The sequence below is a fragment of the Streptomyces sp. RKND-216 genome (assembly GCF_004795255.1).
Classification (GTDB): domain Bacteria; phylum Actinomycetota; class Actinomycetes; order Streptomycetales; family Streptomycetaceae; genus Streptomyces; species Streptomyces hazeniae.
In genome coordinates this window covers 4,091,105-4,148,775 of sequence record NZ_SSBQ01000002.1, presented here as the reverse complement: position 1 = coordinate 4,148,775, position 57,671 = coordinate 4,091,105, and the positions used below count along the sequence as shown (strand labels likewise).

The following is a 57,671-nucleotide window of genomic DNA, read 5'->3' as shown; positions in this document are numbered from 1 at the left end:
CGCTCTCCGCCTCGTCCGGTGTCACGGGGGCGCCCTCGATGATCACGTGGGCGTTGGTGCCGCTGACGCCGAAGGACGAGACGCCCGCGAGGCGGGGGCCGTCCGTGCCGGGCCAGTCGCGGGCGTCCGCGAGGAGCCGTACGGCGCCGCTCGACCAGTCCACGTGGGACGACGGTTCGCCGATGTGCAGGGACTTCGGCAGCCGTTCGTGCTGGAGGGCGAGGATCATCTTCATCACGCCCGCGACGCCCGCCGCGGCCTGCGTGTGACCGAGGTTGGACTTGACCGACCCCAGCCACAGCGGACGGTCCGCCTCCCGGTCCTTGCCGTACGTGGCGAGGAGGGCCTGTGCCTCGATCGGGTCGCCCAGGGACGTACCGGTGCCGTGCGCCTCGACGGCGTCCACCTCGGACGCCCGCACGCCCGCCTGGGCGAGCGCCTGCCGGATGACGCGCTGCTGGGACGGCCCGTTGGGGGCGGTCAGACCGTTGGACGCGCCGTCCTGGTTGACCGCCGAGCCGCGCACGGTCGCCAGGACGTGGTGACCGTTGCGGCGGGCGTCGGAGAGGCGTTCCAGCACCAGCACGCCCACGCCCTCGGCCCATCCGGTGCCGTCGGCGTCGTCGGAGAACGCCTTGCACCGGCCGTCGCCCGCGAGGCCGCTCTGGGCGGCGAACTCGGCGAACGCGCCCGGCGTCGACATCACAGTCACGCCGCCCGCCAGTGCCAGTGAGCACTCGCCGGACCGCAGCGCGTGGGCCGCCTGGTGCAGCGCGACCAGGGATGCGGAGCACGCGGTGTCCACGGTGACCGCGGGTCCTTCGAGGCCGAGCACGTAGCTGACGCGGCCGGACAGCACGCTGCCGGAGTTGCCGGTGGCGCCGTAGCCCTCGACGGATTCGGCGGAGGCAGCGAGAAGGGCGCCGTAGTCCTGGCCGTTGGTGCCGACGAACACGCCGACGGGCGTGCCGCGCAGCGACAGCGGGGCGATGCCGGCACGTTCGAGCGAGTCCCAGGCCACCTCCAGCAGCACGCGCTGCTGCGGGTCCATCGCCAGGGCCTCACGCGGGGAGATGCCGAACAGACCGGCGTCGAAGTCGGTGGCTCCGTCGAGGAAGCCGCCGACCGGGACGAAGCCGGAGCCGAGGTGCGGGTCGAGTTCCCAGCCGCGGTCGAGCGGGAAGGGGCCCATGGCGTCGACACCGTCGGCAAGCAGGGTCCACAGGCCGTCCGGGGAGTCCACACCGCCCGGGAAGCGGCAGCCCATGCCCACCACGACCACGGGGTCGTCCCCCGTGACGACGGTGGCGGTGACCGGAGCCTCGGCGGAGTCGGCGATCTCTCCGGACAGTTCACCGAGGAGGTGGCCGGCGAGAGCTTCCACGGTCGGGTAGTCGAAGACGAGGGTGGAGGGCAGCTTCAGGCCACTCGCGGCGGTCAGCGCGTTACGCAGTTCGACGGCGGTGAGCGAGTCGAATCCCAGCTCACGGAAGGCCACGCCGAGTTCGACGGCCGAGGGGTCGGCGAAGCCGAGGACGGCGGCGACCTGGCCGCGCACCAGCTCGGTCACCGTCGACCGGCGGGCGGCGGCGGACGCGCCCGCGAGGCGTTCACGCAGACCGCCCTCGGCCGGGGTGGCGGCGGCCGGCAGTGTGCCGGCGGGGGCGATGTGCTCCCACAGGGAGGAGCGGCGCAGTGCGGTCATGGCCGGGACGAACGTCGTCCAGTCGACGTCCGCGACGGTCACGCAGCCGGAGACGCAGTCCAGCAGCCCGACGGCGATCTCGGGGTCGAGCGGGGTCAGACCGCCACGCTCGGCACGGGCCTGCACCACATCGTCGGCGGCCATGCCGCCCTCCGCCCACGGACCCCACGCCACCGACGCCGCCGGAAGACCCCGGGCCCGGCGGTGGTCGGCCAGCGCGTCCAGCGCCGCGTTCGCGGCCGCGTACGAGCCCTGCCCGGCACCGCCCCACACACCGGCCGCGGACGAGAACAGCACGAACGCGTCCAGCTCCCGGCCCTCGGCCGCACGGTGCAGATTCCAGGCCGCGCCCGCCTTCCCCGCCCACACGCCCGCGAGCCGGTCGGCGGTCAGACCGTCCACCACACCGTCGTCCAGCACGCCCGCGCAGTGCACGACCGCCGACACCTCGAACCGGACGAAGAGGGCGTCGAGTTCGGCGGCGGAACCCGCGTCGCAGGCGACGACGTCCACGCCGCCCAGCGGCGTCAGCTCATCGCGCAGCTCAGCCGCACCGGGGGCGTCCATGCCCCGGCGGGAGACCAGCACCACACCCTCGGCACCACGCTCCAGCACCCACCGGGCGACCCGCGCGCCCAACGCACCCGTACCACCTGTGACCAGCACCGTCCCCGACGGCGCCCACACCGGCTCCGCCTGCCGGGCAGGCGTCAGACGGCGGCCCAGCACCGCGCCGCCGCGCACCGCGAGCTGGTCCTCCTCTCCCGCACCTCCGGCCAGCACTTCCGCCAGACGCCCGACCGCGCCCTTCTCCGGTACGTCGGGAACGTCCACCAGCCCGCCCCAGCGGTCGGGCTCCTCCAGCGCCACCACGCGGCCGAGGCCCCAGACACCGGCCCGTACCGGATGCGTCACCGTCTCCCCGGGACCGCCGGCGACCGCGCCGGAGGTCACCGCCCAGAGGCGGGCGTCGCTTCCGGCGTCCGCGAGCGCCTGCACCAGCACCATGGTGGACGCCGGGCCTCGCTGCTCCGACTCGTCCTGGCCGAGAAACGACACCACGCGTCCGCAGTCCGCGAACGCGCCGAGCCGGTCTGCGAGTTCACCGCGCGACGTGGTGCCGGTGGCCACGTCCAGCCGGCTCACCTGGGCTCCGCGGGCTGCGAGGGCGTCGGCCAGGGCGTCGGCCCACGGCTCTTCCGGCCCCTGCGCCTGCACGATCAGCCAGCCGCCGGAGACGTCCCCGGCCTCCTCGGTGACCACCGACTGCCAGGTGATCTCGTAGCGGAGGCGGTCGACCTCGGCGCGTGCGCGGCGCTGCTTCTGCCACGCGGACAGGGCGGGCAGGGTCTCGCGCAGGGAGGATTCGGCGCCGAGGCCCAGTTCGGCCGCGAACGACTCGGCGTCCGCGTTCTCGAGCGCGTTCCACAGCTCCGCGTCCGCCGTGTCACCGACGGCGCGGGACGTGTGCTGCGCGCCTTCGGGATTCTCCATCCAGTAGCGGTCGCGGGCGAAGGGGTAGGTGGGCAGGTCGACGGTCCGGGCGCCGGACGGTGCGAAGAACGCGTCCCAGTCCACGCGGAGGCCGTGCGTCCAGAGCAGGGAGACGGCGGCGAGGATGGCCTGTGCCTCCGGCTTGTCGCGGTGCAGGGCGGCCACGGCGAGGACGTCGTCCTCGCAGGTCTCGCCGATCGCACCGACCAGGCTCGCGTCCGGGCCCACTTCGATGCAGCGGGTGACCCCGTCGGCGCGGAGGCGTGCCATGGCGTCGGCGAAGCGGACGGTGCCGCGCAGCTGGTCCACCCAGTAGTCGGCGGTGAACTCCCGTATCCGCTCCCCGGTCAGGGTGGAGACGAGCGGTGTCTTCGCCGGGTGGAAGGTGACGCCTGCGGCGGCGCGGCGGAAGTCCTCCAGCATCGGGTCCATCAGGACGGAGTGGAAGGCATGGCTGACCTCCAGCCACCGCGACTGCCGCCCCTCCCCCAGCACGGCCGCGACCTGCTCCACGGCCTCCCGTGCACCGGAGACCACGACCTGACCCGGGGCGTTGACCGCGGCGACCGACACGCCCTCCACCAGGTGCGGTTCGACCTCCTCCGGGGTCGCGCGCACCGCCCACATAGCGCCGCCCTCCGGCAGCGCCTGCATCAACGACGCCCGCGCCTTCACCAGCACACACGCATCCGCCAGCGACAACACCCCCGCCACATGGGCGGCCGCCAGCTCACCCACCGAATGACCCACCAGATAGTCCGGCTTCACCCCCCACGACTCCACCAGACGGAACAGCGCCACCTCCACCGCGAACAACGCAGGCTGCGCCCACCCCGTCTGCCGCAGCACACCCTCGCCGTCCTCGAACATCACCTCACGCAGACCCTCGAAATGCGCACACACCTCCCCCAGCGCCTCCGCGAACACCGGAAACACAGCCGCGAGTTCACGCCCCATCCCCGCCCGCTGACCACCCTGCCCCGAGAACACGAACGCCGTACGACCGCGCGCACGGCCGCCGCCGCGTGCCGCGGTCCCCCGGACGACGTGCGGGGACGGCTTGTCCCCTGCGAGCGCGTCGAGTTGAGAGAGTGCGGAGTCCGTGTCGGTCGCGAGCACGACGGCGCGCTGTTCGAACACGGCGCGGTGGGTGGCCAGGGTGCGGCCGACGGCCGCGGGCGCGGTGTCCGGCCGGGCGGCGAGGGAGGTGCGCAGACGTGCGGCGAGCCGGGGCAGGGCCTCGGGCTGCCTGGCGGTGAGCAGCCACGGAACGACCGGAGGTGGGACGGCGGCGCCGTCCTGCTCGGCCGGTTCCTCCGCCGGGGGCTCCTCGATGATCACGTGGGCGTTGGTGCCGCTGATGCCGAACGAGGACACGCCGGCCCGCCGCGGGCGCTCGTCGGTACGGGCCCACGGGCGGGACTCCGCGAGCAGTTCCACCGCGCCCGCCGACCAGTCGACGTGGGTGGAGGGCGTGCCGACGTACAGGGACTTCGGCAGCCGTTCGTGCTGGAGGGCGAGGATCATCTTCATCACGCCCGCGACGCCCGCCGCGGCCTGCGTGTGCCCGATGTTGGACTTCACCGACCCCAGCCACAGCGGCCGGTCCGCCTCCCGGTCCTGCCCGTACGTGGCGAGCAGCGCCTGCGCCTCGATCGGGTCACCCAGGGACGTACCGGTGCCGTGCGCCTCGACCGCGTCCACCTCGGACGCCTTCAGCCCGGCGCCGGCCAGAGCCTGCGTGATGACGCCCTGCTGGGAGGGGCCGTTGGGGACGGTGAGGCCGTTGGAGGCGCCGTCCTGGTTGATGGCGGAGCCCTTGACGACGGCGAGCACGCGGTGGCCGTGCTTGCGCGCGTCGGAGAGCTTGCCGAGGACGATCAGGCCGACGCCCTCGCTCCAGCCGGTGCCGTCGGCGTCGTCGGAGAACGCCTTGCACCGGCCGTCGGTGGCGAGGCCCTGCTGGCGGCTGAACTCCAGGAACATGCCGGGCGTCGACATGACGGTGACGCCGCCGACGAGGGCGAGGGAGCAGTCGCCTGAGCGCAGCGCCTGCACGGCCATGTGCAGGGCCACCAGCGACGACGAACAGGCGGTGTCGATGGTGGCGGCCGGGCCCTTCAGCCCGAGCGTGTAGGCGATGCGGCCGGAGGCGACGGCCATGGAGTTGCCGGTGAGCATGTAGCCCTCGACGCCCTCGGGGAGGGCGGTGAGGTGGGTGCCGTAGCCGGTGGAGGCGGCGCCGACGAAGACGCCGGTGTCGGTGTTCTTCAGGCCGTGCGGGTCGATGCCCGCGTGCTCGAACGCCTCCCAGGACGCCTGGAGCAGCATGCGTTGCTGCGGGTCCATGGCCATGGCCTCGCGGGGGCTCATCCCGAAGAAGCCGGCGTCGAAGGTGGTGGCGTCGTGGACGAAGCCGCCGACCCGGGTGTAGCTGGTGCCGGCCTGCGTGTGGTCGGCGTTGTAGAGCGCTTCCAGGTCCCAGCCGCGGTCGACGGGGAAGGCACCCATGCCGTCGCCGCCGTCGGCGAGGAGCTGCCACAGGTCTTCCGGCGTGCGCACGTCGCCGGGGAAGCGGCAGCTCATCCCGATGACGGCGATGGGCTCGTTGTTCGCGGCCTCCAGGTCGCGCAGCCGCCGGTGCGCCTGCCGGAGGTCGCCGGTGACCTTCTTGAGGTAGTCGAGCAGCTTCTGCTCGCCGTCGGAGTTGCCCACAACCTTGTCCTCGCTCAAGACGTACCGCCGAACTCGCCGTCGATCAGCTTGAAGAGTTCGTCGGCCGTCGCCGATTCCAGTTCGTCGTCCTCGTCACCGTGGTCCGCCGCCTCCGGGGCGGTGGTGGCCGGCGTGGCGTGCGCGGACCACTTGGCCGCCAGCGCGCCGAGGCGCTCCCCGACCGCCCCGTTCACGCCGCCGCCCGCGGCCAGGCGGTCGAGCAGCTTCTCCAGCCGGGCGATCTCGTCGAGCGCGGAGGCGTCCGTCGCGGTCGCCGCTGCACCCGCCCCTTCGCCCGCCGGGCCGGCCGTTCCCTCGCCGCCCCCGTCGCCCGGGTCGAGCACGGCGCACACGTACTCGGCGAGCGCCACGGGCGTCGGGTAGTCGAAGATCAGCGTGGCCGGGAGCCGGCTTCCGGTGAGGGAGTTCATCCGGTTGCGCAGCTCGATGGCGGTCAGGGAGTCGAATCCCGCGTCGTTGAAGGCCTGTTCGGGGTCGACCTCGTCGGCCGAGCCGTGTCCGAGGACGGCGGCGGCCTCGACGCAGACCAGGTCCACCAGGTGGTCGACCCGTTCGTCGGCGGGCAGTGCGCCCAGGGTGCGGCGCAGGTCCGCGGTGTCCGACTGCGCCGCCGCGGGAGCGGAGGCGGCGGCCGTGCGGCGGGTGGACGTACCGGCGAGGGCGCGCAGCAGCGGCGGCACGGGGCCGTCGCCGCCCGCGGCGGAGCCGGCGTCGAACCGCATGGGGAGCACCGCGGCCCGGTCGGCGCGGAGCGCGAAGTCGAGCAGCGCCATGCCCTGCTGTTCGCCGAGCGGCCGGAGGCCGGCCTGCGCCATGCGGGCGAAGTCGGTCTCGGTGAGGTGCCCGGTCATGCCGCGGTCGGCGACCCACGGTCCCCAGGCCAGCGCCACGGCGGGGGTGCCGCGGTGGCGTGCCCAGCGGGCGAACTCGTCGACGAAGGCATTGGCCGCGGCGTAGTTGCCCTGTCCGGCGCCGCCGAAGGTGCCGGCGGCTCCGGAGAAGAGCACGAAGGCGGCCAGGTCGGCGTCGCGGGTGAGGGTGTACAGGTTGAGCGCGGCGTCCATCTTGGGCCGCAGGGTGGTGTCCATACGGCCGGGGTCGAGGGCGGAGAGGACGCCGTCGTCGACGACTCCGGCGACGTGCACCACGGCGGTGAGCGGGTGGTCGGCGGGAACGCGGCCCAGGGTGGCACGCAGCGCGTCCCGGTCGGCGGCGTCGCACGCGTCGAGGGTGACGGTGGCGCCGAGCGCGGCGAGTTCGTCGCGGAACGCGGCCGCCCCGTCGGCCGCCTCTCCGCGCCTGCTGGTGAGCAGCAGGTGACGGACGCCGTGCTGCTGCACCAGGTGGCGGGCGACGTAGCGGCCGAGGCCGCCGGTGCCACCGGTGACCAGGACGGTCCCGTCCGGGTCGATCGGCTTCGGCATGGTGAGCACGACCTTGCCGATGTGCTTGGCCTGCTGCACGTACCGGTACGCCTCGGGGGCGCGGCGGACGTCCCAGGTCTTCGTCGGCAGCGGGGTGAGGGCCCCTTCGCCGATGAGGCGGAGCACCTCGGCCAGCATCTCCCCGATGCGTTCGGCACCGGCCTCGACGAGGTCGAAGGCGTGGTAGCCGACGCCAGGGTGGCTCTCCGCGACGGCCTCGGGCGTGCGGACGTCGGTCTTGCCCATCTCCAGGAAGCGGCCTCCGGTGGTGAGGAGGCGCAGCGACGCGTCGACGTACTCCCCGGCGAGGGAGTTGAGGACGACGTCCACACGGCCGCCCTCGGCCACGGCCCGGAACCGGTCCTCGAAGGCGAGGTCGCGGGAGGAGGCGATGTGGTCGTCGGCGAGGCCCTGGGCGCGCAGGGTGTCCTGCTTGGGTGCGCTCGCGGTGCCGAACACGTCGGCGCCGAGGTGGCGTGCGATCTGGGTGGCGGCCATGCCGACGCCGCCCGCGGCGGCGTGCACCAGCACCGACTCGCCGGGCCGCAGCTTGGCGAGCTCGACCAGGCCGTAGTAGGCGGTGAGGAACACGATCGGTGCGGACGCGGCCTGTTCGAATGACCAGTCGTCCGGCATCCGCGCGATCATGCGATGGTCGGCGACGGACACCGGGCCGAACGCCTTGCCGAACATGCCCAGGACGCGGTCGCCCGGCCGGAAGCCGGTGACGCCGGAGCCGGTCTCGGTGATGACGCCCGCTCCCTCGACGCCCATCGGGCCGGGGTCGCCGGGGTACATGTCGAGGGCGTTGAGCACGTCGCGGAAGTTGAGGCCGGCGGCCCGTACGGACACCCGTACCTGCTCGGGTGCGAGCGGCTCGCGCAGCGCGTCGTCGGGGGCGAGGGTGAGGTGGGCCAGCGAGCCGCGGCCGGTGGTGTCCAGACGCCAGGTGCCGGTGTCGGCGGGCGGGAGCAGCGCTCCGTCGTCCGAGGCGCCGGTCAGCCGCGTCAGGCGGGCGGCGCGGACCGTGCCGCCGCGGACCGCGACCTGGGTCTCGTCGGAGGCCAGGACACCCGGCAGCAGGGCGGAGGCCCGGGTGGCGTCGTCGAGGTCGACGAGCCGGAACCGGCCGGGCTCCTCGGTCTGCGCGGACCGTACGAGGCCCCACACGGTGGCGGCGGCCGGGTCGGCGAGCCCTTCGGCTTCGTCGGGGGCGACGGCGCCGCGGGTGACGAACACCAGCTCGCTTCGCCCGTACCGGCTGTCGGCGAGCCACTGCTGGAGCACTGCCAGCACGTCGTGGGACAGCCGCCGTGCCGCGTCGGCCATGGCGTCCGGGTCCGGGTCGTCCCCGGTGACGCCGACGCAGGGCACCAGCACCACGGCGGGGGCGTCGGACGTGGCGAGGTCGGCGAGGTCCGCGACGGGACGGGCGCCGAGGGCGTCGGTCAGGCCGAGGCTGTCGGCGCCGAGCACGGCCCAGGCCGCGGTGTCGGTCGCGTCGTCCCCGCCGACCTGGGCCGGGGACCAGTCGAGCTGGAACATCGCGTCGGGGTAGGCGTTTCCGGCCGGGCGCAGCTGCGCGGCGGAGACCTGCCGCATGGCCAGCGACTCCACAGCGGCGACCGGGCGGCCGGTGCCGTCGGCGATGTCCATGCTCAGCGCGTCCGGGCCGGACTGGGCCAGCCGTACGCGCAGCGCGGACGCGCCGGAGGCGTACAGCGAGACGCCGGACCAGGAGAACGGCAGCCTGCTCTCGCCGCTGCCGTCGAGGGCGATGAACGTCAGCGCCTGCACGGCCGCGTCGAGCAGCGGCGGGTGGATGCCGTAGCGGGCAGTCTCCGCGTCGAACTCGGCGGGCAGCGAGATCTCGGCGTACACGTCGTCGCCGGCCCGCCAGGCCTGGCGGAGCCCCCGGAAGGACGGGCCGTAGGTGAAGCCGCCCTGGAGGTACATGTCGTAGAAGCCGGAGACGTCGAGGGGTTCGGCGCCGGGCGGCGGCCAGGCGGCGAGACCGTCCGGCTCCTCCGCCGCGGGGGCGTCGCCGAGGGTGCCGGTGGCGTGCAGCGTCCACGGGGTGCCGGGCGTGGCGCCTTCGGCCCGGGAGTGGATCTGCACGGTGCGCAGTCCGGAGGGGTCGGGGGCGCCGACGGCGAGCTGGAGCTGCACAGCGCCGTCCTGCGGCATCATCAGCGGTGCGGCGAGGGTGAGTTCCTCGACCTGATCGCAGCCGACCTCGGCCGCCGCCCGCAGCGCCAGCTCCAGGAAACCGGTGCCGGGGAAGAGGACCGTGCCCAGGACGTCGTGGTCGGCGATCCAGGCGTGGTCGCGCAGGCTGAGCCGGCTGGTGAAGAGGGTTCCGCCGTCGCCGGCGAGGGTGACCGCGGCGCCCAGCAGCGGGTGCCCGGCGTCGCTGAGCCCGGCGGCGGTGACGTCGCCGCGCGGGGCCACGGCCGGTTCCGGCCAGAACGACCGGTGCTGGAAAGCGTACGTGGGCAGGCCGGTGACGCGGGCCGGGGTGGGGGCGAAGAACGCCGCCCAGTCGACCGTGCCTCCGTGCGCCCACAGCCGGGCGAGGGCGGTGACGGTGGTCTCCGGTTCGAAGCGGTCGCGGCGCAGGAGGGCGACGGCGAGCGCGTCGTCGCTGGTCTCCTCCACGGCGCCGACGAGGGAGGCGTCCGGGCCGAGTTCGACGAACCGGGTGACGCCCTCGGCGGCGAGACGTGCCGTGGCGTCCGCGAAGCGGACGGTGCCGCGCAGCTGGTCCACCCAGTAGTCGGCGGTGAACTCCCGTACGGGTTCGCCGGTGAGGGTCGAGACGACAGGGATGCGGGGGCGTTCCATGGTGATGCCGGCGGCGGCCTTGCGGAAGTCGTCCAGCATCGGGTCCATCAGGACGGAGTGGAAGGCGTGGCTGACCTCCAGCCACCGCGACTGCCGCCCTTCCTCCAGGACGGAGGCGACCTGCTCGACGGCTTCCCGGGCGCCGGAGACGACGACCTGGCCGGGGGCGTTCAAGGCGGCGAGCGACGCGCCGTCCACCAGGTGCGGTTCGACCTCCTCAGGGGTGGCGCGCACCGCCCACATGGCGCCGCCCTCGGGCAGCGCCTGCATCAGCGTGGCGCGGGCGGTGACCAGCGCGCAGGCGTCCTGGAGGGTGAGGACGCCGGCGACGTGTGCCGCGGCCAGCTCGCCGACGGAGTGGCCGGCGAGGTAGTCCGGGCGCAGGCCCCAGGACTCGGCGAGGCGGAACAGCGCCACCTCGACCGCGAACAGCGCGGGCTGCGCCCAGCCCGTCTGCCGCAGCAGGCCGTCCGGGTCCTCGAACATCACCTCGCGCAGCGGACGGTCGAGGACGGCGTCGAAGTGGGCGCAGACCTCGTGCAGCGCGTCGTCGAAGACGGGGAACGCCTGGCTGAGTTCGCGGCCCATTCCGGCGCGCTGGCCGCCCTGGCCGGAGAACACGAACGCGGTCAGACCCTCGCCGGCGACGGCGTCACGGACCAGGCCGGTGGCGTTCTCGCCGGTGGTCAGCGCCTCCAGTCCGGCGCGGAGTGCGGCGGTGTCGCCGCCGACGACCACCGCGCGGTGGTCGAGCGCCGCGCGCGTGGTGGCCAGGGAGAAGGCCACGTCGAGGGGGTCGGCGCCGGAACCGTCGGCGGCCGGGCCGGCGAGCAGCCTGCCCGCCTGTTCGGCGAGTCCGACGGCGGTCTTGGCCGAAACCGGCCACGGCAGGACGGGGAGCGGCGTGCCGGTGCGGTCCGCGGCCTCCTCGGTGCTCTCTGCCGGGGCCTCCTCGATGATGACGTGGGCGTTGGTGCCGCTGATCCCGAACGAGGAGACACCGGCGCGTCGCGGCCTGTCGGTGCGCTCCCACGGGCGGGACTCCGCGAGGAGTTCCACGGCGCCCGCCGACCAGTCGATGTGGCTGGACGGTGCGGAGATGTGCAGGGACTTCGGCAGCACTTCGTGCCGCATGGCGAGCACCATCTTCATGACGCCCGCGACACCCGCCGCGGCCTGCGTGTGACCGAGGTTGGACTTCACCGAGCCGAGCCACAGCGGCGTGCCGGCGTCCCGGCCCTGCCCGTAGGTGGCGAGGAGGGCCTGCGCCTCGATCGGGTCGCCGAGCGAGGTGCCGGTGCCGTGCGCCTCGACGGCGTCGACGTCGGCGGGCGTGAGCCCGGCAGTCGCGAGGGCCTGCCGGATGACCCGCTGCTGGGAGGGGCCGTTGGGCGCGGTCAGTCCGTTGGACGCGCCGTCCTGGTTGGTGGCGGAGCCGGTGACGAGGGCGAGCACGGTGTGGCCGTTGCGGCGGGCGTCGGAGAGGCGTTCCAGCACCAGCACGCCCACGCCCTCGGCCCATCCGGTGCCGTCGGCGTCGTCGGAGAACGCCTTGCAGCGGCCGTCGACGGCGAGGCCGTGCTGGCGGCTGAACTGCACGAACGGCGACGGGGTGGAGATGAGCGTGACGCCGCTGGCCAGCGCGAGCGAGCACTCGTCGGCGCGGAGCGCCTGCGCCGCCAGGTGCAGGGCGACCAGGGAGGAGGAGCAGGCCGTGTCGACGGTGACCGCCGGGCCCTCCAGCCCGAGGCTGTAGGCGATGCGTCCGGACAGCACGCTGGCGGCGTTGCCGGTCATGAAGTAGCCGTCCGCGCCCTGCGGCTGGGCCAGGAGCAGGCCGCCGTAGTCGGAGCCGTTGCTGCCGGCGAACATGCCGGTGCGGCTGCCTGCCAGGGACAGCGGGTCGATGCCGGAGCGCTCGGCTGCCTCCCACACGGCCTCCAGCAGCAGGCGCTGCTGCGGGTCCATGGACAGCGCCTCGCGCGGGTTGACGCCGAACAGGGTGGAGTCGAAGTCGGCGATGCCGTCGACGAATCCTCCGTGCCGGGTGTAGGTGGTGCCGGCCTTGTCCTTGTCGTCGCTGTAGACGCCCTCGACGTCCCAGCCACGTTCGGCGGGGAAGTCGGAGATGGCGTCGACACCTTCGGACAGCAGCCGCCAGAACGCCTCCGGCGAGCCGACGCCGCCGGGGAGGCGGCAGCTCATGCCGACGATGGCGATCGGGTCGTCGCCGGTCCCGGCCGCTTCGGCGACGGGCGCGGCCGTGGTGGTCGCGGGGAGCTGTTCGGCGGAGGAGCCGACCAGTTCCGTGCGCAGGTGACGCATCAGCGCCTGCGGCGTCGGGAAGTCGAAGATCAGCGTCGCCGGGAGGCGGAGGCCGGTGACCATGCCGAGCCTGTTGCGCAGGTCGACCGCGGTCAGCGAGTCGAAGCCGATGGCGGAGAACACGGCACTGGACTCGACGTCGGACGGGGAGGCGAAGCCGAGCACTCCCACCACGTGCTTGCGCACCAGGTCCAGGAGTTCGCGGTCCCGCTCCGCCTCGGAGAGTCCGGCCAGGTGGGAGGCGAGCCCGTCGGGTGTGCCGGGCGTCCCGTCGTCGGCGACGGCGTCCAGAGCCTTGCGCGCTTCGGGGATCTGGTCGAGCAGCACGCTGCGGCGGGTCGCGGTGAACGCGGGCGCGTACTTCTCCCAGTCGATGCCGGCGACGGTCAGCGTCGGGTCGCCGTCGGCGACGGTCTGCTGCAGCACCGTCATCGCGGAGTCGGGCGCGAGGGAGTACACGCCGCCCTTGCGCTGCCGTGCCTCGACAGCTGCGCTGTCGGCCATGCCCGCGTCGGCCCACGGGCCCCAGGCGAGGGAGGTCGCGGCACGGCCGCGGGCGCGGCGGTGTTCAGCGACCGCGTCCAGTACGGCGTTGGCCGCGGCGTAGTTGGCCTGTCCGGGACCGCCCCAGATGCCAGCGGTGGAGGCGAACAGAACGAACGCGTCCAAGTCCAGGTCCGCGGTCAGCTCGTCCAGGATCAGCGCGGCCCCGGCCTTGGGTGCCATGACGCCGGCGATGCGGTCGGGAGTGAGCGCGTCGAGGATGCCGTCGTCCAGCACACCGGCCGCGTGGACCACGGCGGTGAGCGGCCGGTCGGCCGGGATCGCGGCCAGGACGGCAGCGACCTGCGCGCGGTCGGCGGTGTCGCAGGCCGCGACGGTGACGGCGGCGCCGCCCTCCTCCAGTTCACGGCGCAGGTCGTCTGCGCCGGGTGCGGCGGGCCCGCGACGGCTGGTCAGCACCACGTGGGCGGCGCCGTTGCCGACGGCCCAGCGTGCGACCCGGGCGCCCAGGGCACCCGTACCGCCCGTGATGAGGACGGTGCCGGACGGCGTCCACTGCGCGTCCGCGCCTGCCGGGCGCGGTGCGCGCACCAGGCGGCGGCCGAAGAGACCGGACGCGCGCAGCGCGACCTGGTCCTCGTCGCCTGCGGCGACGGCGTCGACGAGCCGTCGGGCGGCACGTGCGTCGGGCGTGCCGGACACGTCGACCAGGCCGCCCCAGCGGTCCGGGTGCTCCAGCGCGGCGACGCGTCCGAGGCCCCAGACGGCGGCCTGAGCGGGCGCGGTGACGGCGTCCCAGCGGGCGACGGAGACGGCGCCGCTGGTCAGCGTCCACACGGGCGCGGTCAGCCCGGCGTCGCCGAGCGCCTGGAGCAGCACGGAGGTCAGGCCGGTGCCGAGGGGCAGGCCCGGGTGTCCGGCCGCGTCGCGGCCGTCCAGGGCCAGTAGCGAGACGACGCCCGCGAGTTCGCCGTACTCCCCCAGGACCTGAGCCAGCGCGGCCCGGTCGAGGTGGCGGTCGTCCAGGTGGAGGCGGTGCGGGGTCCCGCCACGCGCGGCGAGTTCACCGGCCACGGCCTCGGCCCATGCGTCGGGGGTGTCGCCGTCGTCGTCGGTGGTGACGACGAGCCAGGCACCCGTGGCGAGAGCAGTGCCCTCGGGGGAGAGCGGCGTCCAGGAGACGCGGTAGCGCCAGCCGTCGGTGGTGTTCTGCTCCTGCTGCTGCCGGTGCCAGCCCGCGAGGGCCGGCATCAGCGGATCGAGGACGGAGGTGTCGGTGTCGAGCGCCGTCGCGAGCGCTGCGGCGTCGCCGCGCTGGACGGCGGCCCAGAACTCGGCGTCCACGACGCTACCGCCGCCCTCGGAGCCGGAGACGTCCTCCCTCGTGGCGAACGTCGGCCAGTACGACTGGCGCTGGAAGGCGTAGGTGGGCAGGTCAACGGTCGGCGGCGGAGTGTCGCCGAAGGCAACCGACCAGTCCACATGCGCCCCACGCACCCAGATCGCGGCGAGCCCGGCGAGGAACCGGTCCAGACCACCGTCCTCACGACGCAACGACCCCGTCACCACAACGGGTTCACCACCCATGGCGTCCACCGTCGCCTCGACCGCCGAGGTCATCACCGGATGCGACGACATCTCCGCGAACACACCAAAACCCTCCGAGGCCAACTTCGCCACACCCTCGGAGAACCGAACCCGCTGCCGCAGATTCGTGAACCAGTACCCCGCATCCATGCTGAGCGGATCCACCACCTCCGCCGACACCGTCGACATCAACGGCACACTGCCCGCCTGCGGCGTCACACCGGCCAAGGCAGTCGCCAGGGTCTCGCGCAGCTCCTCCATCGCCACCGAATGCGACGCATAGTCCACCGCCACCCGGCGGAACCGCACCTCTTCACGCTCACAGACCGCACCCAGCTCATCCAGAGCCGCAGCCTCGCCCGAAACCACCACCTGCGAAGGCCCGTTGACCGCAGCCACCGAGACACGGCCCTCGAACCGAGCAATCAACTCCTCCGCCCGCTCCACCGACACAGCAACGGACGCCATGCCACCCGAGCCCGCGACCTCCGCGATCGCCCTGCTCCGCAGACACACCACCCGCGCCGCATCCTCCAGCGACAAAATCCCCGCCACACACGCAGCAGCGATCTCACCCTGCGAATGCCCGATCACCGCCTGCGGCTCCACACCAAAAGACCGCCACAACGCCGCAACAGACACCATCACCGCAAACGACGCAGGCTGCACCACATCCACCCGCTCCAGCGACGGCGCCCCCTCCTCACCCCGCAACACAGCCGCCAGCGACCAGTCCACATACCCCGACATCGCCGCCTCACACGCAGCAACCGACCCAGCGAACACCGGCGAAGCATCCAGCAGAGCGGCACCCATACCGACCCACTGCGCACCCTGACCCGGAAACACAAACGCCGTCCGCCCCACAGGCCCCGACACACCCGCCACCACATTGTCCGCAGGCTCACCCCCCGCCAGAGCCGCAAGCCCCGCCCCGAAATCACCCGTCACCACCGCACGGTGCTCGAACCGGGACCGTGCGGTGGCCAGGGACCAGCCCACCGCGGCACGGTCGAGGTCACCACCCGCCAACGGCACCAACGCCGCCGCCTGACCCTTGAGTGCGGCGTCGCTGCGGGCGGAGACCAGCCACGGCACGGCGGCCGGTGCTTCGCCCGGCTCCGTGTCGGCGGCCGGTGCGACGGGGTCGTCCGCCGGTGCCTGCTCAAGGATCACGTGCGCGTTGGTGCCGCTCATGCCGAACGCGGAGACGCCTGCCCGGCGCGGACGGCCGGTCTCGGGCCATTCCCGCGCCTCGGCCAGCAGTTCCACGTCGCCGTCGGACCAGTCGACGTGCGAGGTGGGCTCGCCGACGTGCAGCGATTTGGGCATGACGCCGTGCCGCATCGCCGACACCATCTTGATGACGCCCGCGACACCCGCCGCGGCCTGGCCGTGCCCGATGTTGGACTTGATGGAGCCGAGCCACAGCGGCCGCCCCTCGGGCCGGTCCTGGCCGTAGGTGGCGAGGACGGCCTGCGCCTCGATCGGGTCGCCGAGCGAGGTGCCGGTGCCGTGTGCCTCCACGACGTCGATGTCGGACGGCTGGAGGCCGGCGTTGGCGAGGGCGTGGCGGATGACACGCTGCTGGGAGGGGCCGTTCGGCGCGGTCAGGCCGTTGGACGCGCCGTCCTGGTTGACCGCGCCGCCCTTGACGACGGCGAGCACGCGGTGGCCGTTCTTTCGGGCGTCGGAGAGGCGTTCCAGCAGCAGCATGCCCGCGCCCTCGGCCCAGCTGGCGCCGTCGGCGTCCTCGGAGAACGGCTTGCAGCGACCGTCCTTGGCGAGGGCCCGCTGGCGGCTGAACTCGACGAGCGAGATGGGCGTCGACATGACGGTGACGCCGCCCGCGAGCGCCATGGAGCAGTCGCCCTCGCGCAGCGCCTGGCACGCGGAGTGCAGGGCGACCAGCGACGAGGAGCAGGCGGTGTCGATGGTCAGGGCGGGGCCTTCGAGGCCGAAGGAGTACGCGACCCGGCCGGAGAGCACGCTCGGCGAGTTGCCGGTGCCGAGGAAGCCGCTGAAGTCGTCGATCGCCGCGTTGAGCAGGCCGCCGTAGTCCTGGTAGGTGACACCGGCGAAGACGCCGGTCCTGCTTCCGCGCAGCCCGTTCGCGTCGAGCCCGGCGTGTTCCATGGCTTCCCAGGACGTCTCCAGCAGCAGTCGCTGCTGCGGGTCCATGGCGACGGCCTCACGCGGGCTGATGCCGAAGAAGGTGGCGTCGAAGCGGCTGGCGTCGTGCAGGAATCCGCCCTCGTGCACGTAGCAGGTGCCGGGGTTGTCGGGGTCCGGGTCGTAGAGGGCGTCGAGGTCCCAGCCGCGGTCGGTGGGGAAGCCGGACACGGCGTCGGTGCCGGTGGCCACCAGGTCCCACAGCTCCTGGGCGTTCTGCACGCCGCCCGGGTAGCGGCAGCTCATGCCGATGATGGCGATGGGGTCGTCGGCGAGGACCGCCGAGCGGCCCTGCGGCGCGGCGTCGGCGGAGTCCGGGCCACCGCCCAGCACCTGCTCGAGCAGGTGGTCGACGAGGGTGCGGGGCGTGGGGTAGTCGAAGACGAGGGTGGCCGGCAGCTTGAGCCCGGTCTCCTCGGACAGCGCCTCCCGCAGTTCGACGGCGGTGAGCGAGGTGAACCCGAGGTCGCGGAACGGCAGATGTTCGCCGAGGGTCTGCCCGGTCGGCTGTTCGAGGACGATCGCGGCGCGGCGGCCGACGATCTCCATCAGCGCGGCCCGCTGCTCGTCGGCCGGCAGCGCCTCCAGGCGGGTGCGGAGCGCATTGCCGCCGCCGGACACCGCGGCGGCCGCCTTGCGGCGGGACGGGGTGCGGGACGGGCGGGGGGCGTCGTTCTCCTGCGGGGCCTTCAGGCCAGCGGTGAGCTGTGCGGCGGTGAAGGGCCGCAGCGTCAGGGCGTCGGCGGTGAGGACCACTTCGCCAGAGGTGTCGGCGACGGTCACGGCGTAGCCGTCGGCGCCGGACGGGGTGACCGCGACGCGCAGCAGCGACGCTCCGGTGGCGTGCAGCGTCACGTCGTTCCAGCAGAACGGCAGCATGGCGCGGCCGGCCGCGCGGGAGTCGTAGGACAGGGTCTGCAGCGCGGCGTCGAGGACGGCAGGGTGCAGGCCGAACCGGTCGACCTCGCCGCGGTGTTCGTCGGCCAGGGCGACCTCGGCGAAGAGGGCGTCGTCGCGCCGCCACACGGCGGTGAGGCCCTGGAAGATCCCGCCGTAGCCGAAGCCGTTCTCCGCGCGCAGCGCGTAGTGGCCGGTGATGTCCACGGGCTCGGCGCCACGCGGCGGCCAGGCCGCGAGCGTGTCGTGCGTACGGCCGCCAGCGCCGGCGAGCGTGCCGCGGGCGTGCCGGGACCAGGCCGGGGCACCTTCGGGACGGGAGGAGATGGTGAACGCGCGTGCGCCGTGGTCGTCGGCCGGGTCGACGACCACCTGGAGCCGGACGGCGCCGTCCGCGGGGAGGACGAGGGGGGCTTCGAGGAGGAGTTCCTCGATGCGCGCGCAGCCGAGCTGGTCGCCCGCGGCGACGGCCAGTTCGACGTAGCCGGTACCGGGGAACACGGCCTCGTCGGCGACGCGGTGACCGGCGAGCCAGGGCTGGGCGCTGGTGGAGAGGCGGCCGGTGAGGACATGGCCGCCGCCGTCGGAGAGTTCCACCGCCGCGCCGAGCAGCGGGTGCTGGACGGGGTCGGCGCCGATGGCGCCGACGTGCAGCGGGCCGCTGCCGCCCTCCAGCCAGTAGCGGCGCCGCTGGAAGGGGTAGGTGGGCAGGCCCACGGTGCGGGCGCGGGCGGGGGCGTGGAACGCCTTCCAGTCGACGGTGCCGCCGTGCGTCCAGAGGCGGGCGAGGGCGGTGACGGTCGTCTGCGGCTCGGACCGGTCGCGGCGCAGCAGCGATCCGGCCTGCACGTCGTCGCCGCAGGTCTCGGTGACGGCGGCGACCAGGCTCGCGTCGGGTCCGACCTCCAGGAACCGGGTCGTGCCGAGCGCGGCGAGCCGTGCGGCGGCGTCGGCGAAGCGAACGGTGCCGCGCACCTGGTCGACCCAGTAGTCGGCGGTGAACTCCTCGACCGCCTCGCCGGTGAGGGTGGAGACGAGGGGGATCGTGGGGTGGTCGTAGGTGAGGCGGGCGGCGACCTGCCGGAAGTCCTCCAGCATCGGGTCCATCAGGACCGAGTGGAAGGCGTGGCTGACCTCCAGCCACCGTCCGTCACGGTCGGCGAGCGCCGCGGCGACCTGTTCGACGTTCTCGCGGGCGCCGGAGACGACGACCTGGCCGGGGGCGTTCACGGCGGCGATGGACACGCCTTCGACGAGGTGCGGCTGCACGTCTGCCGGGGTGGCCCGGACGGCCCACATCGCGCCGCCGTCGGGCAGCGCCTGCATCAGCGACGCGCGGGCCTCGACCAGCGTGCAGGCGTCCGGCAGCGACAGGACGCCTGCGACGTGCGCGGCGGCGAGTTCGCCGACGGAGTGGCCGACGAGGTGGTCCGGCCGTACGCCCCAGGACTCCAGCAGGCGGAAGAGGGCGACCTCGACGGCGAACAGCGCGGGCTGTGCCCAGCCGGTCTGCTTCAGCACACCGTCCGGGTCGGTGAACATCACCTCGCGCAGCCCGTCGAACTCCGTGCAGACCTCATCCAGCGCGGTGGCGAACGCCGGGAAGGCCGCGGCCAGTTCACGGCCCATGCCAGCGCGCTGACCGCCCTGGCCGGAGAACACGAAGGCGGTCAGGCCGCCGTCCACGACGCCCTGGACCAGGCCGGCGGCGCCCTCTCCGGCGGCCAGCGCCGTCAGGCCCGCGCGGAGTTCGGCCTCGTCCGCGCCGAGCACGGCCGCGCGCTGTTCGAGGGCGGTGCGGGTGGTGGCCAGGGACAGGGCCACGTCGCCCGCGCACAGGGCGTCCGTGCCGTCGAGCAGCCGTCCGGCCTGGTCGGCGAGCGCCTCCGGAGCGCGGGCGGACAGCACCCACGGCAGGACGGGGAGGGGTGTCGCGGTGCCCGCCGTGTCGTCCTCGGCCGCCTCCTCGGGGGCCTCTTCGAGGATGACGTGCGCGTTGGTGCCGCTGACCCCGAAGGCGGAGACGCCCGCACGCCGGACGGTGCCCGTACGCGGCCAGGCGCGGGCTTCCGCGAGGAGTTCGACGGCTCCGGCCGACCAGTCCACGTGCGTCGAGGGCTCGCCGACGTGCAGGGACTTCGGCAGCGTCTCGTGCTGGAGGGCCAGGACCATCTTCATCAGGCCGGCGACGCCCGCCGCGGCCTGGGTGTGCCCGAGGTTGGACTTGACCGACCCGAGCCACAGCGGACGCGCGGCGTCCCGGTCGCGGCCGTAGGTGGCCAGCAGGGCCTGGGCCTCGATCGGGTCGCCGAGCGAGGTGCCGGTGCCGTGCGCCTCGACGGCGTCCACGTCGTGGGGCGCGAGCCCGGCCTCGGCGAGGGCCTGCCGGATGACGCGCTGCTGCGACGGCCCGTTCGGCGCGGTCAGGCCGTTGGACGCGCCGTCCTGGTTGACGGCGGAACCGCGGATGACGGCGAGCACCGGGTGGCCGTTGCGCCGGGCGTCGGAGAGGCGTTCGACGAGCAGCAGGCCCGCGCCCTCGCCCCAGCCGGTGCCGTCGGCGTCGTCGGAGAACGGTTTGCAGCGGCCGTCCTTGGCGAGGCCGCCCTGCTGGGCGAAGTCGATGAAGGCGTCCGGGCTGGCGATGACGGTGACGCCGCCGGCGAGGGCGAGCGAGCACTCGCCCGACCGCAGCGCGTTCGCGGCCAGGTGCAGCGCGACCAGGGAGGAGGAGCAGGCCGTGTCGACGGTGACGGCCGGGCCTTCCAGCCCCAGCGCGTATGCCACACGCCCGGACAGGACGCTGCCCGAGTTGCCGGTGATGAGGTGGCCGCCGACGCCCTCGGGCACCTCGTGCACGTTGCTGAGGTAGCCGGAGGTTCCGGCGCCGACGAACACGCCGACCCGGTCGCCCTTCAGCGACATGGGGGCGATCCCGCCGCGCTCCAGGGCCTCCCAGGCGGTCTCCAGCAGCAGCCGCTGCTGCGGGTCCATCGCCAGCGCCTCGCGCGGCGAGATGCCGAAGAAACCGGCGTCGAACTCGGCGGCGCCGTCGACGAATCCGCCCGCACGGGCGAAGCGGGTGCCGAGCCCGCCCGTCTCCGCGGGGTCGAGGCCGTCCAGCTCCCAGCCACGGTCGGCGGGGAAGGCGGTGATGGCGTCGGAGCCGTCGGCGAGGAGACGCCACAGCGCCTCCGGGTCCGTGGCGCCGCCGGGGAAACGGCAGCTCATGGCGACCACGGCGACGGGCTCGTCCAGCGGTTCACGGGTGTGTGCGGGCAGCGCGTCCCGCCGGTCCGTGCCCATCAGTTCGTCGACGAGGAAGTCGGTGAGCACAGCGGCGGTCGGCTGGTCGAAGACCAGCGTCGCCGCGAGGGACAGGCCGGTCGCCGCCTGCAGCCGGTCGCGGAACTCGACGGCCGTGAGCGAGTCGAACCCCAGGTCGCGGAAGGCACGTTCCGGTGCGATGGCCGCGAGGTCGGTGTGGCCCAGGGCCGCCGCCGCCTCGGTGCGGACGAGTTCCAGCAGGTGACGGCGCCGGTCCTGCGCGTTCAGCGGGCGCAGCCGCTCCCGCAGGGCGGCGTCGCCGCCCTCGCGGCTCCGCCCCGCGGGCTGTTCCGGGGCAGGGGCGAACGCGTCGAAGAGCACGCTGGGGCGGCGGACGGTGAAGGTCGGGAGGAAGCGGTCCCAGTCGATGTCCGCGACAGCGACGCAGGGTTCGTCGCCGAGGAGGGCGCGGTGCAGCGCCGCCATGGCCAGGTCGGGGTCGAGGGCGGGCAGGCCCCGCTTGCGCAGGTGATCCTCGGCGCCCTCCTGCGCGGCCATGCCGCCGCCGCGCCACGGCCCCCAGGCGACGGACGTCGCCGTACGGCCGAGGGAACGGCGGTGCGCGGCGAGGGCGTCCAGGTACGCGTTGGCGGCGGCGTACCCGCTCTGCGTGCCGCTCCCCCAGGTGCTCGCGATGGAGGAGTAGAGGACGAAGGCGTCCAGTTCGCGGTCGGCGAGCAGGGCGTCGAGGTGGGCGGCGCCGGCGGTCTTGGCGAGGGTCACCGACGCCAGGTCGTCGAGGCCCGAGTCGAGCAGCGGCACGGCCTGGGCGAGCCCCGCCGTGTGGAAGACGGAGCGGACCGCCGGGCCCTGGGACTCGATGTGTTCCAGGGCGGCTTCGACGGCGTCCCGGTCGGCGATGTCGCAGGCGGCGAAGGTGACGGTGGCGCCCTGCGCCTCCAGTTCGGCGGCGAGTTCGGCCGCGTGCGGCGCGTCGGCGCCACGGCGGCTGAGCAGGGCCACGTGCCGGGCGCCCCGGGTGACGGCCCAGCGGGCGACCCGGGCGCCCAGGGCGCCGGTGCCGCCGGTGACCAGCACGGTGCCGGACGGCGTCCACGACGCGTCGACGTCCGCGCGGGCGGTCGTCCGCGCGGGGACGAGGCGGCGCCCGAGTACGGCGCCGCCGCGCAGCGCGAGCTGGTCCTCGTCTCCGGCCCCGCCGGTGAGCACGTCGGCGAGCGAGGCGGTGAGGCGCCGCTCCGGCCGCTGCGGGAGGTCCACCAGACCGCCCCAGCGGTCCGGCAGTTCGAGCGCCGCCACCCGTCCCAGGCCCCACACGGCGGCGCGGACGGGGTGGGTGAGCGCGTCGTCGGGGCGGGTGGAGACCGCACCGGATGTCACGGCCCAGACCTGTGCGTCGAGGCCGGAGTCCGCGACGGACTGGAGGAGGACGGTGGTGGCCGCCAGACCGGATGGGACGCCGGGCCGGGCGGGGTGGTCGCTCTCGTCCTGCGCCAGGAACGACACGATGCGGCCGCAGGCGGACTGCCTCAACCGTTCGGTGAGCGCCGCCCGGTCGAGGTCGGCGGTGGCGAGCCGCAGGCGGGTCACGTCCGCGCCGCGTCCGGTCAGCTCTTCGGTCAGGGCGTCCGCCCAGGGCTCCGGGGCGTCCGCCGACTCGACGACCAGCCAGTTCCCGGTCGCCGGGGCGCCCGTGACCGGGCCGGCGGGCGTCCAGGAGACGCGGTGGCTGAGGCTGTCGACGGCGGCGAGGCCGTCCTGCCGCTCCTGCCACCCCTCCAGTGCGGACAGCACGGCGGACAGCGGGGCGTCCGCCTCGACACCGAGGGTGGTACGGAAGGTCTCCAGGTCGCCGCCCGCGACCACGTCCCAGAACGCCGCGTCGGAGGTCCGGTCGGCACCGGCCGCTTCCGCGGAGAGGCGGTCGGCGTGCGGCCAGTAGCGCTGCCGCTGGAAGGCGTAGGTGGGCAGGTCGACGACCCGGGCGCCGGTGGGGGCGAGGAACGCCGCCCAGTCGACGGTGCCGCCGTGCGCCCAGAGGCGGGCGAGGCTCGTGACGGCGGTCAGCGGCTCCGGTCGGTCGCGGCGCAGCAGCGGGACGGCGAGCACGCCGTCCGCGCAGGTCTCCTCGACGGCACCGACCAGGCTCGCGTCCGGGCCGAGTTCGACGAAGCGGGCGACGCCGAGTTCCGCGAGGCGTGCGACCGCGTCGGCGAAGCGGACGGTGCCGCGCACCTGGTCGACCCAGTAGTCGGCGGTGAACTCCTCGACCGGCTCGCCGGTGAGGGTGGAGACGAGGGGAAGTTCCGGACGGTCGTACCGGATACCTGCGGCGACCTGCCGGAAGTCTTCCAGCATCGGGTCCATCAGGACGGAGTGGAAGGCGTGGCTGACCTCCAGCCACCGCGACTGCCGCCCCTCCCCCAGCACGGCCGCGACCTGACCGACGGCCTCGCGGGCGCCGGAGACCACGACCTGGCCGGGCGCGTTGACCGCGGCGATCGACACGCCCTCCACCAGGTGCGGTTCGACCTCCTCAGGCGTGGCGCGCACCGCCCACATGGCGCCGCCCTCCGGCAGCGCCTGCATCAGCGACGCACGGGCGGCGACCAGCGTGCACGCGTCCGTCAGCGACAACACCCCGGCCGCGTGCGCGGCTGCCAGCTCGCCAACGGAGTGCCCGGCGAGGTAGTCGGGCTTCACCCCCCACGACTCCAGCAGGCGGAACAGCGCCACCTCGACCGCGAACAGCGCGGGCTGCGCCCAGCCCGTCTGCCGCAGCACACCGTCGCCGTCGTCGAACATCACTTCACGCAGCGGACGGTCCAGCAGCCCGTCGAAGCCCGCGCACACCTCGTCCAGGGCGGAGGCGAACACCGGGAAGGCCGCGGCCAGTTCACGGCCCATGCCGGCACGCTGACCACCCTGGCCGGAGAACACGAAACCGGTCGGGCCGTCACCGGTCTGCCCGGACACCACGGAGGGCGACCGCTCATCGGCGGCCAAGGCGCCCAGGCCGTCCAGCAGTTCATCGGTATCCGCGCCGAGCACCACCGCGCGGTGCTCCAGGCCCGAGCGCGTCGTCGCCAGGGACAGCGCGACGTCGCAGGCGGTGAGGTCCGCGACGGAGGACCGCAGCCGGGCCGCCTGGGCGGCCAGGCCCGGGGCAGTCTTCGACGACAGCAGCCAGGGTAGGGCCGGCAGCACGTCCGGTGACGCGTCGCCGTCGGCCCCGGCGGAGGGCCGGACCGCCTCGGGAGCCTCTTCGAGGATCACGTGGGCGTTGGTGCCGCTGACACCGAACGCCGAGACGCCCGCGCGCCGTGCGGTGTCCGTGCGCGGCCATTCCCGCGCCTCCGTGAGCAGTTCGACGGCTCCCTCGGTCCAGTCCACGTGCGACGACGGGTCGCCCACGTGCAGAGTCCGGGGCAGGGCGCGGTGCTGGAGGGCGAGGATCATCTTCATCACGCCCGCGACGCCCGCCGCGGCCTGCGTGTGGCCGATGTTGGACTTGATCGACCCCAGCCACAGCGGACGGTCCGCGTCCCGGTCCTGCCCGTACGTGGCGAGCAGGGCGTGGGCCTCGATCGGGTCGCCCAGCGAGGTGCCGGTGCCGTGCGCCTCGACGGCGTCCACCTCGGACGGCGTCAGCCCGGCATGGGCCAGCGCCTGGCGGATGACCCGCTGCTGCGACGGCCCGTTCGGCGCGGTCAGGCCGTTGGACGCGCCGTCCTGGTTCATGGCGGTGCCCTTGACGACGGCCAGCACGCGGTGGCCGTTCCGGCGCGCGTCGGAGAGGCGTTCCAGCACCAGCACACCGGCGCCCTCGCCCCAGCCGGTGCCGTCGGCGTCGTCGGAGAACGCCTTGCACCGGCCGTCACCGGACAGCCCGCCCTGCTGCGAGAACTCGATGAAGGCACCGGGAGTGGACATGACGGTGACGCCGCCCGCGAGGGCGAGCGCGCACTCACCGGACTGGAGGGACTGCGCCGCCAGGTGCAGGGCCACCAGCGACGACGAGCACGCGGTGTCGATCGTGACGGCGGGGCCTTCGAGTCCGAGCGCGTACGACACCCGGCCGGAGAGCACGCTGCCCGCGCTGCCGGTGCTGCCGTAGCCGTCGGCGGTCTCGCCCGACAGGGTGAGCATGGCCGGGTAGTCCTGGCCGTTGGTACCGGCGAACACGCCGACCTGCTGCCCGCGCAGCGAGAGCGGTCCGACGCCGGTGCGCTCCAGCGCCTCCCAGGCGACCTCGAGCAGCATGCGCTGCTGCGGGTCCATGGCCAGGGCCTCGCGGGGGGAGATGCCGAACAGTGCAGCATCGAAGTCGGCGGCGCCGTCGAGGAAGCCGCCCACGGGGGCGAAGTCGCCGAGCAGGCGGTCCTTCAGGGCTTCCCAGCCACGGTCGGCGGGGAAGGGGCCCATCGCGTCGACGCCGTCGGCCAGCAGGGCCCACAGGCTCTCCGGCGTGTCCACGCCACCGGGAAAGCGGCAGCCCATGCCGACGACGACCACCGGGTCGTCGGAGGTGGCGGCGGGGGCGGCGTCCGGCAGGCCGGACGGGGCCGTGTCGTCGTCGCCGAAAAGGCGGCCCAGCACGAAGTCGGTCAGCGCCGCGGCCGAGGGGTAGTCGAAGACGACGGTCGCGGGCAGCTTCAGGCCGGTCACGGCCGTGAGGCCGTTGCGGAGTTCGACCGCCATCAGGGAGTCCACGCCGAGGTCGCGGAACGCCGTGGACAGGCCGACGGCGGAGCCCTCGGCAAAGCCGAGGACGGCGGCGACCTGGCCGCGCACCAGCTCGGTCACCGTCGACCGGCGGGCGGCGGCGGACGCGCCCGCGAGGCGTTCACGCAGACCGCCCTCGGCCGGGGTGGCGGCGGCCGGCAGTGTGCCGGCGGGGGCGATGTGCTCCCACAGGGAGGAGCGGCGCAGTGCGGTCATGGCCGGGACGAACGTCGTCCAGTCGACGTCCGCGATCGTCACGCAGCCGGAGACGCAGTCCAGCAGCCCGACGGCGATCTCGGGGTCGAGCGGGGTCAGACCGCCACGCTCGGCGCGCGCCTGCACCACATCGTCGGCGGCCATGCCGCCCTCGGCCCACGGACCCCACGCCACCGACGCCGCCGGAAGACCCCGGGCCCGGCGGTGGTCGGCCAGCGCGTCCAGCGCCGCGTTCGCGGCCGCGTACGAGCCCTGCCCGGCGCCGCCCCACACACCGGCCGCGGACGAGAACAGCACGAACGCGTCCAGCTCGCGGCCTTCGGTGACCCGGTGCAGGTTCCAGGCCGCGCCCGCCTTCCCCGCCCACACGCCCGCGAGCCGGTCGGCGGTCAGACCGTCCACCACACCGTCGTCCAGCACGCCCGCGCAGTGCACGACCGCCGACACCTCGAACCGGCCGAAGAGGGCGTCGAGTTCGGCGGCGGAACCCGCGTCGCAGGCGACGACGTCCACGCCGCCCAGCGGCGTCAGCTCATCGCGCAGCTCAGCCGCACCGGGGGCGTCCATGCCCCGGCGGGAGACCAGCACCACGCCCTCGGCACCACGCTCCAGCACCCACCGGGCGACCCGCGCCCCCAGCGCACCCGTACCACCTGTGACCAGCACCGTCCCCGACGGCGACCACACCCGCTCGGCGTCGCGCGCAGGCGTCAGCCGTCGGCCCAGCACCGCGGCGCCGCGCACCGCGAGCTGGTCCTCGCCGGGAGCGGCACCCGCCAGCACCTCGGCCAGCCGGCCGACCGCCGTCGTGTCCGGCGCCTCGGGAACGTCCACCAGACCGCCCCAGCGGTCGGGCTCCTCCAGCGCCACCACACGACCCAGACCCCAGACACCGGCCTGAACGGGGTGCGGGACAGCGTCACCGGGTCCGGCCGCGACCGCGCCGGACGTCACCGTCCACAGCGAGGCGTCCAGGTCCGCGTCCGCGAGGGCCTGCACCAGCACGGCCGTGTCCGCGAGACCGGCGGGGAGACCGGGCCGTTCCGGGTGGTCCGCGTCGTCGAGGGCCAGGAAGGACACCACACGCGTGCAGCCCGCGAACTCACCGAGCCGTCCGGCCAGCGACGCGCGGTCCACGTCGGAGGCCGCGAGCTGCAGGCGGTTCACCGCGGCCCCGCGCGTGGCCAGTTCCCCGGCGAGGGCGTCCGCCCACTGCCCGTCCGTGCCCGCTGCCTCGACCAGCAGCCAGCGGCCGGACACGACGGCGCCGGGCGTCAGGCCGACGGGCGACCACGACACCTGGTGGCGCAGCCGTCCCAGCGAGGCGTTCTCCTCGCGGCGCCGGCGCCACGCCGAGAGCGCGGGCAGCGCGTCGGCGAACGAGGTCTCGGCGTCGCCCAGGCCCAGCTCGGCGGCGAGTGACTGCGCGTCGCCGCGCTCGATGGCGTCCCAGAGCCCGGCGTCCGTACCGGCTTCCGTACCGGTGTCCGCGGGCATCCCGATCTTCCGCGAGGGCCAGAAGCGTTCGTGCTGGAAGGGGTACGTGGGCAGGTCGACGGTCTCGGCGCCGGACGGTGCGAAGAACGCGTCCCAGTCCACGCGGAGGCCGTGTGCCCAGAGGCGGGAGACGGCCGCGACGAGTGCCCGCGGCTCCGGCCGGTCACGGCGCAGCAGCGAAAGGGCAAGCGGGTCGTCCTCGCAGGTCTCCTCGACGGCGCCGACGAGACTCGCGTCCGGCCCGATCTCGACGAAACGCGAGACGCCCAGGGACTTCACCCGTGCCGTGGCGTCGGCGAAGCGGACGGTGCCGCGCAGCTGGTCCACCCAGTAGTCGGCGGTGAACTCCTCCATGAGGCGCGCGGTGTGGGTGGAGACGAGCGGTGTCTTCGCCGGGTGGAAGGTGACGCCTGCGGCGGCGCGGCGGAAGTCCTCCAGCATCGGATCCATCAGGACGGAGTGGAAGGCATGGCTGACCTCCAGCCACCGCGACTGCCGCCCCTCCCCCAGCACGGCCGCGACCGGCTCCACGGCCTCCCGTGCACCGGAGACCACGACCTGACCCGGGGCGTTGACCGCGGCGACCGACACGCCCTCCACCAGGTGCGGTTCGACCTCCTCCGGGGTCGCGCGCACCGCCCACATGGCGCCGCCCTCCGGCAGCGCCTGCATCAACGACGCCCGCGCCTTCACCAGCACACACGCATCCGCCAGCGACAACACCCCCGCGACGTGGGCGGCCGCCAGCTCACCCACCGAATGACCCACCAGATAGTCCGGCTTCACACCCCACGACTCCACCAGACGGAACAGCGCCACCTCCACCGCGAACAACGCAGGCTGCGCCCACCCCGTCTGCCGCAGCACACCCTCGCCGTCCTCGAACATCACCTCACGCAGACCCTCGAAATGCGCACACACCTCCCCCAGCGCCTCCGCGAACACCGGAAACACAGCCGCGAGTTCACGCCCCATCCCCGCCCGCTGACCACCCTGCCCCGAGAACACGAACGCCGTACGACCGGCTTCCGCCGCGTCGCGGACGACGTCCGGTGACGGCGCACCGGTCGCCAGCGCCTCCAGTCCGGCGCGGAGTGCGGCCGGGTCCGCGCCGAGCACCACGGCGCGGTGGTCCAGCCCGGAACGGGTGGTGCCGAGCGACAGGCCGACGTCGGTCACGGACAGGCCGTCGGTGACGACGCGGAGCCGGGCGGCCTGCTCGCGCAGGGCCGCCTCGGTCTTCCCGGACAGCGTCCACGGCACCACGGGCAGCACCGTCGGCGGGGCTGACGGGGTCTCCGGCTCGGCGGTGTCGTCGTCCGCCGGTGCCGGGGCCTGCTCCAGGATCACGTGCGCGTTCGTGCCGCTCACGCCGAACGCGGAGACTCCGGCCCGCAGCGGGCGGTCCCCCTCGGCGGCCCACGGCTGCTGCTCGTCGAGCAGGCGTACCTCGCCGGCCGCCCAGTTGACGTGCGTGGACGGCTCGCCGACGTGCAGGGTCCGGGGCAGCAGCCCGTTCCGCATCGCGAGGACCATCTTGATGACGCCGGCGACGCCCGCCGCGGCCTGCGTGTGCCCGATGTTGGACTTCACCGACCCCAGCCACAGCGGCCGGTCCTCGGCTCGGCCCTTGCCGTACGTCGCGAGGATCGCCTGCGCCTCGATGGGGTCACCCAGCGAGGTGCCCGTGCCGTGCGCCTCGACGGCGTCCACGTCGGACGCGGTGAGGCCGGCTCCGGCGAGGGCCTGGCGGATGACGCGCTGCTGCGACGGCCCGTTCGGCGCGGTCAGGCCGTTGGACGCGCCGTCCTGGTTGACAGCCGAACCGCGGACCACGGCCAGCACACGGTGCCCGTTCTTCCGGGCGTCGGAGAGACGTTCCAGCACCAGCACACCGGCGCCCTCGCCCCAACCGGTGCCGTCGGCGTCGTCGGAGAACGCCTTGCACCGGCCGTCACCGGCGAGGCCGCCCTGCCGGGCGAACTCCACGAACGCGCCCGGCGTCGACATGACCGTCACGCCGCCCGCCAGTGCCAGTGAGCACTCGCCGGACCGCAGCGCGTGCGCCGCCTGGTGCAGCGCGACCAGCGACGACGAGCAGGCCGTGTCGACGGTGACCGCGGGCCCTTCCAGGCCCAGCGCGTAGGAGACGCGGCCGGACAGCACGCTGCCGGAGCTGCCGGTCATGACGTAGCCGTCGACGCCCTCCTCGCCAGTGACGACGACGTCGTAGCCGGAGGGGGCGCCGCCGACCCAGACGCCGACGCGCTCGCCCTTGAGGGACAGCGGGGCGATGCCGCCGCGCTCGAGGGCTTCCCAGGCCACCTCGAGCAGCATGCGCTGCTGCGGGTCCATCGCCAGGGCCTCGCGCGGCGCGATGCCGAACAGCCCGGCGTCGAACTCGGTGGCGTCGTCGACGAAGCCGCCGACGGTGTCGGCGTCGACACCGGGCACAACGCCGTCGACGTCCCAGCCACGGTCCAGCGGCACGCCCCCCATGGCGTCGACGCCGTCGGCGACGAGGCGCCACAGATCCTCCGCGGAACGGACGCCGCCCGGGTAGCGGCAGCTCATCGAGACGATCGCGATGGGCTCCCGGGCGGCTTCCTCCACCTCACGCAGCCGTTGACGGGTCTTGTGGAGGTCGGCCGTCGTCCACTTGAGGTAATCGCGAAGCTTGTCCTCGTTCACTTACGGACCGTCTCCTGTCGGCGTCGCCGCGGAAGTCGGTGCGAGGACGCTCCTGGCTGGAGAGGACCTACTTACCGAACTCCCGGTGGATGAAATCGAACAGCTCGTCGTCGGAGGCTGTTTCCAGCTGCCGGGTCACGGGCACGTCGGTGTCGACGGACTGCCTGTCGCCCACCCGGGAGATTAGGCTCCGCAACCTCTCCTGAAGGGCGTCGAGGTCGTGGTCTGGGGAAAGAGCTGAAATTTCCGCCTCGATCTTGTCCAGCCCCTGCATCACGACCTGCTCCGGGGACTCCTCTTCTTGCCCCTCACCTGCGAATTCTCCGCACAGGAGGGTCGTCAGATCGAGGGGTGTCGGGTGGTCGAAGACCAGCGTCGCGGGCAGCTGGAGCCCGGTGGCGGCGGTGAGCCGGTTGCGCAGTTCGACGGAGGTCAGCGAGTCGAATCCGAGGTCCTTGAAGGCCCGGCCGGCGTCGACCGCCCGCCCTCCGTCGTGGCCGAGAACGGCGGCGACGGCGTCCCGTACGAGGTCGAAGAGGGCGGCGTCGCGTTCGGCCGCCGGCATGGCCCGGAGGCGTTCGGCCTGCCCGGTGCCCGCGTCCGCGGTCTCGCCGACGGGGCCGTCCGGGCCGTCCGCCCGCAGGGCCCGCCGCACGGCGGGCAGCTCGTCGAGCAGTGGACGCGGGCGTGCGGCGGTGAAGCTGGGCGCGAAGCGCTCCCAGTCCACGTCCGCGACGGCCAGCGCCGTCTCGTCGTGTTCCAGCGCCTTCGTCAGGGCGGCCAGCGCGCGCTCCGGCCGCATGGTCAGCACGCCGCGGCGGCGCAGGTGTTCCTCGGCGCCCGGGTCGGCGGCCATGCCGCCGCCGCCCCAGGCGCCCCAGGCGACAGAGGTGGCGGTGAGGCCGCGCTGCCGGCGGTGCTGGGCCAGGGCGTCGAGGGAGGCGTTGGCCGCGGCGTAAGCGCCCTGGCCGCCGCTGCCCCACACACCGGCGTTCGAGGAGAACAGCACGAAGGCGTCCAGCTGGGCGTCGCCAAGCAGCTCGTCCAGGTGGGCGGCGCCGAGGGCCTTGGCCGCGGCCACCTGCTGGAACTCGCTGAGGGTCATCTCCGGCATCGCGGTGGCCTGCACCACGCCGGCCGCGTGCACGACCGTCCGCAGCGTCTCGCCGTCCTCGCGCAGACCCGCGAGCAGGGCCGCCACGGCGTCGCGGTCCGCGACGTCGCAGGCGGCGACGGTGACCCGGACGCCGAGCGCGGTCAGGTCGTCGCGCAGTGCCCCGGCGCCCGGGGCGTCGGCGCCCCGCCTGCTGGTGAGCACCAGGTGTTCGGCTCCGGCGCCGGCCAGCCAGCGGGCGACGTGTGCGCCGATGCCGCCAGTGCCGCCGGTGACCAGGGCGGTGCCGCCGGTCTTCCAGTCGCGCCGCGCCGGCAGGTCGCCGAGGGGAGCGTGCACCAGCCGCCGGGCGTGGACGCCGCCCCTGCGTACGGCGACCTGGTCCTCGCCGCCGGTGTCCGCGAGGACGTGGCGCAGCCGGCCGGCGGCCTGCTCGTCGAGGTCGGTGGGCAGGTCGACGAGGCCGCCCCAGCGGTCGACGTCCTCCAGCCCGAGCACCCGGCCCAGGCCCCACAGCTGGCCCTGGGCGGTGCCGTCGAGGCGGTCGGCCTCGGTGGCGGTCACCGCGTTCCGGGTGGCGTGCCACAGCGGCGTCCTCAGCCCGAGGTCGGCGGCGGCCTGGGCGAGCAGCAGCGTGGCCGCCAGGCCGCCGGGGACCGCCGGGTGGGCGGGGTGGGGTTCCTCGTGCAGGCCGAGCAGCGACAGGACCCCGCGGGCCGGGCCGTCCTGCGGCGCGTGCTGCCGCAGCAGCGCCGCGAGCGCGTCGCGGGTGGCGGTGGCCGCGTCGACGTCGACGGGCCGTACGTCGACACCGGGCACGTCCAGGGCCCGTGCGACGGCGTCGCGCCAGGCCGGGTCGCACGACGCCGGGGCGAGCAGCAGCCAGGTGCCGGCGAGCTGTTGCGGCCGACGGCCGGTGAGCGGGCGCCAGGCGATGCGGTAGCGCCAGGCGTCGAGCGAGGCCGCGTCCCGGCGGGTGCGGCGCCAGCGGGCCAGCGCGGGCAGCACGTCGGTGAGGGCGTCCGGCGCGAGGCCGAGCGCGTCGGCGAGACCTTCGGTGTTCTCGCCCTCGACGTCCTTCCAGAACGCGCCGTCGACCGGGTCGGCGCCGCCGGCCGGGTCGGCGGTGGCGGTGGCGGCGCCGGGCCAGAAGGTGCGGCGCTGGAAGGCGTAGGTGGGCAGGTCCACCGGGGTCGAGCGGACGCCGCCGAGGACGGCCGTCCAGTCGACGTCGACGCCGGTGACGTACGCCTCGGCGAGCGAGATGGTGAAGCGGCGCAGACTGCCCTCCTCGCGGCGCAGCGAGCCGCCGACGAAGACCCGCCCGGCGGTGACGGCCAGAGCGTCGAGGGTTTCCTGGACGGGCACGGTGAGGACGGGGTGCGGGCTCATCTCCAGGTACGTGCGGTGGCCCTGGTCGGCCAGGTCGCGGACGGCGGGGTGGAGCAGGACGGGCTGCCGCAGGTTGCGGAACCAGTAGTCCGCGTCGACGTCGCCCTCCTCGATCCACGTGCCGGTGACGGTGGACAGCATCGGGGTCTCGGGCCGCCGGGCCACGGTCGGGGCCAGCGCGGTGGCCAGCTCCTCGCGGATGCGGTCGACGTGGGCCGAGTGGGACGCGTAGTCCACCGGGATACGGCGGATGCGGATCTCCCGCTCGGCACAGTCGCCCTGCAGCCGGTCGAGGGCGTCGGCCTCGCCGGAGACGACGACGGAGCCCGGGCCGTTGACGGCGGCGACGAAGAGGCGTCCCTCGTAACCGGCGAGGAGTGCGCGGGCCGGTTCCTCGGCGAGCATCAGCGAGGCCATGCCGCCCTCCCCGGCGAGCGCGGTGAGGGCCTGGCTGCGGAGGCAGACGATGCGGGCGGCGTCGCGCAGGGACAGCGCCCCGGCGACGCAGGCGGCGGCGATCTCGCCCTGGGAGTGGCCGACCACGGCGTGCGGGTGCACCCCGGAGGAGCGCCACAGCGCGGCGAGGGACACCATCACGGCGAACAGCGCGGGCTGTACGACGTCCACGCGGTCGAGCGTCGGCGCGCCGGGCTCGCCGCGCAGCACCTCGCTCAGCGACCAGTCGGTGAACTCGCCGAGCGCGGCCTCGCAGTCGGCCAGCTTCGCGGCGAACACCGGTGAGGCGTCTGCGAGTTCGGTGGCCATGCCGACCCACTGGGCGCCCTGGCCGGGGAAGACGAACACGGTCCTGCCGGGCGCGCCGGCGGTTCCGGTGAGGACCTGCGGGGCCTCCCGGCCGGCCGCGAGGGCGGCGAGTCCGGCGGCCAGTTCGTCGTGGCCCGCGCCGACGACGACGGCCCGCCGGTCCAGGGCCGCCCGGCCGGCGGCCAGCGACCGCGCGACGTCGGCGACGTCCCAGTGCCCGGCACGGGCGGTGGCGGCGGACAGCAGGCGGTCGGCCTGGGCGGCGAGGGCCTCGGGGGTCGCGCCGGACACCGTCCACGGCACAACGGCCGGCGCGACCCCGGCCGTCGCGCTCCCCTCCGGCGCGACGGGCTCCTCGGCGGGCGCCGCGACCGGTTCGGGCGCGGGTGCCTCCTCGAGGACGACGTGGGCGTTGGTGCCGCTGACGCCGAACGCGGACACGGCGGCGCGCCGCGGCCGCCCGTACGCGGGCCAGGTCTGCTGCTCGGTGAGCAGGCGGACGGTGCCGTCGCCCCAGTCCACGTGGCTGCTGGGCGCGGACACGTGCAGGGTCCGGGGCAGGGTGCCGTGCCGGAGCGCCAGCACCATCTTGATGACGCCGGCCAGACCCGCGGCGGCCTGGGTGTGGCCCAGGTTGGACTTCACCGAGCCCAGCCACAACGGGCGGTCCGGTGCGCGGTCGCGGCCGTAGGTGGCCAGGAGGGCCTGGGCCTCGATGGGGTCGCCCAGCGTGGTGCCGGTGCCGTGCGCCTCCACCGCGTCGACGTCGCCGGTGCCGAGTCCGGCGGCGGCCAGGGCCTTGCGGATGACGCGCTGCTGGGCGGCGCCGTTCGGAGCGGTCAGCCCGTTGGAGGCGCCGTCCTGGTTGACGGCGCTGCCGCGCAGGACGGCCAGCACCGGGTGGCCCTTGCGGCGGGCGTCGGACAGGCGTTCCACGAGCACGACGCCGGCGCCCTCGCCCCAGCCGGTGCCGTCGGCGTCGTCGGAGAACGCCTTGCACCGGCCGTCGGGGGACAGCGCGCGCTGACGGCTGAACTCCAGGAAAGCGCCCGGGGTGCTCATCACGCTGGCGCCGCCCACGAGGGCGGCGTCGCACTCGCCGGACCGCAGGGCCTGCGCTGCCAGGTGCAGGGCCACCAGGGACGCCGAGCACGCGGTGTCGACGGTGACCGCCGGGCCCTCCAGGCCGAAGGCGTACGCCACGCGTCCGGAGAACACGCTGGCGGAGCTGCCCGTGGCCAGGTAGCCGGCGACGTTCTCGTCGGACTCGTGCAACGCGGCCGGATAGTCCTGGCCGTTGGTGCCGGCGAACACGCCGACCTGGCTGCCGCGCACCGAGCGGGGGTCGATGCCCGCCCGCTCGAACGCCTCCCAGGAGCACTCCATCAGCAGCCGCTGCTGCGGGTCCATCGCCAGGGCTTCGCGCGGGTTGATGCCGAACAGTTCGGCGTCGAACTCGGCGACGCCCTGCAGGAATCCGCCCTCGCGGGTGTAGGAGGTGCCGGGGTGGTCCGGGTCCGGGTGGTAGAGGGATGCGGTGTCCCAGCCGCGGTCCTCCGGGAACGCCCTGATGGCGTCCGCGCCGTCGGCCAGCAGCCGCCACAGGTCCTCGGGGGTCTCCAGCCCGCCGGCGAAGCGGCAGCTCATGCTGACGACGGCCAGCGGCTCGTCGTCCGCCGGCCGCGGCACGGTGATCTGCGCGGTCTCCTCGGCCGGGTCCGTGCCGCACATCTCGTCCAGCAGGTGCCCGGCGAGCGCTTCCGCGGTCGGGTGGTCGAAGGCCAGCGTGGCCGGGAGCGCGAGGCCGGTGAGGGCGATCAGGCGGCCGCGGAGGTCGAGGGCGAGCAGCGAGTCGAAGCCGAGGTCGGAGAGCGGGGCGTCGGGCTGCACGGGCTCGATCGACGGGTGGCCGAGGGCGGCCGCGGCTTCCGTGCGGACGGCCTCCAGCACGGCGGAGTGCCGTGCGGCCGGTGCCAGTGCCCGCACTTCGCGCCGCAGCGCGGCGATCTCCTCGGGCGCGGTAGCCGCGTCCCCGTCGGCGGCGTCGGCGGGGTCGAGGAGTGCGTTCAGCAGCGGGGCGCGGCCGGCCGCGCCCCGTCCGGCCGCCACGCGGTTCCAGTCGGCGTCCGCGACGGCGGTGTGCGCGTCCTGACCGGTGAGCGCCCGACCGAGCGCGGCCAGGGCGGGTTCCGGGGCCATGGGCACGAGTCCGCTGTGCCGCATCGCCTCGCCGGAGACGTCGGCGGCCATGCCGTCGCCGGCCCACGGGCCCCAGGCCACGGACAGTGCCGGGAGGCCGTCGGCGGCGCGGCGTTCGGCAAGCGCGTCCAGGTAGGCGTTGGCGGCGGCGTATCCGGCCTGACCGACCGACCCCAGCAGACCGGCCAGCGAGGAGAACAGCACGAACGCGGAGAGGTCGCGTCCGGTGAACAGCTCGTCCAGGTGGCGGGCGGCCGTGGCCTTGGCCGACCACATGGCAGCGAGCTGGTCCGCGGTCATGGTGTGCAGCAGGGCGTCCTCGACGACGCCGGCGGCGTGGACGACGGCGTCGACGGTGACGCCGTCGCCGTCGAGCCGGTCCAGCAGCGCGGTGAGCGCGGCACGGTCGGCGGCGTCGCAGGCGGCGAGCGTCACCCGGGCACCGGCGGCCTCGAGTTCCTCACGCAGGGCGCCGGCGCCGGGGGCGTCGGGGCCCCGACGGCTGAGCAGCACGAGGTGCTCGGTGCCGTGTTCGGCGGCCCAGCGGGCGACGTGGGCACCCAGCGCGCCGGTGCCGCCGGTCAGCAGGACGGTGCCGGACAGCGCCAGCGGCGTGTCGGCCTCGGCCTGCGCGGGTGCGTCACCGCGCACGAGGCGGCGGGCGTACACCCCGTCAGCACGTACGGCGATCTGGTCCTCACCGCCGGAGGCGACGAAGGCGAGCAGCCGGTCGAGGTCCTGCGGGGTGGGGTCGGCGGGCAGGTCGGCGAGCCCACCCCAGCGGTCGGGGTGTTCGAGCCCGGCGACCCGTCCGAGGCCCCAGACGGCGGCCAGTTCGGGACGCGGCGGTGCGTCGGTGCGGGTCGTCGCGACGGCGCCGCAGGTGACGCACCACAGCGGGGCGGTGATCCCGGCGTCGCCCAGGGCGCGGACGACGTCGGCCGCGGCCTCGACCGGTGCGGTGTCCGGTCCGCCGCTCCGCGTGGGACCGGACAGGAAGAGGACGCCGTCAACGCCGGTGTGCGCCGCGAGGAGCGCGGTGAGCGCCTCCCGGCTCGCGGCCGGGTCGAGGGTGACGGGCACGGGTTGTGCGCCGTGGGCGGTGAGCGCGTCGGCCAGTGCGCGGGCCCCCGGGTCGTCTCCCTGGGACAGCACGAGCAGGCGTCCGGCGGGTCCGGTGCCGGAGGCAGCGGTGACCGGCTGCCAGTCGACCCGGTAGCGCCAGCCGTCGGCAGGGTCCGGGCCCTGCCAGGCCCAGCCTTTGAGCCAGTACGGCTGGTGCTCGAAGGGGTAGGTGGGCAGGTCGGTGACGCGGGCACCGGTGGGGGCGAAGAACGCGGACCAGTCCGGATCGCCGCCGTGCGCCCACAGGCGGGCCAGGGCGGTGATCGCGGTGTGCGGCTCGGGCTTGTCACGGCGCAGCAGCGGCACCGCCAGGATGCCGTCCGCGCAGGTCTCCTCGACGGCGCCGACCAGGGCGGCGTCGGGTCCGAGTTCGAGGAACCGGATGACGCCCTCGTCCGCCAGCCGTGCGGCGGCGTCGGCGAAGCGGACGGTGCCGCGCAGCTGGTCCACCCAGTAGTCGGCGGTGAACTCCTCGACCGGCTCGCCGGTGAGCGTGGAGACGACGGGGAGGCGCGGACGCCGGTGGTCGATCTCCGCCGCGGCGCGGGCGAAGTCCGCCAGCATCGGGTCCATCAGGGGGCTGTGGAAGGCGTGGCTGACCTCCAGCCACCGCGACTGCCGCCCCTCCCCCAGCGCTCCGGCGACCTGCTCCACGGCCTCGCGGGCCCCGGACACGACGACCTGGCCGGGCGCGTTGACCACGGCGATCGACACTCCCTCCACCAGGTGCGGTTCGACCTCCTCCGGGGTGGCGCGCACCGCCCACATGGCGCCGCCCTCCGGCAGCGCCTGCATCAGCGACGCACGGGCGGCGACCAGCGTGCACGCGTCCGTCAGCGACAACACCCCGGCCGCGTGCGCGGCTGCCAGCTCGCCAACGGAGTGCCCGGCGAGGTAGTCCGGTTCCAGGCCCCAGGACTCGGCGAGGCGGAACAGCGCCACCTCGACCGCGAACAGCGCGGGCTGCGCCCAGCCCGTCTGCCGCAGCAGGCCGTCCGGGTCCTCGAACATCACCTCGCGCAGCGGACGGTCCAGCAGGCCGTCGAAGTGCGCACACACCTCGTCCAGGGCGGCCTCGAACACCGGGAAGGCCGCGGCCAGTTCACGGCCCATGCCGGCACGCTGACCACCCTGGCCGGAGAACACGAAGGCGGTCAGCCCGGCACGCGTCCGGTCGGAGACGACGGCTGGTGACGTTTCACCGGCCGCCAGGGCACCGAGCCCGCTGCGGATTCCGGCCGCATCGGCGCCCAGCACCACGGCGCGCCGGTCCAGCCCGGCCCGGGTGGTGGCGAGGGACAGCGCGACGTCGAGGGGCGGCCGGTCCGGGACGGCGGCGAGCAGCCGTTCGCCCTGGCGAGCCAGCGCGGTGGGGGTCTTGGCGGACACCGGCAGCGGAATGAGCGGCAGCTCCACCGACCCGCCGGTGGGCGGCGCCGCAGGGGCGCCGTCACCGGTCTCGGCAGGGGCCTCCTCCACGATGACGTGCGCGTTGGTGCCGCTGATGCCGAACGAGGAGACACCGGCGCGCCGAGGACGTCCGGTCGGTGCCCACTGTCGGGGCTCGGTCAGCAGCTCCACGGCTCCGGCCGACCAGTCCACCTGTGACGAGGGGGTGTCCGCGTACAGGGTCTTCGGCATGACGCCGTGGCGGAGCGCCAGCACGGCCTTGATGACCCCGGCCACGCCCGCGGCGGCCTGGGTGTGCGCGAGGTTGGACTTGACCGAGCCGAGCCAGGCGGGACGGCCGTCCTCCCGGTCCTGCCCGTACGTGGCGAGCAAGGCGTGCGCCTCGATCGGGTCGCCCAGCGAGGTGCCCGTGCCGTGCGCCTCCACGAGGTCCACCTCGGCGGCGGTCACGCCCGCGTTGGCCAGCGCCTGCCGGATGACCCGCTGCTGCGCGGGACCGCTCGGCGAGGCCAGACCGTTGGAGGCGCCGTCCTGGTTGATCGCGGAGCCCTTGACGACGGCCAGCACCCGGTGGCCGTTCCTGCGGGCGTCGGAGAGCCGTTCCAGCACGAGGATCCCGACGCCCTCACCCCAGCCGGTGCCGTCGGCGTCGTCGGAGAACGCCTTGCACCGGCCGTCGCCGGCCAGTCCGCCCTGGCGGCCGAACTCGGTGAAGCTGCCCGGAGTCGCCATCACCGCGACACCGCCGACCAGCGCCATGGAGGACTCGCCGGAGTTGAGCGAACGGGCCGCCCAGTGCAGTGCGACCAGCGACGAGGAGCACGCCGTGTCCAGCGTGACGGCGGGCCCTTCCAGGCCGAGGGTGTAGGCGACGCGGCCGGAGACGACGCTGGTGGCGTTGCCGATCAGGAGGTGGCCCTGCACGTCCTCGGGGATGTCCGGCCCACCGCCGTACCCCATGTTGTTGCAGCCCACGAAAACGCCGGTCGGGGTGGAGCGCAGCGATGCGGGGTTGATTCCGGCGTGCTCCAGGGCCTCCCAGGAGGCTTCCAGCAACAGACGCTGCTGCGGGTCCGTCGCCAGCGCCTCGCGGGGGCTCATGCCGAAGAACGCGGCGTCGAAGCCGGACGCGTCATCCACGAAACCGCCCTCGCGCACGCCGCCGACGGCCGTCGGCCAGCCGCGGTCGGCAGGAAGTGGCGACAGGGCGTCGCCGCCCCGTTCGAGCAGGCGCCACAGGTCGTCGGGCGACCGCACGTCGCCGGGGAACCGGCAGCTCATGCCGACGATGGCGAGGGGCTCGTCGGCGGCGGAGACCTGTCCGGCGACGACGTCCTCCGATGCGTCCCCGCCGAACAGCTCGTCGCGGAGGTGGGCGGCGAGCCGGCGCGGCTGGGCGTGGTCGAACACCAGCGTGGCGGGCAGCCGCAGGCCGGTCACGGAGCTGAGCCGGTTGCGCAGTTCGACAGCGGTCAGCGAGTCGAAGCCGAGTTCGCGGAACGCGCGGCCGTCCTCGATGCCGCCCGCGTCGGCGTGGCCCAGCACGGCGGCGGCGTGCGTGCGCACCAGGCCCACCAGTTCGCGGAGCTGTTCGGCCGGCGACCGGCCGCCGAGGCGGCTGCGCAGCACACCGCCGTCCTCGTCGGCCGCCCCGGCGGGACCGTGCTCGGGCTCCTGGGCCAGCTGGACCGCGGGCAGTTCGTTCAGCAGCGGTCGGGGGCGGGCGGCGGTGAACCCCTTGGCGAAGCGTGCCCAGTCCATGTCGGCGACGACCGCGCAGGTCTCGTCCCGCTCGACGGCGCCGCGCAGTGCGGCGAGGGCGAGTTCCGGTTCCATCGACAGGATGCCGCGGGCCTGGAGGTGCTGCGCCATGCCGGCGTCGGCCGCCATGCCCGTTTCACCCCAGGCGCCCCAGGCCACGGAGGTGGCCGTGCGCCCGCGGAGGCGCCGGTCCTCGGCGAAAGCGTCGAGGAAGGCGTTCGCGGCGGCGTACGCGGCCTGCCCGCCGCTGCCCCAGACGCCCGCGTTGGAGGAGAAGAGCACGAACGCGTCGAGGTCGCGGTCGCCGAGCAGGTCGTCGAGGTGGAGCGCCCCCAGCACCTTGGCCCGCAGGACGTCGCTCAGGTCGCTCAGGCCGGTGTCGGCGAGCTGCTGGAACTGGCCCACGCCCGCGGCGTGCAGGACGGCGGTCAGCGGGTGTGCGTCGGGCACGGCGTCGAGGGCGCCCGCGAGCGCGTCGCGGTCGGCGACGTCGCACGCGACGAGCGTGACACCGACGCCGAGTTCGGCAAGCTCCGCCTGGAGTTCGGCCGCGCCGGGGGCCTCCGCACCGCGTCGGCCGGTGAGGACGAGGTGGTCGACGCCCTGGTGGGCGAGCCAGCGGGCGGCTGCGGAACCGATGCCGCCGGTTCCGCCGGTGACGAGGACCGTGCCGTGCGGCTGCCACGTGCGGGAGGTGCCGCGGGCGGCGGGCCGGGCGTGCACCAGCCGGCGCACGAAGGCCCCGGAATCACGCAGCGCGATCTGGTCCTCTCCCCCGTCGGCCAGCAGCGCCGCGAGCCGTTCCGCGCCCCGTCCGTCCAGCCGCGCGGGCAGGTCCACCAGGCCGCCCCAGCGTTCCGGGTGTTCGAGGCCGACGACGCGGCCGAATCCCCAGACGGCAGCCTGGACGCGGCTGCGCTGCGGGTCGGACGGGCCGATGCCGACGGCGCCGGAGGTGGCGATCCACAGGGGTGCGTCCACGTCGGCGTCGCCGAGTGCCTGGACGAGCGCCAGCAGGCCGGCGAGCCCCGTAGCGGTGGCGGGCGAGACGGGGTGGGGCCGTTCGTCCAGGGCGCTGAGACAGAGCACGCCTACGAGCTCGGGCACGTCCCGCAGGCGCGAGGCGAGCACCTCGCGGTCGGCGGCCTCCTCGTCGGGGAGCGTGAGGGTGTGCACGTCTGCGCCGTGTGCGGCGAGCGCGTCCGTCACGGCGACGGCGTGCGCGGAGTCCGCCACGACAGCGGGCAGTGCGACGAGCCAGGTACCGGAGAGGGCCGGAGCGGCGTCGATGCGGCCTCGCGGCCGCCACTTCACCTCGTAGCGCCAGCCGTCGGTGGTGTTCTGCTCCTGCTGCTGCCGGTGCCAGCCCGCGAGGGCCGGCATCAGCGGATCGAGGACGGAGGTGTCGGTGTCGAGCGCCGTCGCGAGCGCTGCGGCGTCGCCGCGCTGGACGGCGGCCCAGAACTCGGCGTCCACGACGCTACCGCCGCCCTCGGAGCCGGAGACGTCCTCCCTCGTGGCGAACGTCGGCCAGTACGACTGGCGCTGGAAGGCGTAGGTGGGCAGGTCAACGGTCGGCGGCGGAGTGTCGCCGAAGGCAACCGACCAGTCCACATGCGCCCCACGCACCCAGATCGCGGCGAGCCCGGCGAGGAACCGGTCCAGACCACCGTCCTCACGACGCAACGACCCCGTCACCACAACGGGTTCACCACCCATGGCGTCCACCGTCGCCTCGACCGCCGAGGTCATCACCGGATGCGACGACATCTCCGCGAACACACCAAAACCCTCCGAGGCCAACTTCGCCACACCCTCGGAGAACCGAACCCGCTGCCGCAGATTCGTGAACCAGTACCCCGCATCCATGCTGAGCGGATCCACCAACTCCGCCGACACCGTCGACATCAACGGCACACTGCCCGCCTGCGGCGTCACACCAGCCAAGGCAGTCGCCAGGGTCTCGCGCAGCTCCTCCATCGCCACCGAATGCGACGCATAGTCCACCGCCACCCGGCGGAACCGCACCTCTTCACGCTCACAGACCGCACCCAGCTCATCCAGAGCCGCAGCCTCGCCCGAAACCACCACCTGCGAAGGCCCGTTGACCGCAGCCACCGAGACACGGCCCTCGAACCGAGCAATCAACTCCTCCGCCCGCTCCACCGACACAGCAACGGACGCCATGCCACCCGAGCCCGCGACCTCCGCGATCGCCCTGCTCCGCAGACACACCACCCGCGCCGCATCCTCCAGCGACAAAATCCCCGCCACACACGCAGCAGCGATCTCACCCTGCGAATGCCCGATCACCGCCTGCGGCTCCACACCAAAAGACCGCCACAACGCCGCAACAGACACCATCACCGCAAACGACGCAGGCTGCACCACATCCACCCGCTCCAGCGACGGCGCCCCCTCCTCACCCCGCAACACAGCCGCCAGCGACCAGTCCACATACCCCGACATCGCCGCCTCACACGCAGCAACCGACCCAGCGAACACCGGCGAAGCATCCAGCAGAGCGGCACCCATACCGACCCACTGCGCACCCTGACCCGGAAACACAAACGCCGTCCGCCCCACAGGCCCCGACACACCCGCAACCACATTGTCCGCAGGCTCACCCCCCGCCAGAGCCGCAAGCCCCGCCCCGAAATCACCCGTCACCACCGCACGGTGCTCCAGCACCGCACGCGTCGACAGCAACGACCAACCCACCGCGGCACGGTCGAGGTCACCACCCGCCAACGGCACCAACGCCGCCGCCTGACCCCGCAAACCCGCCGCACTACGCGCCGACACCAGCCACGGCAGCGCCGCGGGGATGTCGCCGGGCTCGTCCGCAGGCGTCTCCGCCGGGGGCTCTTCCAGGATCACGTGCGCGTTGGTGCCGCTCATACCGAAGGACGAGACCCCGGCGCGGCGCGGGCGGTCGTCCTCACGCGTCCAGACACGCTCCTCCGCCAGCAGTTCCACCGCGCCCGCCGACCAGTCGACGTGGGTCGAAGGGGTGCCGACGTGCAGCGACTTGGGCATCACGCCGTGCCGCATCGCGAGGATGCTCTTGATGATGCCCGCCGCGCCCGCCGCGCCCTGGGTGTGGGCGAGGTTCGACTTGACCGAGCCGACCCACAGCGGCCGCCCCTCCGGGCGGTCCTGGCCGTAGGCGGCGAGCAGGGCCTCTGCCTCGATCGGGTCGCCCAGCGTGGTGCCCGTGCCGTGCGCCTCCACGAGGTCCACGTCGGCCGGGGTGAGGCCCGCGTTGCCGAGCGCCTCCCGGATCACCCGCTGCTGCGAGACGCCGTTCGGCGCCGTCAGGCCGTTGGACGCGCCGTCCTGGTTGACCGCCGTGCCACGGACGACCGCGAGCACGCGGTGCCCGTTGCGCCGCGCGTCGGAGAGCCGTTCGACGAGCAGCATGCCGACGCCCTCGCCCCAGGCCGTGCCGTCGGCGTCGTCGGAGAACGGCTTGCAGCGGCCGTCGGGGGCGAGGCCCTTCTGCGCGCTGAACTCGCTGAAGGTGGCGGGACTGGCCATGAGGGTGGCGCCGCCGGCCAGGGCGAGGGAGCACTCCCCCGAACGCAGCGACTTGACCGCGAGGTGGAGCGCGACCAGCGTGGAGGAGCAGCCGGTGTCCAGGGTGACGGCCGGGCCCTCCAGGCCGAGGGTGTAGGAGATGCGGCCGGAGGCGATGCTGCCGGCGCTGCCGGTCGCCAGGAAGCCGTCGGTCTCCATGCCGGACCGGCTCACCATGGGCCCGTAGTCCTGGCCGGTGGCCGCCGCGAACACGCCGGTGGCGGTGCCGCGGAGGGACGCGGGTGAGATGCGGGCGTGTTCGAGCGTCTCCCAGGCGACCTCCAGCAGCAGCCGCTGCTGCGGGTCCATGGCGACGGCCTCGCGCGGGCTGATGCCGAAGAAGCCCGCGTCGAACAGGTCGGCGTCGTGCAGGAAACCGCCGCGGCTGACGTAGGTGGTGCCGCTCCGCTCGGCGTCGCGGTCGACGAGGGAGTCGAGTTCCCAGCCCGGGCGGTCGGGGAAGGAGGTGACGGCGTCGCCGCCGTCGGCCAGCAGGTCCCACAGCTTCTCGGGGCTGTCGGCGCCTCCGGGCAGCCGGCAGCCCATGCCGACGATCGCGATCGGGTCGCGGCCGTGCTGTTCCAGCTGCTGGTTGCGCTTCTTCAGCTGTTCGTTGTCCCGCAACGCTTTGCGCAGGGCATCGACGACCTTGGCGGCGGAGGAGGAATCCGTCATCTCAGTGTTCCTGTGAGTCGTTGTCGGTGCCGAGGGCCAGCTCGACGAGGTCGGCGACGTCCATGTCGTCGAAGTCCCGGTCGGGTTCGGCGGAGCCGTCCCGGGACGCGGCCGGATCGGACTGCCCGGGAGCGGCGGCCAGTTCGAGCAGGGCGTCCAGCAGCCCGCTCTCCCGCAGGCGGCTGAGCGGGATGGACCGTACGGCGGCCCAGGTGGCCGCTTCCTCCGGGCTCTGGACCGGCGCGCCGTCGTCGGCGGGGTAGAGGCGCGTCAGCAGGTAGCGGGTGAGTTCGGGGAAGGTCGGGTGGTCGAAGACGAGGGTCGTGGGGAGCTTCAGGCCGGTGACCGCGGACAGGCGGTTGCGCAGGGCGACGACCGTCAGCGAGTCGAAGCCCAGCTCGCGCAGCGGACGGTCGGCGCGCATCTCCGCGGCGGACTCGTGCCCCAGCGCGACGGCGGCCTCTCGGCGCAGCCGGTCGACGAGGCGCCGCTCGCGCTCGTCGGCGCTCAAGCCGGCCAGTTCCCGGACGAGTTCCGGCTCGCCGCCGTCCTCCGTCTCGGTGTCGCCGGTGGTGGTGAGGGCGTCCCGGGCTTCGGCGACGCCGTCGAGCAGCGGCCGCCTGCGGGCGGCGGCGTAGGCGGGGGCGAACGCCTTCCAGTCGATGTCGGCGACGACGAGTGCGCCCTCGCCCCGGCCGACTGCGTCGGCGCACGCCTGCACGGCGTGGTCGGGGTTCATCTGCCGGATGCCGAGCCGCTGGAAGTACCGGCCGGTGTCGGCGTCGACCATGCCCCCGCCGCCGCCCCACGCGCCCCAGGCCAGGGACGTGGTGGGCAGTCCGGAGGCGCGGCGCGCGGCGGCGAAGGCGTCCAGGTAGGCGTTGGCCGCGCCGTACGGGACCCGGCCGGCGTTGCCCCAGACGCCGGCGCCGGAGGAGAACAGCACGAAGGCGTCCGGCTGTTCGTCCAGGGCGTCGACGACCTCGGCGAGGTGGCGGGCGCCCTCGACCTTGGGGCCGAGCACGGCGGCCGTCTCGGCGACCGTGAGGTCGGAGACGGTGCCCTGCCGTCCGCTGGTGCCGGCCGCGTGCAGCACGGCGCGCACCGGCGGGCCGTCGACCGTGATCTTCGCGAACAGTGCGTGGACGGCGTCCCGGTCGGTGAGGTCGCAGGCGGCGACGACGGCTTCGGCGCCGAGGTCGAAGAGTTCGTCGCGCAGCTCCGGCATGCCGTCGGCGGCCTCGCCGCGGCGGCTGACCAGGACGACGCGTGCGGCGCCCGAGCGGGCGGCCCAGCGGGCGAGGTGGCCGCCGAGGGCTCCGGTGCCGCCGGTGATGAGCACCGTGTCGCGCGGCTGCCACGGCGGGAGTTCCGTCTCGGCGGGGGCGCGGACCAGGCGTCGTGCGGTCGTGCCGTCCGGGCGGAGTGCGAGCTGTTCCTCGCCGGTCGCGCCGGTGAGGACCGCGCGGAGCTGCTCGGCGCCGTCGGGGCCGAGGGTGCCGGGGAGGTCGACGAGGCCGCCCCAGGTGCGGGGCAGGTCGAGTCCGAGGACCACGCCGGCGCCCCAGGCGAGGGCCTGGGCGGGGTGGCGGGGCGGGTCCTGCGGCCCGGTCCCGACGGCCTGGGTGGTCGCCGCCCACAGCGGTGCGTCCACTCCGAGGTCCTCGAGGGCGGCGGCGGTGGCGAGGAGCTGGGCGAGACCCACGGGCACCACGCCGTCGCCGGGGGTGGGGGTCTCGTCGAACGCGGTCAGGCTCAGCACGCCGGCCGGCCGCGCGCCCTCCAGCGCGTCCCGCAGGCGCGCCGCCACGTCGGTCTTCCCGGCGCCGAATACCAGCTCGACGACGTCCGCGCCGCCGTCAGAAAGGGCACGGGTCGCCTCGGCGGCGAGTGCGGCGTGTCCGCCGTCGCCCTCGGCGCGCAGCACCAGCCAGGTGCCGGCCGGCGGCTCCGTGGCGGAAGGGGTGACGGGCGTCCACGCGGTGCGGTACGTCCAGCCCTCCAGGGTGGAGCGGAGGCGCCGGCCGCTGTGCCAGCGGGAGAGGGCGGGCAGCACGGATTCCAGCTGCTGCGGCGACAGGTCGAGGCGTTTGCCGACGGATTCGGCGTCCTCGGCGGCCACGGCGCGCCAGAACGCGGTCTCCTGCGGGTCCGCCTCCTCGTGGGTGAGGGGGTGGTCCTCCAGCCGGGGCCAGAAGCGGCGCCGTTCGAAGCCGTACGGGGGCAGGTCGACGCGGCGCGCCCCGGTGCCGACCAGGACGCGGTTCCAGTCGACGGGAGTTCCGGCGACGTGTGCCTCACCGACGGAGGTGAGGAAGCGGTCGAGTCCGCCGTCGTCGCGCCGCAGCGAGCCCACGGCGACGACGTCCTCGCGGTCGGCGAGCGTCTCGGTGACGGCGCCGGTGAGCACGGGGTGGCAGCTCGCCTCGATCATGGGGCCGAAGCCCTGCTCGGCGAGGGCGCGCACGGCGTCGGCGAAGCGGACCGGGCTGCGCAGGTTGCGGAACCAGTAGCCGGCGTCGAGCGGAAGGTCCTCGGTGTCGGCCCAGTCGGCGGTGACCGTGGAGAAGAACGGCACCTCGGGTTCCAGGGGGGTGATCGGGGCCAGCGCCTCGGCGAGACGGCCTTCGATCTCGTCGACGTACGGCGAGTGGGAGGCGTAGTTGACCGGTACCCGCTTCGTGCGGACGCCCTGCGCTTCGCAGTGGGCGGCGAGTGCGTCCAGGGCGTCGCCGTCGCCGGAGACGACGACGGCGCGCGGGCTGTTGACGACGCCGACGTGCAGTCGGCCGGAGTACGGCCGCAGCAGCTCCTCGACATCGGCGGGAGCGGCCTCCACGGAGAGCAGGCCGCCGCCGGCGAGGGTGGTGATCGCCTGTGCGCGCAGGCAGACGACGCGGGCGGCGTCGCGGAGCGACAGGGCGCCGGAGAAGCAGGCCGCGGCGATCTCGCCCTGCGAGTGGCCGACGACGGCGGCGGGTTCGACGCCGTAGGCGCGCCACAGCTCGGCCAGGGAGACGTTGACGGCGAAGGTGGCGGGCTGCACCACGTCGTCGCGGTCCAGGCCGGGGGCGCCGTCCGCCTGGCGCAGCACGTCGGTGAGCGACCAGTCGACGAACTCCGACAGGGCCGTTTCGCAGCGGGCGACGTGCTCGGCGAAGACCGGTGAGGCGTCGAGGAGGTCAGCGGCCATGCCGGCCCACTGCGAGCCCTGGCCGGGGAAGACGAACACCGGCCGGCTCAGCGGACGGGCGACGCCCTCCACGACGTGCCCGGACGGCTCTCCGGCGGCGAGTGCCGCGAGGCCGCCGAGGAGTCCGTCCCGGTCGGCGCCGACGACGACGGCGCGGTGGTCGAGCGCGGAGCGACCCGCGGCGAGGGTCAGGGCGACGTCCGCGGGTTCCAGTTCGCGGGCGGCGGGCAGCAGGCGGGCGGCCTGGGTGCGCAGCGCGGCGGCGGTGGGCGCGGACAGCGTCCAGGCGGCGGGCCCGGTCTCCCGCGGTTCGGCGGGGGCGGGTTCGGTGTCCTCGGGGGCGGGCTGCTCCAGGATGACGTGGGCGTTGGTGCCGCTGATGCCGAAGGACGACACGGCGGCGCGGCGCGGACGACCGCCGGTGGCGGGCCACGCCTGGTGGTCGGCGAGCAGCCGTACGGCGCCCGCGTCCCAGTCGACCTTGGACGAGGGGGTGTCCAGGTGCAGGATCTTCGGCAGCGTCCCGTGCCGCATGGCCATGACGCTCTTGATGACCCCGGCGACACCGGCCGCGGCCTGGGTGTGACCGAGGTTGGACTTCAGCGCGCCCACCAGCAGCGGCGCTTCGGCGGACCGGCCCTGGCCGTAGGTGGCCAGCAGGGCCTGCGCCTCGATCGGGTCGCCGAGCGGGGTGCCGGTGCCGTGTGACTCGACGGTGTCGACGTCGCCGGGGCCGAGGCCAGCGGTCTGCAGGGCCTGGCGGATGACGCGCTGCTGGGACGGGCCGTTGGGGGCGGTGAGGCCGTTGGAGGCACCGTCGGAGTTGACGGCGGAGCCGCGGATCACGCCCAGTATGCGGCGCCCGTTGCGGCGGGCGTCGGAGAGGCGTTCCAGCAGGATCAGGCCGAGGCCCTCGCCCCAGCCGGTGCCGTCCCCGGCCTCGGCGAACGGCTTGCAGCGGCCGTCGGGCGCCAGGCCGCGCTGGCGGCTGAACTGCTGGAAGACGGTGGGGGTGGACATCACGGTCACGCCGCCTGCCAGCGCCAGGTCGCACTCTCCGGCGCGCAGCGCGTTGGCCGCCCAGTGGATCGCCACCAGGGAGGAGGAGCAGGCGGTGTCGACGGTGACGGCCGGGCCCTCCAGCCCGAAGGTGTAGGCGACGCGGCCGGAGGCGACGCTGCCGGCGGTGCCGCTGCCGAGGTGGCCTTCCAGGTCGTGCTGCCGCCCGTGCAGGAGGATCGGGTAGTCGGTGTACATCAGGCCGACGTAGGTGCCGGTGCGGCTGCCCTTCAGGGAGCGGGGCGGTATGCCGGCGCGTTCGAAGAGCTCCCAGGTCGACTCCAGCAGGAGCCGCTGCTGCGGGTCCATGGCGAGGGCTTCGCGCGGGGAGATGCCGAAGACCGAGGGGTCGAACTTGTCGGCGTCGGTGAGGAATCCGCCCTCGCGCACGTAGCTGGTGCCGTGCTGTTCCGGGTCGGAGTCGAAGAGCCGGCCGAGGTCCCAGCCGCGGTCGTCGGGCATGGGCACCACGGCGTCGTCGCCGCGGAGCACGAGGTCCCACAGGTCCTCGGGCGACTCGACCCCGCCGGGGAGGCGGCAGGCCATGGAGACGATGGCCAGGGGCTCGTCATCGGCCGGGCGCGACGGCTTCGGTGCCGACGGGGCCTGTGCGGCGGCGTCCGCGTGCTGGTCCGCCGAGGCGGCCTCCAGGTAGGCGGCGAGCGCGGCGGGCGTCGGCTGGTCGAAGATGACCGAGGCGGGCAGGCGTACTCCGGTCTCCTCGCTGAGCCGGTTGCGCAGTTCGACCGCCATCAGCGAGTCGAAGCCCAGCTCGGAGAAGGCCTTCTCGGGGTCGACGGTCCCGCCGGAGGAGTGCCGGAGCACGGCCGCCACCCGGTCGCGGACCACGTCGATCATGGCCTTCGTACGGCGGGCGCCGCGCGAGCGGGTCGCCCGCCGGGTGACGAGTCCGCGCAGCAGCGCGGGCAGGGTGGGGCCCTGCCGGCGCAGGACGGTGAAGTCGAGCGCCACGGGCACCAGTCCGGCTTCGTCGCGGTGCAGGGACGCGTCGAACAGCGCCAGGCCCTCCGGCCCGGTCAGGCTCAGCACGCCGATGCTGCCGGCGCGGGCGAGGTCCACTTCGGTGAGCCCGCCCACCATGCCGTCCTCGCCCTCCCAGAGCCCCCAAGCCAGGGAGAGGCCGGGGAGGCCGGAGGCCCGGCGGCGTTCGGCGAACGCGTCCAGGTAGGCGTTCGCCGCCGCGTAGTTGCCCTGTCCGGGGCCGCCGAAGGTACCGGCGGCGGAGGTGAAGAGGACGAACGCTGCCAGGTCGGCGTCGCGGGTCAGCTCCTCCAGGTGGAGCGCGCCGGCCACCTTCGGGGCGATCACGGCGTCGATGCGTTCCGGGGTCAGCGACTGGACGATGCCGTCGTCGAAGGTGCCGGCCAGGTGGATGACGGCGGTCAGGGGGTGCTCGGCGGGGACGGCGTCCAGGAGGCGTTCCACCGAGGCGCGGTCCGCGATGTCGCAGGCCTCGACGGTGACATCGGCGTCGAGGCCGCGCAGTTCCGCGGCGCCGGCGGCGTGCGGCCCGGACCGGCTGGTGACCAGCAGGTGCCGTACGCCGTGGGTGGCCACCAGGTGGTGGCACAGGGCGCGGCCCAGCCGGCCGGTGCCGCCGGTGACGAGCACCGTGCCGTCCGGGTCGAACGGGGTGCCGGCCTGCTCGGGTTCCGCCGGCACGCGCACGAGCCGGGGCACGTACCAGCGCCCGTCGCGCAGCGCGAGCCGGGGCTCGTCGCGGCCGAGGATCTGCGCGGGAGGCGGGGTGGCGCCGGGGCCCGTGTCGTCGGCGTCGACCAGCACGAAGCGGTCGGGGTTCTCCGACTGGGCGGAACGCACCAGGCCCTGCACGGCGGCGGCGACCGGGTCGGGAGCGGTGTCCCCGGGCAGGGCCACAGCGCCGCGCGTCCGGAGCACGCAGCGCACATCCTCGCCCGCGGGGCGCGCCAGTTGGTCCTTCACCAGCGCGAGGGTGCGGTGCAGGGCCTCGCGTACGGCCTGGTGCGGGTCGTCCGGCAGGTCGTCGGAGGCGCCGGGCAGGTCCACCACGACGGGCGTCTCCCCGGGCGTCGCCCCGTCCTGGGACGCCGGGACGCTGAGCTCCTGCCAGTCGATGCGGAACAGGGCGTCCCGAGGCCGGGTGCGCGGGCGCTCCCGCAGTCCGTCCTCCGTGACGGGCCGGACCAGCAGCGACTCGACGTTCAGGACCGGGGTGCCGGTCCCGTCCGTGGCGGTGAGCGCGAGCACCTGGTCCGAGGTGCGGCGGAGCGTGACGCGGAGCGCGGCGGCGCCGATGGCGCGCACGGCCACGCCGGACCAGGTGAACGGCACGGCGCCGTCCGTGGCCCCGTCGAGAGCGGCGGCGTGCAGGGCGGCGTCGAGCAGCGCCGGGTGCAGGCGGAAGCGTTCCGCGTCGACGTGGCTCTCCTCGGGCAGCCGCACCTCGGCGTGGATCTCGTCGCCGCAGCGCCAGGCGCCCGTCAGCAGGCGGAAGAGCGGGCCGTAGGCGAGGCCCGCGTCGGCGAGTTCGTCGTACAGTCCGGCGGTGTCCAAGGGTTCGGACCCGACGGGCGGCCAGACAGCGTGCGCGTCGGCCAGCTCGGCGTCCAGCTCGGGATCGGCGTCCGGGCCGAGGGTGCCCTCGAAGTGGCGGGTCCACTCCTGGCCGGAGGCGTCGTGCGGGCGGGCGTAGCCGGTGATCTGCCGGCGCCCGGCCTCGTCGGCGGCACCGACGACGGTCTGGAGCGCGACCCGGTCCGTCTCCCCCAGCACCAGGGGGTGCACGAGCATCAGCTCGTCCACCCCGGGGCAGCCGGTGAGGTGACCGGCGTGCAGGGCGATGTCGAGGAACGCCGTGCCGGGTACCAGGATGCGGCCGGACACCCGGTGGTCGGCGAGCCAGGGATGGGTGCGCACGGACAGCTCGCCGTGGAAGACGGTTCCCCCGGCGTCGGCGCGGTCGCGTCCGGCGTCCAGCAGCGGGTGGTTGTCGGCCTCGTCGGGGCGGGTGACGACGGAGTCGAGCCACAGCCTCCTGTGCTGGAAGGCGTAGGTCGGCAGGTCGACGCGTGCGGCGCCGGTGCCGTCGTAGAAGCGCCGCCAGTCGACCGGCACGCCGGCCGTCCACAGCCGGGCGAGGGCGCGGACGAGGTCGGTGGACTCCGGAGTGTCCTTGCGCAGCAGCGGCTGCACGACGACGTCCGCGGGCACGTCGTCGGCAACGGCGGCGGACAGCGGTCCCGCCGGGCCGAGTTCGACGAACCTGCGGGTGCCGAGCCGGCGCAGGGTGGCGGTGCCGTCGGCGAACCGCACCGGTTCCCGCACGTGGCGCACCCAGTGGTCCGCGGTGAACTCCTCCACCGTCTCGCCGGTCAGGTTGGACACCACCGGGATGCGGGGAGTGTGGTGCTCCACCGACTCCGCGACGGTGCGGAACTCACGCAGCATCGGGTCCATGCGCGCCGAGTGGAACGCGTGGCCGACGGTGAGACGGCGGGTGCGGCGGTCGCCGAACCGGTCGGCGGCGCGCAGCACCGCGTCCTCGTCGCCGGACAGCACCACTGAGCCGGAGGCGTTGACGGCGGCGAGGGAGACGCCGTCGCCGAGCAGAGGCGCGACCTCGTCCTCGCTCGCGCGGACGGCGACCATGGCGCCGCCCGCGGGCAGTGCCTGCATCAGCCGGCCGCGTGCGGCGACCAGCCGGCAGGCGTCGGCGAGCGACAGGGCGCCGGAGACGTGGGCGGCGACGAGTTCGCCGATGGAGTGGCCGATCAGGTGGTCGGGCTGCACGCCCCACGACTCCAGCAGGCGGAACAGCGCCACCTCGAGCGCGAACAGCGCCGGCTGGGTGTACTCGGTGCGGTCGAGCAGGTCCCCGTCCTCGAACATGACAGTGCGCAGCGCCGGCCGCGCGCCTCCGTCGAAGTGCGCGCACACCTCGTCCAGCGCGGTGGCGAAGGCGGGGAAGGCGGTGTAGAGCTCGCGGCCCATGCCCGCGCGCTGCGAGCCCTGGCCGGAGAAGAGGAAGGCGACCGGTCCGCCGAGAGTGCGTCCGCGGACGGTACTCGGCCCGGTCGGCTCGGCGGGCGCGTCCGTCTCGTCGCTCGCGTCCGTCGCCAGGGCGGCGAGGCCGGCGTGCAGTGCCTCGGGGGTGGAGCCGAGTGCCACCGCGCGGTGTTCGAGGGCGGCGCGGGTGGTGGCGAGCGAGTGACCGACGTCGGTGGCGTCGAGGCCGGAGACACCGGCCGCAAGCCGTTCCGCCTGCGCGGCGAGGCCGTCCTGCGTCTTCGCCGACACGGGCCACGGCACGAGGGGCAGCGTGCGCGCGTGCGGCCGGTCGCCGGGGGCCGGCTTCTGCTCGTCCTGCGGGCTCTCCTCGGCCGGGGCGGGCGCCTCTTCGACGATGACGTGCGCGTTGGTGCCGCTGACGCCGAACGCGGACACGCCGGCCCGGCGCGGCCGGTCCTGCGCGGGCCACGGCTGCGCCTCGGTGAGCAGCCCGATGCGGTCGGACCAGTCCACGTGCCGCGACGGGGCGTCCACGTGCAGGGTCTGGGGCAGCCTGCCGTGCCGCAGGGCCAGCACCATCTTGATGACGCCGGCGACGCCCGCCGCGGCCTGCGTGTGGCCGAGGTTGGACTTCACCGAACCGAGCCACAGGGGCCGGCCGTCCGGGCGCTGGGCCCCGTAGGTGGCGAGCAGGGCCTGGGCCTCGATGGGGTCGCCGAGGGTGGTGCCGGTGCCGTGCGCCTCGACGGCGTCCACGTCGCCGGCGGTGAGCCGGGCGTCGGCCAGCGCCTGCCGGATGACGCGCTGCTGGGACGGGCCGTTGGGTGCGGTGAGTCCGCTGCTGGCGCCGTCCTGGTTGATGGCGGTGCCGCGGATCACGGCGAGCACCGGGCGGCCGTTGCGGCGGGCGTCGGAGAGGCGTTCCAGGGCCAGCAGGCCGACGCCCTCGCCCCAGCCGGTGCCGTCGGCTCCGTCCGCGAAGGACTTGCAGCGGCCGTCCGGGGACAGGCCGCGATGCCGGGCGAACTGCACGAACGTCACAGGCGTGGACATCACGGTGACGCCGCCGGCGAGCGCCAGGGAGCAGTCCCCGGCACGCAGCGCCTGGCACGCCAGGTGCAGCGACACCAGGGAGGAGGAGCACGCCGTGTCGAGGGTGACGGCGGGCCCTTCGAGGCCGAAGGTGTAGGCGACCCGCCCCGAGGCGATGGACGGCGAACTGCCGTTGCCCAGATAGCCCTCCATGCCGCGCGGGGGGTGCTGGATGCGGGTGGCGTAGTCGTTGTACATCACGCCGACGTAGACGCCGGTGCGGCTGCCGCGGAGCGAGACGGGGTCGATGCCGCTGCGCTCCATGGCCTCCCAGGAGGCTTCGAGGAGGAGCCGCTGCTGCGGGTCGGTGGCCAGCGCCTCGCGCGGGCTCATGCCGAACAGCTCGGGGTCGAACTCGGCGGCGCCGTGGAGGAATCCGCCCTCGGTGGCGTACGTGGTGCCGGGACGGTCGGGGTCCGGGTCGTAGAGCGCCTCCACGTCCCAGCCGCGGTCGGTGGGGAAGGCGGAGACGGCGTCCGTGCCGCTGTCCAGCAGTCGCCACAGCTGGTCCGGCGACTCGACCCCGCCGGGCAGCCGGCAGCTCATGCCGACCACGGCGATCGGCTCCGAACTGCGCGCCTCGAGTTCGCCCAGTCGCTGACGGGTGCGGTGCAGGTCCGCGCTCGCCCGCTTGAGGTACTCGCGGAGCCGTTCCTCACTCATGTGTCGCCCCTCCGGCCGGGTTGGCCCTCTTCCACGGCGTGCGCTGGCGCACCGCCGATCTCACGCTTCCAGTTCGTCGTCGAGGAACCGGAAGATCTCCTCGTCACTCGCCGCCGCGAAGCGGTCGGCGGGCTCGGCCGCGGCCGGACCGGCTGCGGCGGCCTCGTCGCCCGTCACCTCGGCCAGCAGTGTGCGCAGCGTGTCCGCGACCCTTCCGCGCAGCGTGTCGTCCGCCGTGTCCGGCAGGTTGACGCGCAGCTTGTCGAGTTCGGTGAGGATCGGGGCGACCGCGCGCTCGGCGTCCGACGGGAAGATCTCGCTCAGGTGTCCGGCGAGGCCGTTGGGCGTCGGGTAGTCGAACAGCACCGTCGCGGGCAGCGGCAGGCCGGTCTCCTTGCCGAGCCGGTTCCGCAGCTCGACGGCGCTGAGCGAGTCGAAACCCATCTCCAGGAAGCCGCGTTCGACGTCGACGAGGTCCGGCGTGTCGTAGCCGAGGACGAGAGCGGCCTCGTTCCGGACCAGTTCCCGCAGCGAACGCTCGCGTTCGGGGCGGGACATCCGGCCGAGCCGCTCGGCCGTGGCCACGATGCCGGATGCCGGGGGCGCGGCCGCAGCGGCGAGCTGGCGGGCGTCGGGACGCCGGTGCCGCACGAGGTCCCGCAGCAGCGGCGGCACCTCGGCCGCGTCGGTGGAGGAGGCGACGGAGAGCTGCACGGGCACCAGCACGGCGTCGTCGTACGTCCGGGCGAGGTCCAGCAGTGCGAGGCCGTCCTCGGACGTCAGCGGGACGACGCCGCCCCGGGCGATGCGGGCGTGATCGGAGGCACCGAGCCTGCCGGTCATGGTGCTGACCTCGGCCCACGGCCCCCAGCACAGGGACTGGCCGGCCAGACCCTGTGCACGGCGGTCCGCGGCGAGGGCATCCAGGAAGGCGTTGCCCGCGGCGTAGCTCGCCTGGCCCGCTCCGCCGAAGGTGGCGGCGAGGGAGGAGAACAACACGAACGCGGACAGGTCGTGCGCCCGGGTGAGTTCGTGCAGGTGGAGGGCGGCGTCGACCTTGGCGGCGAGGACCCGGTCGACCCGGTCCGGGGTGAGGGAGGTGATCACGCCGTCGTCGGTGACGCCGGCCGTGTGCACCACCGCGGTCAGCGGGTGTTCGGCGGGGACGGCGTCGAGCAGCCGTGCCAGGGCGTCGCGGTCCGCGACGTCGCAGGCGGTCAGGGTGACGTCGGCGCCCAGGGCTTCCAGTTCCTCGCGCAGCGCCGCGGCGCCGTCGGCCGCCGGGCCGCTGCGGCTGACCAGCAGCAGCCGCCGTACGCCGTGGGCGACGACCAGGTGCCGGGCGACCAGGCGCCCGAGGGTGCCGGTGGCGCCGGTGACCAGGGTGGTGCCGGACGCGTCCCAGGTGGGGGCGGTCCGTTCGGCCGCTTCGTCCGCGCGGACCCGGGTGAGACGGGCCGCCCGTATCTCCCCGCCGCGCACCGCCGTCTGCGGTTCCTCACCGAGGACGGCGGCCGGGAGCGCGGCGAGCGAGGTCTCGGCGCCGTCGAGGTCGACGAGGGCGAACCGGCCGGGGTTCTCCGAGCTCGCGGTGCGGACCAGGCCGTGCACGGTGGCCGACGGCAGGTCGGTGACCGCCTCACCCGTGTCGGCGGGCAGGGCGCCGCGGGTCACGAACACCAGCCGCGAGGCGGCGAACCGCTCGTCGGACAGCCAGGTCTGCACCGCGGCGAGAGCCCGGTGCGCCGCCACCCGGGCGGCCGCGGCGGGCTCGCCCGTGGCGGGCGGTTCGGCGACCACGACGCGGTCGGGCAGCGGCGCCCCGGCGGTGACGGCCTGGAAGAGGGCGTCGAGCGTGGGGTAGGAGGCGGTGCCTGCGGTGCCGGTGAGGGCTGCGGCCAGGTCGGGCGCGGCGTCGGCGCTGCCGATCAGCGCGCAGGTCCGCCCGGCGGGAGCCGTGGACTCGGCGACCGGCACCCAGCGGGTGCGGAACAGCGCGTCCCGCACGGCGCTGCGGGGCCGCTTCGCCGCGGTGCCCGTGGACGGGCGGAACGCCAGCGACGCGACGGACGCCACCGGGTTGCCCTCGGGGTCCCACAGCCGGACGGCGACGGAGTGCCGGCCGGTGCTCTCCAGGTGTACGCGGAGGCTGGTCGCGCCCGCGGCGTGGAGGGCGGCGCCGCTCCATGCGAAGGGCATCACACCCTGGCCGTCGTCGCCCGCCTCGCCGAGACCGAGCGTCTGCAGCGCCGCGTCGAACAGGGCGGGGTGCAGGCCGTAGCCGACCGCGTCCGCGCCCTCGGGCAGGGAGACCTCGGCGTAGACGTCGGACCCGTCGCGCCAGGCGGCGCGCAGCCCCTGGAACACGGGGCCGTAGTCGGCGCTGCCCTCGGCCAGCCGTGCGTAGAAGCCGTCGAGGTCCACCGCGGCGGCACCGGCGGGCGGCCACTGCGCGGGAGCGGGCTCGCCCGCCGGGGACGCCTCCTGGAGCAGCGTGCCGGTGGCGTGCCGCTGCCAGGGCGTGTCCTCCACCGCGTCCTGCGGCCGGGAGTGCACGGTCAGCGAGCGGGCCCCGGCCGCGTCCGCGTCGCCCACGCGCACCTGGACGTCCACCGCTTCCCCGTCGGACAGCGGCAGCGGCGCCTCCAGGGTGAGTTCGCCAACCCGGCCGCAGCCGACCTGGTCGCCCCCGCGGATCGCGAGTTCGGCGAAGGCGGTTCCGGGCAGGACGACCGCGCCGTCGATGACGTGGTCGGCGAGCCAGGGGTGGGTGCGCAGGGACAGTCGGGCGGTCAGCAGGCAGCCGTCGTCGGCGGCGAAGCGCACGGCGGCGCCGAGCAGCGGGTGTCCGGCGGTCTCGAGTCCGGCCGCGCCGACGTCGCCGCGCGGTGCCGGCGTGTCGAGCCAGTAGTGCTGCCGCTGGAACGGGTAGGTGGGCAGCTCGACGGGTGCGGTGCCGGCGGGGTGGAAGGCCGCGAGGTCGCAGTCGCCGCCGAGGACGTGCATCCGTGCGGCGGCGGTCAGTGCGGTCTCGGCCTCCGGGCGTCCGCGCCGGGCTGCGGACGCCACCGTTCCGGCTGACTCCTCGGGGAGGCAGTCGGCGGCGAGCGCGGTGAGTACCGCGTCCGGGCCGATCTCCAGGTAGCGCGTGACGCCCGCGTCGTGCAGGAACGCGACGCCGGCGGCGAACCGTACCGGCTCGCGCACCTGGGACACCCAGTAGTCCGGGCTGCAGAGCTGCTCGGCGGTGGCGGGACGTCCGGTCACGTCCGACACCACCGGGATCGTCGGCGGGGACAGGGGGACGTCCCGGACGATCTCCTCGAAGCGCTCCAGCATCGGGTCCATATGAGGGGAGTGAAACGCATGGCTGACCCGCAAACGCTTAGTCTTCCGGCCCAGTCCGGCGAAGTGCTCGGCGATGCGGTCCACCTCGGCGGTGTCGCCGGAGACCACGGTGGCCTCCGGGCCGTTGACGGCGGCGACGGCGACCCGGTCGGCGAGGCCGTCCAGCAGTGGCAGCACCTC

The 57,671-nt window shown here is 74.8% G+C and carries 5 protein-coding genes (2 of these 5 running past the window's edge); all 5 read right to left on the bottom strand.

Translation table 11 applies throughout. From position 1 onward, the window contains the following. Nucleotides 1–5,932: the 5' portion of a type I polyketide synthase gene (locus E4198_RS18140; RefSeq protein WP_247597729.1), read on the bottom strand. The gene continues 3,362 nt to the left of window position 1, outside the view; only the first 5,932 of its 9,294 coding nucleotides appear in the window; its start codon is at nt 5,930–5,932; its stop codon lies off the left edge, out of view. Further along, on the bottom strand, nt 5,929–30,105 hold the full coding sequence (locus tag E4198_RS18135; RefSeq protein WP_136184093.1) for a type I polyketide synthase: 24,177 nt from the start codon (nt 30,103–30,105) through the stop codon (nt 5,929–5,931). Before E4198_RS18135 ends, E4198_RS18140 begins: the two co-directional genes overlap by 4 nt. Before the next feature lie 67 nt (nt 30,106–30,172). Continuing rightward, nucleotides 30,173–44,125 (bottom strand): type I polyketide synthase, encoded by a 13,953-nt coding sequence (locus E4198_RS18130; RefSeq protein WP_136184092.1) that lies wholly within the window; start codon nt 44,123–44,125, stop codon nt 30,173–30,175. Nucleotide 44,126: 1 nt separating this feature from the next. Then, nucleotides 44,127–54,143, bottom strand: a complete 10,017-nt coding sequence (locus tag E4198_RS18125; protein WP_136184091.1) for a type I polyketide synthase — start codon at nt 54,141–54,143, stop codon at nt 44,127–44,129. A 60-nt stretch (nt 54,144–54,203) separates the two neighbouring features. After that, a protein-coding gene (locus tag E4198_RS18120) for a type I polyketide synthase (RefSeq protein ID WP_168711465.1) crosses the window boundary here: on the bottom strand, nt 54,204–57,671 show its final stretch. The gene runs 11,427 nt beyond the window's last position; the window shows 3,468 of its 14,895 coding nt (coding positions 11,428–14,895); the start codon falls outside the window, past its right edge — the gene reads right to left on this strand; its stop codon occupies nt 54,204–54,206.

Coding starts and splice junctions, on each gene's coding strand:
- E4198_RS18125 (WP_136184091.1), bottom strand. CDS start 54,143: ATGAGTGAGGAACGGCTCCGCGAGTACCTCAAGCGGGCGAGCGCGGAC.
- E4198_RS18130 (WP_136184092.1), bottom strand. CDS start 44,125: ATGACGGATTCCTCCTCCGCCGCCAAGGTCGTCGATGCCCTGCGCAAA.